Origin of the sequence: Paenibacillus sp. FSL L8-0435 (assembly GCF_037965655.1) — a bacterium.
Classification (GTDB): Bacteria; Bacillota; Bacilli; order Paenibacillales; family Paenibacillaceae; genus Paenibacillus.
In genome coordinates, this window is the sequence record NZ_CP150185.1 from 3,344,942 (window position 1) to 3,402,612 (window position 57,671).

The following is a 57,671-nucleotide window of genomic DNA, read 5'->3' on the forward strand; positions in this document are numbered from 1 at the left end:
AATTCGTTGAGAACTGGCGCAAGCTGGGGGGAGATCAGATCACATCGGAGGTTAACGCGTGGTTTCGCACCAGCAAGCCAAAGGAGCACTAATGTTCACTTTATTCATACAAGGAACCCACTCAGCCTTTGGCATTGGAGGTGAATGCATTGATCAAGATCCCTGCTAAATCATGGTTTAACAGTATATTTGCGCGATTAATAATCACCTATCTGGTATTTGTGCTCCCCCTTATTCTTCTTGGCGTGTATCTGTATCATTGGAGTTATGACAATGCAAGCCAGGAAATATCGTTGTCAACGGAGAGACGGTTGAACCAATATGTGGTGGAATTGAACAGAGAGATAGAATGGATGGAATTACAGCAGTTTGATATCGTTGAGGATCGAAAACTCAATCGTCTAGCCATTCTCTGGGACATGATGGATCAGGTTGAGCGGCGTGATACATTAAATTACCTGACTGAACGACTCGCTTCATTCAAGAATAGCACTGCTTATATCAAAAACGTTCATGTACATATCCCTTCTGTTGGCAAAAGTATATCCGCGATCCAAGGCATCGATGATTTCGATAAAAGTTCTTACCTATATTTCAGTTCAGGCATGCAAGGAAAAGGTACACGTTTCACTGTGAAAGAGGACGCCTTGAACTTAAGTGCCGTCAGGCTGACAGGCACGAGAGGAGAACCCCCGCTTTTTGTCATTCAAGTGGAGCTGGATACATACCATTTTCAGAATGAACTCACACGGCTTAATTTGTACCCGGAGAGTTCAACTTTTCTGATTGAGGACAAAACGGGGCATGCCATCACAGATAAACATCAAGCTAGTGTTATTCTCGCGAATTACCGTGAGCACAGTGTAAAGGGTACACTTGATGGCTTTCGGATGAAGGTGGGTGACACCATGTACCATGTTAGTCAGTTGCATATGGACTCCCTGGGCTTATCCGTAGCTACATATCTACCCGAGGCAATTGTTACGAAGCCACTTAGCAAGTTCTATCATTGGGCTTGGCTGTTTGCAATTACATCATTTGTTGCCATCACGGCGTATCTCTATTCAAGTTACAAGTTGATTCATATCCCGTTGCTGTTGTTGGTGAAAAGATTCAAAAAAATGGAGGGAGGCATGCTTGATGTCCCCATTGCGCATAACCGAAAGGATGAATTTGGCTTCCTCTACACCCGTTTCAATCTAATGATTGAAAATCTTCAATCCCTTATCGATCGAGATTTTAAGAAAACATTGATGATGCAGCGGGCCGAGTTGAAACAGCTTCAATCGCAGATTAATCCTCATTTTCTGTACAATAGCTTCTTTATTCTGAATTCACTGGCAAGGACAGGAGAAACCGAACGTATTGAGCAATTTACGAACATGCTCGGAGAGTATTTCAGGTTCATTACCCGGAATGAAACAGATCATGTGAAGTTGAAAGTGGAAGTTGAGCATTCACGAATCTATACAGAGATTCAACAATTACGATTCTCCAGACGAATCAAAGTTGATTTTGGGTCACTACCTGCTGAAATGGAACACATTAAAGTTCCCAGACTCATTATTCAGCCTATTATTGAGAATGCCTACGAACACAGCCTTGAAAAGAACACGGACTCCGGACTTCTAATTATTGGGTTTACTATGGAAGGTTCATATGCCGAGATCACCGTAGAGGATAATGGTAATGAGTTGGAAGAGCAACACATCCAAACTCTTCAACAACGCTTGCATAAGGACGGAGGTACAGACGAAATGACCGCGTTAATAAATATTCATCGACGTCTGGTCCTGACGTATGGAGAAGGAAGTGGCCTTTTCCTATCCAGAAGTGAACTGCAAGGGTTAAAAGTCACAATTCGAATCCAGTGGAAAGAGGGAGAAAACGAATGTATCGACTTTTGATTGTAGATGACGAGGAGATTATTACGGATAGTCTCTATGAAACGTTCGCCAGACATATACCCGACCAGCTTGATGTATGTAAGGCCTACTCTGCAACAGAAGCATTGTCCTGGATGCAGCGTTCGAGAATTGACATTGTTCTAACGGACATCCGCATGCCGGGCATGAGTGGCTTGGAACTGACAGAGCGGATTCAAGCCAGTTGGCCGAATTGTCGCGTCATTTTTCTGACAGGACATAGCGATTTTGATTATGCATATCAAGCTTTTCAGATGGCTAATGTGCGTTACTTGCTCAAAACGGAAGGTTATGACAAGGTGATGTCTGTTGTAGAAGATGTGATGGAAGAGATCCGGCGAAGTCACAGCATGGTTGAGTTGTTGGAACATTCTCATAAAGTCAATTCGCAGCTTGCTCTGATACAGCAAAAAGAGTATTTACGGAAGTTACTTCAAGACTGTACAGCGGTTATAGATTCTACTATGGATATGCAGGACGAATTATCCAAACGAGATATAAGATTACAGATCAACTCGCCTGTTTATCTCATACTGGGTCGGTTCAATAATCTGCCAGAAAAAGGTTCGGACCTCACACAAGTTCAAGAATCTGTTCGCATTATCGGCTCTTCTCTGATGAATGAACGTACAGTGTGCGCAAGTGTAACGGACCATTATGGGGATACGATCTGGCTGCTTCAGCCGAAGCAGCAGGAAGAGATGACAAATGATAAACTTGTGCGATTTCTAGAAGGCACACTGGAACTGGTACAGGAAGCATGCATGGTCTCACTGGGCGTATCCATTGCATTTTCATTAAGTAGTCGCAGCTGCAATTGGTCCGAGTTAACCAAACAATATGAACGTCTGAGATTACTCCAGTGGATGAAAATTGGGGATGGTGTATCCATGGTACTCACAGATCATCGTAATGATCTCTCATCTGATGTACCCAAAGAATCCATGCGGATCTCAAACCGGATCGAGATTATGTCAGGATATTTGGAAACGGGACGAATTCAGCCATTTTACGATATATTTGAGGAGCTTGCAGGCGAACTGCTGCAACAGGAAATTACGATGGAACGTGCCATGGAGACTTACTACAATCTGGCCTTATTATTGCATTCAACGATCAATCGTTGGGGTCTTCAACAGAAAATCCCGGATCAACGAAGCTTGCTGCACTTAGGGGAGTATACATGCATGAAGGATGCAGTACAATTTCTATATCGTGCTGCCGATGAATTAGTACGCTACAAAAGATCAAATGAACAGGAACGCGCTAACGTTGTCATTCATTCCTTATGCAGTTACGTCAAGGAGAACCTGGAGAAAGATCTCTCTCTGGTGAGACTGGCAGAACTCCATCATTTTAATCCATCCTATCTATCGCGATTCTTTAAGCAGGAAATGGGAATAAACGTGTCAGAGTTCATTGACGACTGCCGAATACGGAAAGCCAAAGAATTGCTTCAGAACACAAATCTTATGGTACGTGAGGTCGCACTTCAAGTGGGGTATGAGGCTGCACATTCGTTTACCCGACTTTTTAAGAAAATAACGGGAATGACTCCCCAAGAATACCGGGAATCCCTTTTGGTACGTTAATGGTGAATCCTCTGGAATTGACCAAACCCAAATAACCACAAAAAAACGCAGAATGTATTCTTCTTCCTGCGTTTTTTTGTGGTTGTTATCTAATTGATAAACAAACCGATTCGGCAATCCACCTTTAGGCCGTGTGGATTTTTTGTCTTCTATAAGCATTGGGACTCGATCCGGCATACGCTTTGAACTTTTTATAGAACCAATCAATATCCTTATAGCCTACCTCAATAGCAATCTCATATATGCGCAGATTCGTGGAAGACAACAACTGCTGGGCCTTTTCCATACGTTGCTGGAGCATATAATCATTGAAAGACATCTTCTCTTCCAGCTTGAACTTCTGTCCAAGGTACGCACAGTTAAAATGAAGCATGTCAGAGATCTTCTTCAGCGTGATTTCATCACTCAGATGATCCCGTACATAGGCCTTGACGATACGAATAACATGACTGGAGTGCATGGGTTTACCGTTCATTTGAACGGGTGTTTTGAAGAACGACGACGTTTTGTGTGCCGGGTCGGTTTCAAGGTGGGATCTAAGTCCATGCAGACTGTTAAGTAAAGAAGAAGGACTAACAGGATACGGGAGATAATCATTTACCTGATACGTCAGGGCTTTGCGTACGAACCTGAAGTGATCTCTTCCACCCATAAGGAGGATAGGTATCTGACTTTTTTTTCGAATGTCGTTGCATAACCAGAGCCCCGCGGTATCAAACCTCTCTGTATGTACCATAACAAGGGAAAAGTCTCGTTCTGACAATGCGGTCAAAGCCTCGGCCGATGAGAACACACAATTTGCGATAGTATATTGAGCTTTGCTCCGTAGCAACATCTGTTGCAACTCTCCGCACAAACGACGGCTGAAATCCACAAGTAAAATATCATACATGAAGCAATACCTCACCTTCTGCTGAATTGTAATGCGCTAGATTAACTGAAATTTGACTTAATTTCATTATGGTAATAAAAGAAAGCGCATACAATGTGCATATTTTTGTAGACAGTGCATTTCTTTACCAATTAAAACCTATAATGCACTTTGCTCGTGCAAAATTACGTGAATCTATATTCAGCCCGGGTAAACATCTGTATTTCGGCAGGTTGTTTGCGCTTTCATTTGAACGATACACTGTGATAGCAAACGACAATCAGGGGGGAAGACGATGAGAAAACACAAGTTCATGCTACTGAGCCTGGTATTTGCGGTCTTGTTGGTGATTGCTGCATGCAGTTCTGCACCTACCGCTCAACCCGAGCCGGAAAAGACAACACCACAGGAGGAACAAAAACCCGCGGAAACCGAGCCAAAGAATGAAAACTCCACGCCAGAAATGGACTTTGACATGGGTGGCAGAACCATCAAGGTTGTTGCTTGGTGGGACATGGAAATACAGGGGAACAACCCGGACAACATTCAACGCCTTGAGAATCTCGAAGCGCTGAAGAAAAAACACAACTTTAATATTGAATATGTTTCCATCGATTTCGGTGAATATCAGGAAAAAGTAGTTGCTTCCCTGATGGCCGGTGAACCGCTTGGCGATCTGGTGAGACTGGGCAAAAACTATGCCATTCCGGCATTGACCAAACAGGATCTGTTATGGCCGGTGGATGATTATATTAAAAACGACAAGGTATTCAACCAGAAAACAACCAAGGAATACATGCAGTATGAAGGCAAAGGTTACGGCTTTACCGAGGACCAGTCCTCGTTTATCAACGGAATTTTCTATAATCGCACACTCATGCAAGAGCTCGGCTTGAAACCACTTCAAGAGTATGTAGATGCCGATGAATGGAACTGGGATACGTTCATCAGTGTTGCCAAGCAAGCGAACAAGGATCGAAACAATGATGGCAAGCTGGACACATGGGGACTCGCTCAAACGGGCTTGCTGGAACCGATTCTGTATTCCAACGAGGCTTCTCTGACCAAAGAGGATAAACAGAACCTGGAAGATCCAAAAACGAAAGAAGCGTTGAACTTCCTGTCCAAACTGGCTACCGAGAAGGTCGGCAGAGCTTCTGAGGGCGGCGATTGGACAGAGCCATCCACGTTCTTCCGTCAAGGGAACACCTTGATGTATTCAGGTGCCATGTACGAAGTCGAAGGTATTATGACGGATATGCAGGACTACGATATTGGTTTTGTACCGTTTCCAAAAGGTCCAAGTGCAACAGCGTATCACTCCGGTGAGTCACGTTACCAAGCGATAACAATTCCAAAAGCGGTAGAGAATCCGGAACAACTGATGTACATCTGGGAGAAAATTAATGAGATCGAATCGATCTATGAGTATCCAGGACAATCCACACTGGAGACACATCTGACCGATGAAGCAGATATCAACAACGCCAGAGAGGTTGCGGAAGGTATGTTGGTTCTCGACCATAACACATTCCCGTCATTGCCGTTCTGGGATTTTGATGGGGAACTCAAAGAAGGGGTATCCGTATCTACGCTGATCGAGAAATACAAGGCTCCTTTCCAGGCTGCGATTGATGAGGTTTACAAATAAGTATCACGTTACACGGGCAGAACGCACCAGTGAAGGTGCGGTCTGTCCGGGTTAGTCAATCGTCCAGTTCTCTCAACGCTTACAGGAAAGGGGATACATTCAAACATGCGGTCACGTAAGAAAAAGGGACTAATCCTGGTGCTTGTCCTGGCCTTGGTGCTCTCCATATGGACACTATATCCATCGCGGGATCGTAATCCGGGAACGGTACATGCGCTTGAGGACTTTGAGGCGGTATCGGGAACCGAGGATTCATTCAGTTATGAGCATTATCTGACTGCTCATGACAATACGGCCAAACCGGATGAAATTGTACGCATCGAAGGCGAATCTTATGTTCAGGCAGAGGATGGGGAATTTGAGGTTGTGCAAGGGTACGCCGGATTAGACGGAAATGCCGTAATTACGCCGGAAACTGGAACCATTCGCTGGGATGTTCCCGTTCAAGTGAGCGGTTTGTACAACATTCGCATTCACTATTATCCCGTAGAAGGTAAAAGCTCCGGGATCGAACGCAGGCTTGAGCTTAACGGTAAGGTCCCGTTCAGAGGGGCCGATATTCTTCTGTTTGACAGGGTATGGGGGAATCGCGAGGACAACGTCCGGCAGGACGATCGTGGCAACGAGCTTAGACCCAGACAAGTGGAACAGCCCGAATGGCAGCTGACTTCCTTCAAGGACAGCGCAGGGTACTTTGAGGAACCGTTTCAGTTTTATTTTGAAAAAGGCAGTCAGAAGTTATCGCTCACTTCATTAAGAGAAAGCATGGCGATCGATTATATCGAGTTATATCAAGAAAGCGAAGTTCCTTCCTATGCAGAGCTGGAGCAAACCTATGCCTCACTTGGCTTGAAACAATCGGCTCCTGTCATGTTGAAAGTTCAGGGGGAGGAAGCTGTTAGCAAATCATCTCCTACACTGGCACCAATCTCGGACCGATCAAGTCCTTCACTCGAGCCTTATAATGTATCGAAAATTCGGATGAACGCTATCGGGGGAATTAACTGGAAACTGCCGGGCGAATGGATTGAATGGGAAATTGACGTGCCTGAAGACGGATTGTATCAAATCGCGCTTAAGGTGAAGCAGGATCAATTGCGTGGCATCTATGCCACCCGCAGTCTGACGATTAACGGCGAAGTTCCGTTTAAGGAAATGAAACGCATTCGATTTAATTACAGCCCGGCTTGGCAAACTCAGGTGTTGGGTTCGGGAGAGGATCAGCCATATCAGTTTCATCTTGAAAAAGGGAAACACCGAATCCGAATGACGGTTACACTTGGCGACATCGCTCCGCTGCTGCGGACCGTGGAATCCAGCGTGCTGGAACTGAATGAGATGTATCGCAAAATATTAATGATCACCTCCAACAGTCCGGACCCACTGCGGGATTACCAACTGGAACGGCGTATTCCGGAGATGACGGAGGTGTTTGAACGACAAGCTGACACCTTGCGTTCCGTTGCAGATTACCTGGAAAAGGCCACGGGTGAGCAAAGTGACAAAGTGGCCGTACTTCACGCCATGGTATTGCAGCTTGAAGATATGGCCGCCAGACCAGAGACGGTTCCCAAACGGCTGGATACGTTCAAAATTAACGTAGGTGGTCTCGGCACATGGATTCTATCGGTACGTGAACAGCCGATTACGTTGGATTACCTTGTCGTATCTCCGCCGGGTGAATCGCTGCCAAAAGCGGAAGCGAGCACCGTCCAGCAGGTGAAGCACGAACTGGGCGCATATGTTGCCTCGTATACCGAAGATTACGACAGCATTGGCAACGTGGAACAAAAGAAGGATGCCATTACTGTATGGATCACGACCGGACGAGATCAGGCCCAAGTACTGAAAGGCATGATCGACGATTCGTTTACCCCGGATACGGATGTGTCCGTGCAGTTACGTCTCGTTCCGCCTAATATTTTGCTGCCCGCAACACTCTCGGGGGAAGGCCCAGATGTAGCCATGCAGATGGGCGAAGACATTCCGGTGAACTATGCGATGAGGAATGCAACGGCGGATCTGAGCCAGTTCCCTGATTTCGAGGAAATTTCGGGCAGGTTCCGTGAAAGCGGATTGACGCCATACCGCTACAACGACGGGGTATATGCCCTTCCGGAGCAGCAGCATTTTCCAATGCTCTTTTACCGCAAAGATATTCTGAATGAACTGGGCCTCGAACCGCCGAAAACGTGGCAAGACGTATATAACGCCATCGCCGTGCTGCAGAAGCATAACATGGAGTTTTATCTGCCGATTGAGGATACGCTGAACAATGCCAACCTGGTTCCGAATTCAACCTTTGCGATGTTGTTATATCAGAATGACGGAACGTTCTACACCGAAGACCAGAAGAAAAGTGCACTGGATTCGGAGATTTCAATGGACGCATTCAAACGCTGGACGCAATTTTATACCAATTACAAGTTTCCGCTCAAAGCCGACTTTCCGAACCGCTTCCGTACCGGGGAAATGCCGATCGGGATTGCTGATTACACCACGTATAACATGCTGACGGTTATGGCTCCGGAAATCCGCAATCTCTGGGACTTTACGATTGTTCCGGGTACACAGCTTCCGGATGGGTCCATACGGCATGAAGTGGCCAGCGCTACGAGCGCGGTAATGATGCTCGAAAATGCCGACAACAAGGAAGCGGCGTGGAAGTTCATGAAGTGGTGGACTGATGATCAGACCCAGATTGAATACGGGAGAGAAATGGAAGGTCTTATGGGAGCGGCTGCCCGTTACCCAACGGCCAATATCGAAGCCTTGAAGCAATTGCCTTGGCCTGTGAAGGATTATCAAAATCTCGAGAAACAATGGGAATGGGTACAGGGAATCCCGCAGCTTCCTGGAGGTTACTTCACGGGACGACATCTGGACAACGCCTTCCGCAAGGTGGTCAATGCAAATGAAAATCCGCGTGAAGCCTTATCGGACTATGTGTTGTACATTGATGATGAAATTGAGTTGAAACGCAAGGAATTTAATCTGAAATAGAGGAAAGGGAGGGTAACGGTTGCAAGCTAAAACTACCAAGACAGCCGCCGCTCCTGCCGTCCATACCCGCCAGGTCGGCTGGTGGTCCCTATTGAAGCGGGATCTGTATCTCAGCAGGCATTATTATGTATTGATGGCACCGTTTATGCTGATTTTTTTCATGTTTACTGTCATTCCGGTCGGCATTTCACTCGGGCTCAGCTTTTTTCACTTCAATATGCTGGAACTGCCGCGATTTGTCGGCTGGCAGAACTATTCCCGGCTTTTCCTGAACGATGACGTATTTCTGATCGCGCTCAAAAACACGCTGCTTTTTGCCGTAATTACAGGCCCTCTCAGTTATATTGCCTGCTTTTTGTTTGCGTGGATTATCAATGAGCTGTCTCCTAAAATTCGGGCGGTCATGACGCTGGTTTTCTATGCCCCATCCATATCGGGCAACGTCTTTTTCATCTGGCTGATCATCTTCTCGGGTGACAGCTACGGGTATATGAACGGCTTCCTGATGCGCCTTGGCGTCGTACTGGAACCGATCCAATGGCTCGCAGACGAGAAGTATGTACTGGCAATCGTCATTATTGTACAGCTGTGGCTGAGCCTGGGAACCAGCTTCCTGGCCTTTATTGCAGGACTGCAGACCATTGATCGTTCTCTGGTTGAAGCAGGAACCGTAGACGGGATCAAAAACCGCTGGCAGGAGCTCTGGTACATCACCTTGCCTTCGATGAGACCGCAGCTGATGTTTGGTGCGGTAATGCAGATTACCGCTTCCTTCGCCGTAGCTGAGATATCCATCGCACTGGCAGGTTTCCCGAGCGTAAACTATGCGGCACACACCGTTGTCACGCATCTGATGGACTTCGGAACCATTCGTTTCGAGATGGGGTATGCCTCGGCCATCGCAACGGTCCTGTTTGCCCTGATGCTCGGTACAAACGTTTTCACGCAAAAAATGCTTAGAAAGATAGGTGAATGACGATGACCAGCAAAGTACGTGCCGTGTTTGGCATGCCAAAAAGGCTTAATCGGTCATTTACCGTCAGCCTGATGTTATTTGCATTGCTGGGCGTGTTTGGCTCCTTTATGGTGCTTCCGCTCATCTATGCTGTCAACAATGCATTCAAGCCGCTGGATGAGCTGTTTATTTTCCCGCCGCGCTTCTGGGTGAACAATCCGACAACGGAGAATTTTGCCGATCTGATCAATCTCATGGGCAATTCGTGGGTGCCGTTATCTCGCTATATTGCCAACACATTGCTCATTACGATACTTGGCACAGCGGGACATATTCTTCTTGCATCTGCAGCGGCTTATCCGCTGGCGAAGTATCGTTTTCCGGGTTCCAAAGTGTTGTTCACCATTGTCATTCTGTCCCTGATGTTCTCGCCGCATGTTACGGCGATTCCGAACTACATGGTCATGTCCTGGCTTGGCTGGATTAACACTCATGCGTCCATTATTGTGCCATCACTTGCGTTCTCGCTGGGACTTTTCCTGATGAAACAGTTCATGGAGCAGATTCCCGATGCTTTGCTAGAGGCAGCCAAAATCGACGGAGCCAATGAATACCGGATATTCTGGAGCATCGTGATGCCCAATGTGAAGCCGGCATGGCTCACGCTCATGATCCTGCAGTTTCCAGCGTTATGGGGAACGGATGGCGGGAGTTTCATTTACAGTGAAAATCTCAAAACGCTGCATTATGCGCTCAGTCAGATTGTGCAGGGAGGGATTGCAAGAGCGGGTGTAGGTGCGGCTGTTGCCTTGCTGCTGATGATCGTACCGATCACTCTGTTTATCATCTCTCAGAGCAGTGTTATGCAGACGATGGCCACTTCGGGCATGAAAGAGTAGAAAGGAGGCAGCGAGGTGCGGAGAAGCACATGGAAAAAACGTAAATCGATCATCATGGGCATGATCTGCCTCCTGTTGTTCGTTCAAGAGGCGCCCTACGTGAGTGCAGACGGTAAAACGGATGCGTACCATTATTCCTTCTGGGGTGACGCAGTTCCTTCGCCGGCGGCATATGAGGCAACAACGATTATCACCGGCAAGAAGCTGAACACAACTCCTATGAAAGAGCCAAGCGACATGCATGTTACCGCCAATCAGCACGTCTTTGTGCTCGATTCGGGCAATGGCCGCATCATTGAGATGGATCGCAACTTCAAGCTGGTACGGACGATTGATTCATTTGAGCAGGAAGGCAAGGAAGATCATTTTAAAAATCCACAGGGATTGTACGTCACGGAAAAAGGCCATCTGCTGGTTGCTGATTCGGATAATCACCGGGTGGTGCATTTGGATGAACAAGGGAAGCTGGTCAAGATCGTGTCTGAACCAAAATCGGATCTGCTAAAAGCAGACTTCCAGTTTAAACCGATGCGGATTGTTATGGACAAAGGGGAGCGTATCTACGTCATGGCCGAAGGCGTATTTGATGGATTCATGGAGTTCAGCGCCGATGGTACGTTCTCTTCCTTCATTGGAGCGAACAGAGTTCAGGTGGACCCGGTGGAGTATCTGTGGAAACGGTTTGCAACACGTGAGCAGCGGAGCCAGATGGTGATGTTCACTCCAACGGAATTTACCAATCTGGATATGGATGAAGAGGGCTTTATCTACGCCACTAGCGGGGACCGCGGCAAAGATCCGGTCAAGAAGCTGAATGCCCAGGGTACAGATATTTTGCGCAGAGAAGGCTATCAGACTCCACAGGGTGATTTGCTGTATACCCAGGAAGCAGGGCCATCCCGCCTGATTGATGTGGATGTGGGTGACAGTGACATGTATTCCGTACTGGATTCCAGCAAGGGCCGAATCTTCACCTACAATGGAGACGGATACCTGCTCCATATTTATGGCGGCATCGGGAACCGGCTGGGCCAATTTAATACACCTGTTGCCCTGGAACGTGCGGGAGACCGGATGTTAGTTCTGGATAAAGCGCTGGGTGAAATCACCGTCTTTCAAACAACTGAATACGGACGTACACTCCACGAAGCGGTGCGCAGCTACTATAACGGTGATGAAGATCAATCTTCGGTGCTGTTTGCGCAAGCTGCCGAGATGAACGCTAACTTGGAATATGCGTATGCGGGAATTGGCAAAGCATTGCTTCGTCAGAAGGAATACGCCGAGTCTGCGAAATATTTCAAGCGTAGCATGGAGCCCAAAGGGTATTCCAAAGCTTTTCTTTTGTACCGCAAAGAGCTGATGCGTGAGCATTTTTCATGGATGATGTCCGGTATATTCCTGGCTGTCGCTGCGATTGTCACCGTCATCATCGTTCGCAGGCAGAAAAGGAGGACTACGAATGCAGGCATCAAGTAAGCAACTATACCAGTACCCGCTGCATCTGATTTTTCATCCGTTTGACGGATACTGGGAATTGAAGTATGAACGGAACCAGAGAAACTCACTGCTGATTGCTTTCATGATCCTGGTGCTTCTGGTCATCACCAAAATTTTGCATGCCCAGTACAGCGGTTTTCTCATTAATCTCAGTAATCCAAAGTACCTGAACAGTCTGCTCGAAATGTTATATGTCATTATACCGGTACTGTTTTGGTGTGTGGCTAACTGGTCGTTAACCACATTGATGGACGGGGAAGGCAAGTTCTCCGAGATTTTCATGTCAACGTGTTTTGCACTGGTACCGTTGTTACTCATTCATTTTCCATGGATCTGGCTGAGTCTTGTGATCTCTGCGCAGGAAACTGCCTTTTATTATTTCTCCAATGCACTCGCTGTTGCATGGACGGTATACCTGTTATTTGTGGGGAATATGACGGTTCATCAGTACACACCAGCCAAAACGGTGCTCACGATGCTGCTGACACTTGTAGCGATGGCGTTTATGGCATTTCTGTGCCTGTTATTCTTCAGTCTTGTACAGCAGATTGTATCGTTTGTTGTAACCATCTATCAGGAATTAGTGCTTCGGGGCTAAGGGAGGAGGAAATTGTTATGAATTATACCGTAGCCAAAAAAATAACAGGAATGCTGCTCGCGGGCAGTCTGCTTCTTGGCGGTTGTCAATTCTCGCCAACACCGCTCGCTCACGAGACAGTGACTGCCGCTGATCCGACGGACTTTCCCTCCCTGCCTCCCGGAGAGAAACTGAAATCATCGTTCGGCGATGTCCGCCTTCCCGGCATGGTAGGCATTGCGCAGAATGCTGCGCTGCAGTTGTTCATTAACGAAGAGACTGCCGAGATTGCAGTGATTCACACGCAGAGCGGCCAGATCTGGCGCAGCAATCCTGCAGATCGTGAGCAGGATGGGGTTGCAGCCGGGATAAACAAAGACCTTTTGTCATCACAAACGAAGCTCAGCTTCTTCAACAGCCTCGGACAGAGCAGCACCGTGAATTCCTTCACGGATAGTGTTGCACACAAGCAAATAAGCTACGAGGTGCAGTCAAGCGGCGTGCGGGTCCACTACCAGTTTGGAAGCACTGAGCGATCCATAGAAGACTTGCCGATGAAGATCAGCAAGGAGCGATTCGAACAAAGGCTGCTTGCACAGCTAGACAAGGCCGGGCAACGGGCCTTGAAGGTCGGCTATGCGGAAGACAAGGATGAAGGCGCTTACGTCCGGATTGATAAGGCGATGCAAGGATTGCAATTGTCCCGGGCCTTGAAGGCTTTTGACACAGCCGGTTACACATCGGAGGATCTGGCTCAGGATCATGCCGAGTTTGGCATTGAAGAGGAACGAAGTGGACCACGGCTGTTTATGCTTACGATGGAATATGAGCTGGATGGAGAGGATCTGCTCGTGCGTGTTCCGTCCTCAGGCATTCATTTTCCGGAGGAATATCCGATCAACAGCATATCTGTAATGGATTACTTCGGGGCTGGGGGTTCAGAAGAAGAGGGCTCCATACTGGTGCCGGACGGTTCGGGAGCGCTGATCCATTTTAACAATGGCAAGCTGCAGTATCCTGCCTATCAACAAGATATATATGGACCGGATATGACCATGAAACTACGGGAAGCAAGTTCGAATGAAGCCAGAGCCAGGTTGCCGGTATTTGGACTGATTCGGAAAGAGGGAGCTTTCCTGGGCATTATTGAAGAAGGGGATGCCGTTGCAGTTGTGAATGCCGATATCAGCGGCAAGCTGAACAGCTACAACAACGTATATCCCAGCTTCTATGTGGTGAACAAGAGCGATGTGACGCTTCAGGCAAGTGATATGGTTCGTACACTTCCGAAATTTCAGAAGAAACCGACTGTGTCCGACTTCGTCGTTCGATATGCTTTTGTCGGGAAGGATAAAGCCTCGTACTCAGGGCTTGCATCTCTCTATCGGGATTATCTGATGCAAAACGGCGGGCTTCCCAAGCTGAATGCCAGCAAGGAGCAGAGTAACGTTCCCTTTTATCTGCAACTGTTCGGTGGCATGACAACAAGGCAGCATATGCTGGGCATACCGTATGATTCAACGGAGGCTTTGACCACGTTTGATGAAGCCAAAACCATTCTTTCCGCCTTGACGGAGAAGAAGGTATCCAATATTCAGGTGCGCTATGCAGGATGGCTTAACGGCGGGCTTCATCATCGACTGCCGGATTCCATCCAAGTAGACGGCGCGGTAGGCGGGAAAAAGGGATTGCGGGAATTCAGCGTATATACACAAGAAGCGGGCATCGGTTTCTATCCCGATATCGCTCTGCTGAATGTGCAATCCAAAAAAGGGTTTAAACCGTCCAAAGAAGCTTCACGCACATTAACTCAGGAACCGGCGGTCTTGTATCCGATGAACCAGGCCATCCAGCGGCGGGACCGGGATCGTTCACCATCCTATGTGCTTTCGCCCAACATGCTCGAGGACGTGACGGCAGACATGTTAGATGAGCTGAGGTCCCTTCAAAAGGATGGACTGTCACTAAGCCTGAATGATCTGGCAGCTCAGTTAAACAGCGATATGAATCCGAAAAAGCTGGTGGACCGAACACAAGCGCTTGGCTCCGTAAAGAAGGCACTTGAACAGATCGGGCAGCAGGCTGGCTCGCTTGTTGCTGAAGGCGGGAACGCTTATGCCCTGCCGTATGTAACTGGTCTGACAGATGCGCCGATGACCAGCAGTCGTTTCAAGCTGGAGGATGAAGAGATTCCGTTCTATCAGCTCGTTGTACACGGTAGCATCGGTTATACGGGGACGCCATACAATCTCTCCACATATACCAATGCAAGGCAATATGTGCTGAAGCTGATTGAATATGGAGCGAGTCCTTACTTTGCATGGTTCAATGCGCCAAACCATGTTGTGAAAGAAACGGATTATGATGATCTCTACGCGGCGAATTATGAACAATGGATCGATCTGGCTGCCGAGATCTACAACGAGGTGAACCAGGTGAACCAACCGTTTGCCGGACGTTCCATGATGTCCCATGAATCCCTGGAGGAGGGCGTCTTCCGGACAACATATGAAGGTGGCGGGTTCGTAATCGTCAATTATAACGACTTCCCTGTAGAAGTTGACAACGATACAGTGGAAGCCCAAAGCTATGTGACTGGTGGTGAGCAGCTCTGAAGACGCTCCTGAAATGGAAATGGGGAAGTCGTACGTATGCTCAGCAGAAAGCCATGTGGGGCGTAATCTACGTGCTTCCCTGGCTCATTGGTTTTGTGTTGTTTTTCTTCATTCCGCTGTTAGCCTCTCTGCGATACAGCATGAGTACAATTCAGGCTAACGCGGAAGGCATAGCAATTCAGTTCAACGGTGTTGCCAATTATATTCAGGCGCTGACCGTCAATACAAGCTTTAACCGTGCGTTAATTGAGGCGATCACAGACGTGCTCATCAACGTACCGCTTATCGTTATATTCAGTCTGTTCCTTGCCGTCATCCTGAATCAGAAGTTCAGGGGCCGGGCTGTAGCGCGGTCGATCTTTTTCCTGCCCGTTATTCTGGCATCGGGAGTGATTATGACACTGGAGAGCACCAGCCTGATTGAAGCGGTTAATCAGAGCAGCACAGGTGGAAGCTCACTCGGGACATTTGAACTCGAAAATCTGATGGTTAACGCCGGAGTGAGCGATTGGATCGTTACGTATCTGAGCAGCGCCGTAGATCGGATCTATCAGATCGTCAGTCAATCCGGTGTGCAGATTTTGATCTTTTTGGCAGGGATCCAGACGATTTCCCCTCAACTGTATGAGGCTTCGAAGATGGAAGGGGCAACGGGTTATGAAGCCTTTTGGAAAATTACGTTCCCAATGGTCAGCCCGCTTATTTTTGTCAATGCGATCTATACAATCATTGATTCGTTTGCCAATAACGCCATGACGGAACTGATCCGGGATACCGGCTTCGTCAAATTTGACTTTGGATTAAGTTCTGCCATGGCATGGGTCTACTTTCTGGCCATTGCCATCATTCTGGTTATCGTAAACATCATTTTCTCGAAGCGAGTCTTCTATCAAGATTAGAAAGGAGGGTGTCCCACGTGACAACATCACGATTATTATCGCTGGAGCATTGGAAAGGCTGGCTGTGGGCCATGATCCGATTCGTTCTGATTACCGGGCTTTCCTTCGTTATCCTGTTTCCCATATTTCAGAAGGTTTCCACATCCATCAAAGCTAAAGGTGATCTGTATTCGGCAGTGGTGGTGTGGATTCCACAGAACTTCTCCATTGACAATTTCAAAGAGGCGATACGCGTAATGGATTACTGGGCAACGCTGTTTAATACCTTTGCCCTGTCTGCAACGACTACACTGCTGACTACAGCATCCTGTGCACTTGCAGGATACGGATTCGCCAGACTGAAATTCAGGGGAAGCAACTGGCTGTTTGCTGGTGTAATTCTAACGATTCTTGTACCACCAACGACCATTCTCATTCCGGTATACCTGAATCTGAAAAGCTTTGACCTGATGGGGCTTATGACGCTTATAGCCGGCAAACCTGTTAATTTGCTTAATACCTATTGGCCGTTTATTCTGACGGCAATTACGGCCAATTCACTTAAAGCCGGTTTGTACATCTTTATCTTCCGGCAATTCTTCAGAGGTATTCCGAAGGAAGTGGAGGAGGCGGCCTATGTGGACGGCGCGGGCATCGGACGAACATTTTCAAGAATCATGCTGCCCAATGCCATTCCGTCCATGGTAACAGTCATGCTGTTTTCCTTCGTATGGCAGTGGAACGACAGCTTCTATACGACGACTTATCTGACTTCAAGTAAAGTCATGTCGACCCAGTTATCGTCCCTTCCGTATAATCTGGCCCAGCAGGTTACTGATGGTGCAGCTTCCCAAGCCGATCCGTTCTATCTGAGTATGATCCAGGATACAGGAATTCTTCTTGCCATTCTGCCTTTGATCATCATCTATTTGTTTGTGCAACGATATTTCGTAGAGAGTGTAGAGCGTACGGGAATCGTCGGTTAAGTTAAGTTCTTCTGTACGTTTGGAGTGGGATCAGACTGGAAGAGGGAGGAGGAACTTCATGCAACATTCCATCTGTGAAAAGGGGGCATGTAACGATCTCATGAACGTATGCTCACAGCAGAACCGCGATCCTTCCCTGCGCAGGATCCCCCTGCTGGTGTGGAATGGGCTGCGGGAGCGGGCGCCGACCTGAGCGATCTGTTTGATCAGAGATACTCTGACGGAGCTTACCTCGCATTATTGCAAGGCAATATATCAGATCAGGAGGAATTAAAGTGAAGAAGTTCATGACATCTTGTAAACTTGTACTCATTCTGGCTTTATTGATCACAATTGCTCCATGGGGAGGCAGCCGTGCCGAAGCATGGGTGGGCATGCCGATGGGCAAGCTGCACGTAAACGGCAAAAACCTGGTGAACAGCAACAACCAGCCTGTGCTACTGAACGGTTGGCATCAACCCTCAGGTGCCTACTGGACATATCAGGACAGCAATTATTATCTCAATCTGCACGGCAATAACCGTCATGCAGCTACACTGGCTTATCTGAAAGACATTACCGATACTTTTGCGGACACCAGCGCGAAGTACGGAAGCAATCATGGCTGGAATATGAATCAGGTACGTCTGTTCATCGATCGTCAGGACATGGGAGATGTGGCTGCTGGTACATATAACTTTGCCGGTGTGCAGACCGTTACGCAAAATGTAATTATTCCGTACATTCAATATGCCAAAACAAAAGGTGTCTATGTTGTCCTGGGACTGGACTTCACATTGAAGGATGATCAGGCAACAACACCTGCCAACCTGCAAAAATTCAACGAAATCTGGGGTTATCTCGCTTCACGCCCGGAGATCAAAAGTGCAGACAACGTTCACTTCGAGCTGATCAACGAACCGGTGAAATCCTATGCCAATGGACATTGGGGTGGATACAACGGGGAGAATGACTTTGTGGATCACTGGAATGACTTGCGTAATTTCCAAAATTCCATGATTTCAACAATTCGTAGCAAAGGTGCGGACAACGTCATCTGGGCGGCAGGTCTGGGATACAACCAATTTTACAGCTTGACGGCAAGCCATCCATTGACTGATCCGCTCAATAACTATGGATATGCGGTTCACTGGTACCCTGGTTATGGCGCATATGACAACTTCTCTATCCTGCAAGACCAGTGGAATACCAACGTGAAGGCAGCTGCTGACAAATATCCGATTAATATTACCGAGGTAACCTGGTTCAAAAACAAACCTGGCGATTCGGCCTACTGGAACTTGTTTAATGGCAGCAATGAAGGTTTTGGCACCAATACCAAAACGATTTTCAACGCATCAGGCAATGTCAGCATTGCAGCTCATATGAACGGATTCATTCTAAGTGAAGGACCACGAAGCTCCTTTGCCGACCCAACGGCTGGACTGAAATGGGATGGAGATGCTTCACGGAGTGCCATGGGACGATTCCTGTTCAACTGGTACCATGAACGTGCTCAGACTTACCCGGGCAGTGGACAAGGCGGCGGACCCACAACGGGTCTTGTATCCGGTGCAACTTATAAAATCGTAGCCCGGCATTCCAACAAAGTTGTTGATGTGCCAGGTGGTCAAAATGAAAATAATCTTCAGCTCCAGCAGTGGAGTGATCTGGGCGGTAACCCTCAGAAGTGGGTTCTGACCTCGATCGGCAGCGGCAACTATACACTAACAAGTGTGAACTCACCGGACAAAGTCATCGATATTCGCAACGGTACCCTGACCAATGGGGAAGCGGTTCAACTCATGAGCAATCTGAACACAACCGCTCAGCATTTTAAGGTCAACGATCTTGGTAACGGGTACTGGAGTATCATCAACGTGAACAGCAATAAAGCCATTGAAGTGGCAAACGCTTCCACTTCGGATGGAGCCTTGCTGCAGCAGAACACCTACACAGGTGGTACAAACCAACAATGGAAATTTGTTGCCGTTAGCAATTAATAAACACAAAAAACCTCCCCAAGTCAATCCATGTCTTGGGGAGGTTTTTTGTGTTTATTTTTGATACTTTGGGATGGATGTCATGCGAAGGTAAAATACAACTATATTTGTGCGCTAACCCGCAGACCGACAATTATTTTCATGTAAGCATTGTACACCGCAGTATGTAAATGTACCATAAGGAAGAAGTTGTACCTTCACCAGGAAGAAATGCCCGGTGTATCATTGAACAGCTACCTTATCACAGAGAAATGTAAGCGCTTGATAAAAAAGGGAGGGTACATATGCAGCTCCTATGGTCCAAATTTTCACCCGTGTTCCGCCGATTCCTCATTTCGTATCTTGTCATTCTGATGATTCCTCAAATTGCGGGATATGCCTCTTACCGAGCTTCTATTGAAGCGGCCCGGTCCAGCTCCATTGAAAACAGCTTGAAGTCGCTGAGTCTCGGGAAAGAGATCATTGAGCGTAACCTTCTTCAAGTTGAAGCCTTTACCAGGCAGCTTGCCGTCAATCCCGATTTGCAAAATTTAATTGCTGGGCCAAAGCCGCATGATCTCTACAATGTCTACGGTATGAACCGTATGCAGCGGAGCCTCTCCATGTACAGCAGTACCAATGATTACTTGTCCCATTTCTTCATTCACATTCCAAACTACAATGCCATCATCACACCAAGAACTGTGTATTATCGTCCAGAGCATTATTATGCTGCCAATCAGCTGGACGGTATGTCGTTTGAACAGTGGCATGACCAAATTCTCAAACAACCACACTTTAATGAAATCATACCGCTTCGAAACTATAAACGTGAAATACTCGGCACTGTGCTTGCAGACGTTCCCGCCATTACGTTTCTGCAATCTCTGCCTTTGAACAGCTTCAACAAACCGCAAGCGACGATTGGTGTCATGATTGATCAGGATCAGATGGCCAGCCTTACTCAAAATATTGTGGATCAATATGGCGGCTGGACTCTCGTCACCGATGCGGAAGGACAGATCATTTTCTCCCATGGCATTGAACAAGCCGAAGCTGAGCAAATGGCACAGAGTCGCCAGAGAGAAGGTAACGCTGCGGAAACGGAGCTGAACGTGCAGAATGTACAGCCTGGAAGTGATGGTCGGCTGCTGATATCGATGCAGTCCAGTCAAAATGGATGGAATTACATGGCAGGGATTCCGGAGAAAGCACTCATGACAAAAGCGGACCAAATCAAACAAGTCACGCTGGTCTTTACTTTGGCAACCATTGCCCTAGGACTGTTATTCGGGCTGGTTCTGGCCTATCGGAATAGTGCACCCGTTTACAGATTGTTGGCCTCTTTTCGGGAACAAATCACCGATTCCCCAGGCAGACGGGGCAATGAATATGATTTTTTGGCAAGCCATATTAACAATCTTATTGCTAATAATGACTCACTTAAAAACGCCATGAATGAGCAGATTCCGTTATTGAGAGACGGTTTTATCAAACGTTTGTTAACCGGAGAAGTCTATACCTCACTTGAGTTGGAGGTTATCTCATCCCAGGCGCACATTTCCCTTCATAGCAGCAAGGGCTTGGCAGGCTTAGTGAAGGTAAACGGATATGCCAATCCGGACAGTGAAGAAACTATCCATGAACTGGGTGTCGCAAGGCTGCTCATCAAACAGGTACTTACAGAGTGGAATGCGCAGCTGCTGATCACGGATTGGGGAACAGACCAGATCGCTTTTGCCTGTCCATTGGATGAGAACCAACTGAATGAAGCTATAGGGAGATGTGAAAAAGAGCTGAACACCTTGATGGAAGTGATCTACCGGGAGCATCGGATATCCACAACAATTGGTACAGGTGCAGCTTACGAGGTTTGGAATGATGCAGGGCGTTCCTTTGACGAAGCCAAACAAGCTCTGGATTATGCCATTCATATGGGAACAGATCATCTGGTGAGATTTGAAGATACGATGAAGGAAAATGAAATGTTCTATTATCCGATTGAGTCTGAACAGCGCCTGCTGAACACGATCAAAGTCGGTGAGCATGAAGAGGCGATACGTATTCTGGAGCAATTGTTTCTTCGTAATTTAGAGGAGCGGGAACTTTCCTACGAGATGACACAGCAGTTCATCATGGAGCTGAAGGGGACTTTTCTGAAGCTGGACGAACCCAAATTCAAGCTGGATGCCTCCCTGCTGGAGGAATATAAAACTCGTGTGACATCTATTCAGATGACAGAAACGATTACTTCGCTGCGTGCAAAATTCAAACGGTTAACGGAAGACATCTGTGGTGATTTCCAGAGAAGAAGAACAGGAGCACATGGGGATACTGTAAACGAAATGATTTGTTTTATCCAACAACATTATGGGGATGCAAACTTGACGATCTATCGGATTGCGGAGCACATGAGCAAGTCCGAGAAGTTTATATCTCAACTGTTCAAAGAACATACGGGAGAGAATCTTTCCGATTATGTAGAAAGGGTACGCATTGATGCTGCCTCGAACTTGTTGCACTCTACCGGTCAGACCATTGACGAGATAGCGGAGGCCACCGGGTATAACAGTGCACATTCATTCCGCCGAGCTTTCAAGCGGGTACGCGGCATTTCTCCGAGTGTGTTTCGGAAAATGGACGTTCATAGCGGTTAATGTAGGTTGTTTCTCGGGAACTATATTCGCTTTTTGTACTTTCTCAGCGCAACTGTACCTTTACGCATCCCCAGCGCAATCTTATGATTACTCAAAAAGTAAGCGCTACCAAGTTGGGCTGAAGTTCAGCACGATTTGGAGCCAAGAATGGGGGGATGATTCTGAGAACCACAGTGACCAGTGAATCAAAGTCCGTGGAGAAACCAAGTAAACCGTTTGCCTTGAAGCAAGCATTATCCAGAAGTTGGAGGCGACATTGGCAGTTATATCTGCTGATCCTGCCACCGATTGCTTACTTTATTATTTTCAAGTATGTACCCATGGTGAATGCGGTCCTAGCATTTAAAGATTACAACGTCATCAAGGGGATCTGGGGCAGTCAGTGGGCCGGAACCAAGTATTTCGAATTACTTTTCAAAAATCCGGCGTTTGTCATGCTGATCAAGAACACACTCTACATTTCGTTTTACAGCCTGATCGTTGGTTTCCCGATTCCTATATTACTGGCGCTCGCGCTGAACGAAATCAAAAACATACGATTCAAAAAAACAGTGCAAATGGTGACGTATGCTCCATATTTCATCTCTACCGTTGTTATGGTCTCCATCATTATGCTCTTTCTGTCTCCTAGGCTGGGTATTGTCAACACGATTGCAGGCGCCCTTGGTTTCGAAGCAGTGAATTTTCTCGGTGAGCCTGGACTGTTTCGATCCATCTACGTATTCTCCGATGTGTGGCAGGGAATGGGGTACTCCGCTGTGATATATCTGGCTGCTCTGGCAGGTGTTGATCCATCCCTATATGAAGCCGCCAAAGTGGACGGAGCCAACCGAATACAGAAAATCATTAATGTTGATCTGCCTGGACTACTTCCGGCAGCCGTCATCATTCTGATCCTGAGTGTAGGGAATATCATGGCTGTTGGGTTCGAAAAAATATATTTGCTGCAAAATCCGCTCAACCTGTCTGCTTCGGAGATCATCTCCACGTATGTCTATAAAATAGGATTGCTGAATGCCAATTACAGCTTCGCTACTGCGGTTGGCCTGTTCAACTCGGTGATTAACCTGATTCTGCTATTAATCGTAAACGCGGTCGCCAAGCGACTGTCCAATACAAGCTTATGGTAACGGGAGCGAAAGGAGGAGAATCAACCCATGCCTAACACACAGACAAATGCAGGTCGTTCGCGGATCAAGAGCAGCAGTACGATTCGTGAATCCTGGGGAGACCGCGTATTTATAACGGTTGTTTACTTCATGCTGACAGTGGTGCTGATTGCCGTGCTATATCCCTTGATATATATTGTGAGTTCTTCGCTCAGTAGCCCAGCTGCCGTCTCCTCGGGAAAAGTCTGGTTGTGGCCCATTGACCTGACGTTTGACGGTTACAAGTCTGTATTGCGGAATGATCAAGTCCTTACCGGTTATGTCAATTCCCTTTTTTATACAGCCTGCGGCACCTTCATCAGCGTGGCACTGACCATTATGATTGCTTATCCATTATCCAAAAAAACGTTTGTTGGCCGCAGCTCGTTAATGATGTTTATTACCTTCACCATGTTGTTCTCAGGCGGTTTGATCCCTACCTATCTGGTGGTCAAAACCATGGGGCTGATTGATACCCGCTGGGCGTTGCTGATTCCCAATGCCGTCTGGGTATGGCAAGTCATCATTGCCCGTACCTTTTTTCAGAATTCGATACCGGAAGAATTGTCCGAAGCAGCAGACATCGATGGCTGCAGTGACATCCGGTTTATCTTCAGTATTATCCTGCCACTCGCCAAACCGATTATCGCCGTGTTGTCACTTATGTACGCTGTCGGTCAGTGGAATGCATACTTTGACGCCCTCATCTATCTGAAATCACAGTCGCTCTACCCGCTACAGCTGATATTACGCAGCATTCTTATTCTGAACAGCAGTACGGGGAGCATGGATGCATCGGAAATGATCAAACAGCAGCAGATGGCTGAACTCATGAAGTACTCGTTAATTGTGATGGCCAGCTTGCCGGTGCTAATCATCTATCCTTTTGTTCAACGGTATTTCGTGCAAGGTATGCTGATTGGCTCAGTTAAAGGATAAGTTCATTTTTTCTATTATTCATGAAGGAGAGGATTATATTGAAAAAAGCGGGATTCATCATTCTTGCCTGTATGCTGTTTACCTCGTTGGTACTTGCCGGATGTTCAAGCTCTGATAAGGGGAACGGGGAAGGCAGCGATCCGTCAGGCAAGACGGCCATTAATGTGTTTGCTCACCAGGGTTCGGATACCAGCCTGTCCACTAACAAATTCACGAAGAAAATGGAAGAAAAGTTTGATATTCAGTTCAACTGGACTACGGTTCCATTCGACGGTGCAGCGGAGAAAAGACAGATTTCACTGGCTTCTGGTGATTATCCGGACTTGTATCTGCTCATCCCTTGGGTAGATCGTTTCTCCCAGACAGACTTGTTGAAGTTTGGTCAACAGGGGGTTATTTTGCCGCTGAATGATCTGATTGAGCAGCATGCTCCCAATATTAAAAAAGTGCTTGAGAGCAATGACTATTATCGGGCCATGAACACTGCTCCCGACGGAAATATCTATGGTCTGACGGGTCTGAATGAATGTTTTCACTGTTCATACCCAAACAAGATGTGGGTCAATACCAAATGGATGGAACAACTGGGCCTGACCGAACCCACGACGACAGAAGAATTTAAAGAAATGCTTCGGGCATTTAAAACGAAAGACCCAAACGGGAACGGCAAAGCCGACGAAGTACCGCTAAGCGGTTCGACTGAAAATTTCGGTGTGCACATTATTCCGTACTTGATGAACGGTTTTATCTATGACGACGATCGGAATTATCTCATTGTCAATCAGGGGAAAGTGGAGACCGTAGTGAACAAACCGGAGTGGAAAGAAGGGCTTGCCTATATTAAATCCCTGTACGATGAAGGGTTGATTGATCCAGGGGCATTTACCCAAAACGTCGGGGCCTTCAAAAAAATTGGAGATAACGCTGATGCACAGCTTCTCGGTGCGGGAGCAGCGATGCATCCATCATTATTCGTAACAACTGCCGAAGGTTCTCCTTACGGGAATGATTACAATCCCATTCCTCCATTGAAGGGACCCCATGCTGCTTATGCTACGTACAACTATCCGATTGATCCCGGAGCGTCTTTTGTACTGACAAACAAAGCCAGTGAGGAAACACAGATCGCGGCCATAAAGCTGCTGGATTATCTCTATACCCAGGAAGGAACCATGGCATCATATCTGGGAGAAGAGGGCGTAAGCTGGCGCAAACCACAAGAAGGAGAAGTGGCGCTCAATGATCAGATTGAGCCGTTATATAAAGCCATTCCGCTTCCTTCTGGAGAAGAACCTCGTAATGACAGTTGGGCTGCATTGAGTCAGTACAATCATTATCAGGCATATCGGGACTCCGAAGTACAGGGGACAGACATCTATGCCAATGATGGTGGTGAGCGACGTCTCTATGAGGCGACATTGTTAATGGAAGGCAAGGAACCGAAAGAGATTTTCCCTCATTGGGCATTGTGGGTAGATCCGTCCCAAGCTGATGAAGCCAGCATGATGCAGACCAATCTCAAGGATTACATCGATCAGAACGCCCTGCAATTTATTACAGGCGCCAAAAGTCTGGATAAGGATTGGGATGAATATGTGAAAGGCCTGGAGGGACTGAACATTAATCGCTATCTGGAGATTATGCAGTCTTCTTATGATACTTCTTCTGTTTCCAAATAATTAAAGTATCTGAATCATACAGAGCGGGAAAAGTTACTGCCTGTATTTGCATAACCAAACGTTCCCGGTTCGCAGTCAACATATGCGAGCCGGGAACGTTTTTTATTGATATAGATTAAATCGTAATATCATTGCATCCTACTTAGAATTGAGATTGAACCTGTCCTGCAAGCCAAACGTTCACAGGACAGGTATAACGGCTCATGCACATTCCCTTAGTTTAGTACATGCGATATCTTCCGCTTAGAGCGAGCATGCTGAAAAAATACAGGCAATTGTCGTAATAACGTCGCTCTCCCTGACGCAAAGGTGTGTTCCAGAACTTGCGAACGAATGTGTCAGCATGTGGACCGTCTGCAGCCAGTGAAGCCATGGCATTGGTAGCCAGCAAACCTACAGGATGCAGTGAATGTTCGTCGAAAGGTTCACCTTCTATTGTATAACGACGATAATCGGACATTTCAATATCACTGAAGAAGGACTGAATCCGATTGGATTGTTCGATCTGCCAGTGATCCTTGCGGAACCATTCCCAGTCCAGCGCTATATTCGCAGCAACACGGTAGGCATCACTGTAGAAATGTCTGAAATCACCATGCGGCTGTATTGGAGCCGGGGAGCCATCATAGTTCGCATATTCAGGTGATAGTCCGGTTACGGGATGGCAGGCTGTATGAAGGTAAGCACGACTAGCGGCCGCCGCTTCTTTCCAGAAGCTCTGATCTTCTTCATTCGCATATTTCGAGAATAGTTCATAAAAATGAGGCAGATGGTAGGATGGGTCGCTAAACGGTGTTTCTGGTATGAATTTGATCAGTTTTGTTTCCGGGTCCCACATGGGATCGCCTTCGCCGTCTTCGCCCTGATGTATACATGCACGAAGGATCTTGCGGGCTTGTGCCTTGTAATCATAAGGTTCAGCGCCATCGCCCCAGCGGTTGGAGGCAAAAAAAAGTGCCATGGCAAAAAACTCCTCACCATCAGGAGCAGGACCTTGTGAGAGTTGGGTTCCGTCAGGCTTGCAATGCCAGGCAAAATAATCTTTATAACGTCCCGCTTTATGTTGCATAAACGTGTGCGAGAAATTCCAGAGTCGATCAAATTCTTCCTTTTTGTTCATCTGAACAGCCATCATCATGCCATAGGACATGCCCTCGGAGCGAATATCGAGATTACCAGTGTCCAGCAAATAACCCTTGTCCTCACCCAAAGGGTAATATATTCGAGTATTATCATCGCCATAAAACAGCTCGTTCCATGTTTCTTCCAATCTGTTCGTGATCTCATTCTCATCGTAGCCTAACTTCAGAAACAGATTTGTATATGTACCCGTATCCCACGCGCCTTGACCCGTGCTATTCATAAGTATCCTCCTTCATCAATGCGGTTTTTCAAAATTATAACATGGAAATAGTATACAAATTAAAGCGTTTACATGAAAAATTATAGGTGTTCTGATCTGCATGTAATTCTACTCAAATTAAAATGATATATTGGTTAAAATCCTATACTTTGTCAGGTTGTTGTAAAATTATGTAAGGGATACACTTTGGGAGAAGGATCACATCTGATCTAATAATAATACAAGCTGTGATCCTTTAAATGTTGTTTGAGGATGGTCAGAATCTAACCGGAAGGATGTGATGATGATTTATGCTCCAGGATTCAGGAGATGCAGGTGAAAACACGGAATTCACTGCACCGCGCGATCCAGTTGGAGTGACAGCGTCGGCAGTCAAACCCGCAATTGATTTTGAGTCACATAGATATCGCGACATGATTGGCCGATCTCTTCTGAACAAAGGAAATAATGTCAGATTAAAACGAGCCATTGAGAAGGCAAAAAACGGCGAACCTGTCGTTATCGCTTATATTGGAGGCTCCATTACCCATGGTGCTGGTGCAGTACCTATTCATCTCCAAAGTTACGCTTATCGATCGTATGAGTCGTTCAAGTTTATGTTTGCGCTTTCAAAAGATAGTCCCATTCATCTGATTAAAGCAGGTGTGGGTGGAACTCCTTCCGAACTGGGGATTGTACGTTATGATCGTGATGTGCTGAGGGGAGGTGCCGTTCAGCCGGATATTGTCGTAATCGAATTCGCAGTCAATGACGCAAATGATGAAACCCAAGGTAAATGTTACGAGAGTCTGGTGCTCAAAGCACTTACTGCCGATAACAAGCCAGCGGTCATCTTGTTATTCAGTGTATTTGAAAATGACTGGAATCTACAGGATCGTCTCGCTCCGGTAGGCTGGCATTATGATCTGCCAATGGTAAGTGTGAAAGATGCTGTCGTAGATCAGTTCAACAAGACAAAAGGTGAAGGAAACGTTATTTCCAAAAAGCAATTTTTCCATGATATATATCATCCAACTAATATAGGGCATCGAATTATGGCCGATTGTTTGGAATATTTGTTCGACGTGACGAATCGTTCTGAGTGGGATGAGAAAGATCATGATATTGAAAAAGCTCCGCTAATTGGAAATGAATTTGTTAATGTGAAGCTGTTGGATCGGAAAAACGGCAATCATATTGCCAGAATCGATGCAGGCTCTTTTTGTAAAACGGACACGGATCTGCAGATGGCTGAGATGGATGCTCATGACTATGGTACACCTCAATTCCCCAACAACTGGATGCGTACAGGAGAGGGAAAAGAGAATCAGAGCAGCTTTCGGATAAGTTTGCAGTGCAAACGCCTCATTCTAATCTTCAAGGATTCGGGTAACGACGAATTCGGAACTGCAGATATCAGGGTAGATGGGGTATTCGTCCAAAAAGTCGATCCGCGTCAAGTGAACTGGACCCATTGCCATGCCACACTTCTGCTCAACGAAGAGCAAGTGGGGGAGCACTCCATCGAGATTGAAATGGCGGAAGGCCATGAACATAAATGCTTCACCATTCTGGGTTTTGGCTATGTGGATTAACTGAAGACTGATAGTCACTCATATGTTCGGAGGAAAAGAGAATGGAATTGATCTCATCAGCAGTAATGGGATATGACCAGTATCGGGAGAATATACCACGTGGAGTCATGGAGACGGTAGAATATCCTTCCACCACGGTTGGCAATTCCCGTAAAGCGATGGTGTACACCCCACCAGAATTTTCTTCGACAACGATGTATCCTGTACTTTTTCTTTTGCATGGTATTGGTGGAGACGAAACCGAATGGCATACTCATGGTTCTCCGCAAATTATTCTAGATAATCTGTACAATGATAACTTACTTGAGCCGATGGTTATTGTTTTCCCCAATGGTCGCGCAATGTCGAATGACCGAGCCGAAGGAGACCTGTTTGAACCTGAGAAAATCAAAGCATTTAAACGGTTCGAATCCGATCTGCTCAACGATTTGATACCTTACATGGAGTCGAACTACCCTTTGTATAAAAGCCGGGATAAAAGGGCGATTGCTGGTTTATCCATGGGCGGAGGTCAATCCTTAAATATCGGATTAAGTAATCTAGACCATTTTGCATGGATCGGTGCTTTCTCCGCAGCCCCAAACACCAGAAGTCCGGAGCTACTTGTCCCTGATCTTTCGAAAGCGCCTTCATTACTCTCGCTGTTATGGATCTCTTGCGGTGAACAGGACAATCTTATAGAGATTAGTCATGGGGTTCACCAATATTTGGCGCAACACGGAGTACCTCACATTTGGAATGAGGAAAGTGGAGGACATGATTGGCCCGTGTGGAAGAACGATCTGTATCTGTTTTCGCAACGTCTTTTCAAGTGAATTTGCTGAAGAACATTCATATCGGATTGTAGCATCAACCAAATCTATTAAAATATCAGGAGGTATAATCTATGTTTAAATTTAGCAAAAAATTGTTAACCGTTGTTCTCGCATCTGCCATGAGTTTTGGTGTCTTCGCAGCCACATCGAGCGCAGCAACAGATTATTGGCAAAATTGGACAGATGGAGGAGGAACGGTCAACGCCGTGAATGGATCGGGCGGGAATTACAGCGTGAATTGGCAAAATACCGGGAACTTTGTTGTCGGGAAAGGGTGGACATACGGTACGCCTAATCGAGTGGTCAATTATAATGCCGGCGTATTCTCTCCTTCAGGTAACGGCTATCTTACCTTCTATGGTTGGACTAGAAACGCTCTAATTGAATATTACGTGGTGGATAGCTGGGGAACGTATCGTCCTACCGGAACGTATAAGGGCTCGATGACTAGTGATGGCGGCACATATGACATCTATACAACGATGAGATACAATGCACCTTCCATTGATGGTACTCAGACTTTCCCTCAATATTGGAGTGTTAGACAGTCCAAGAGACCGACCGGAGTCAATTCTACCATCACGTTCAGTAATCATGTGAATGCATGGGCGAGCAAAGGGATGTACTTAGGCAACAGCTGGTCCTATCAGGTGATGGCAACGGAAGGTTATCAAAGTAGCGGAAGCGCAAACGTGACGGTTTGGTAAAAATGATGTGATGCAGTTTAACTTCTGCACCTGTATTTAAATTCAATTTTCCGGTAGCGTTGAGTAACGTTATTCTCCAGACTAACGGACCTCGACGTTGCCGGATTTAAGCTAGTAAAGGAGAATAATTGAATGAAGAAGCTGGTATGGTTAACTTTAATCGCTATAGTTGTTAGTCTGAGTGCTTGTTCAGCAAGTAATACCACAGTAAACGATGACTTGGTATTTGTCGAAGGGGGAGCCTTCAAGAGCAGTAAGCAAAGTCAGATTGATAGGAATGAAACGCTGGATTCCTTCTATATTGGCAAATACGAAGTAACTCAAAAAGAATGGATGGAGGTTATGGGGGAAAACCCTTCTGGCTTCAAGGGAGATGACCTGCCTGTTGAAATGGTCAGCTGGTATGACGCAGTGGAATACTGTAATCAAAAAAGTATAAAAGAAAACCTGAAACCTTATTACAATATAGATAAAGACAACCAGGACACGAATAATCACAATGAAAACGACACTATAAAATGGAATGTAACGATCAACGAGGACGCCAACGGTTACCGTTTACCCACAGAGGCAGAATGGGAATACGCTGCAAGCGGAGGTCAAAAGAGCTTAAATTACACATACAGCGGAAGTAACAATCCTGATGAAGTTGCTTGGTACTGGGTAAATGCCGGCGAGAACATTCTGACGGGTGACTGGAGCTGGCCCGCTATTGAGAGCAATCGTAATCAAACCAAAAAAGTCGGAACTCAGAAGGCGAATGAGTTAGGAATCTATGATATGTCTGGGAATGTGAGAGAATGGTGCTGGGACTGGTACAGCGATTCGGAGAGTCCAAATCAAACTTGGCGAGTTGTGAAAGGCGGAGGCTGGATCGGCGGTGTCAATAACAATGAAATATCATTTCGAGGCAAATTTGATGCAAATGGTTTTGGTCCCGATCAAGGATTCCGTATTGTGCGTGGAGAATGAAAACTCTTTTTCCTGACAATAGATTACTTCTGAGCTAAACCTATACTTTGTCGGGTGAAAACCTATAGTTTAACAGGTTGTTGTACCAAAATGTAAGCGTTACACTTGAATTGTTCTCCCGGCGCTTCGCTACAATCGGAGCGTTCATATAGTACGGTCCGATGGAACCATTTCTATGTTATTGATTAATGACGATGAGACTGGTAGGAATTTTGTTCTCCAAGTTGTGCGAGCAGACAACAATCCTGCTGTTGTTCTGCTGTTTAGCGTTTTCAGAACAACTGGAATCTGCCTATTGATATAGATAAAATACATGCAGCTGATCAAGGATAAAAGTGAGGTGAGCTAATGTACAAGGTCATTGTCGCGGATGATGAGCCGTTTATGCTAGAAGGATGGAGAACGATGATTGACTGGCAAGCTTGTGGATATGAACTTTGCGGAACGGCAACGGATGGGGAGGAAGCACTTGCTTTATTCAACTCGGTTGAACCGGATCTTGTCGTCACTGATATTCAAATGCCTGTTATGGATGGTCTTGGTTTGATTCACACCTTGCGAGAAGATCTCGCCTATACCTCTAAAATCGTTATCGTTACAGGATACTCGGATTTTAATTACGCGAAGCAAGCCATACGGTATCAGGTCGATCAGTATGTGCTTAAACCTCTTGTTCCCGAGGAAATTCATCAAATCCTTATGGAAATGATTGAACCTCTGGACAAACGCAGAAATGAGCAAAAACAGCAAAATGGAGTCATGGTTACAGATGAAGCCTATGACAATCATCTTAATGAATATCGGATAAGCGAAGAATATAATTTAGAGCAAATGATGAACATCTCCAAAGAGATCTTGGCGTTGATTGAAGCAGAAAACACGTATTCCATCGATATTGCAGTGAGTGCACTGTTAGAGAAGAGTGAGAAAGCAGAGGTATCGTTGGAATGGATACATCATGTCATTCGATATATTCATGGGGAGTTGCTACGAAAATATGGAAAAAGAGAGGGTTGCAGAGAAATACTATGTGAAAAAGAATGGCATGAGGCTGCGAGTTGGTCTTCCGGCACATTGCAAGACCTGTGTGCTCGACTGTCCAAGCAACTTTCCCAGTCTGAATTGAAGCAAAAGACGGGTATGGGAGTGCTGGTTGCAGAAGCAGTGAATGAATTGAAGCAGCACTATCGAAGTAAAATTAAATTACAAGATGTAGCTAATCGTATTCACGTGAATTCTGCCTATCTGGGTCAACAGTTCAAGCGGGAGATGGGGGTCAGTTTCAGTGACTATGTACACCAGCTTCGTGTTGAGGAGGCCCGTAAACTCCTGCGACGTACCAATATGAAGATCACTGACATTGCATTCAGGCTAGGATATCATGATGCTGAATATTTCACCCAAAAGTTCAGAGCGCATACAGGGGAGCTTCCGTCAGTCTATAAAAACAAAAACCAAGGGTGATCATATGCGTCATAAATTCTGGATGTTCCGTAAGGTTAATGATATTCCTCTCCGCTCCAAATTTCTGCTTATTTATGTACTTAGTATTCTCCTTCCTGTAATAACGATTAATATCTTCTTTTATCAACGTACCTCTGCGGATATCAAAATTAGAGAACAGGAAAATCTGCGTAAATCCATCGACAGGGCTGCGGGGGAACTGCTTGGCATGATAGATGAGAGCGTTGCTCTGAGCCGAATTATTGCAGCAGACGATTCGCTCTATGAGGCACTGGATCGGACCTATCACTCCCCCGTTGATTATTACAACGTGTACCATGCATTCCTGCGAGATAAATTAACACGGTATATGTCAGCGAATATTCTGGAGGTGCGTATCTATACGGATAACGATACCATTCAGACGGGCAGTCATTATATCGTGATGAAAGACAAGAATGTACTCCCTGGATTGAAACAGCTGAAATCCACCAGTGGAGGCATTCTTGTCGTTGATTATATTGAGCCATCCGGATTTAACGCGGGAAGAAGGATCAGTGTGATTGGCAAAATGGATACGTATACCTCGTATGCGAATTATGCGAAGTATTCCAAGATTGATCTGGAAGTTAGCCGGGTGTATAGCATTTTAAATCGTGAATCAGACAGTCTTCAGTTGCGTCTGGTGGACAGCAACAATCGAACTGTCGTTTCAAGTGGGGAATTCAGCGAAACCGACTTATACCCACCTGATAATGAATCAATGCTCAAGGAATCTGGGGATTCTGCTTACACGCTCGAAAAATCGTTGGGGAATCTAGCCTACCTAAAGGGTTGGAAATTGATTGGAGTTGCCGATACACGTCACCTTGACCATCTGCTGCAAGAAGCCTTTAAGTCAATTCTGGGGTTGCTCGCATTAAGTATCGTGGTCCCCTCTGTATTGATCTATATTATTTTGCGTTCCTACCACTATCGGATTCGCAAGTTATCCAGACATATGGAGAAGGTTCGTAACGAACGATTCGATCTGATTGAAATTCACGAAGGCCGCGACGAAATTGGCGGGCTTATTCGTACATTTAACATCATGATTGGTAAAATTCATACGCTGATTAATGACGTATATAAACTGGAAATCCGTCAAAAAGATCTCGAGCTGGATCAAGTGAGGACTGAATTGTCCATGCTCCAGAGTCAGATGAATCCCCATTTTTTATTTAACACATTGAATGCCTTGCTGGTCGTTAGTACGAAGAATGGATATACGGAAGTAATTGAGATTATTAAAAGTCTGTCCAAGCTGATGAGACAGTTGCTCAGTCATTCTGACAATCTGATTCCTTTGCAAGAAGAGCTGCAATTTACGAATCTTTATCTCCAGATTGAGAAGTTTCGCTTTGGAGAGCTGTTCGATTACACCTTCGAGGTTGATCCTGATGCAGCTTCGTTGCTCATTCCCCGTATGAGTATTCAACCTCTTGTCGAGAATGCTTGCAAACACGGCTTGCAGGCGCGAAAAAATGGAAGAGAGATCAAGATAACAGCGAGACGAAACGCTTCCGAACTGGTTATTCAGGTAATCGATAATGGAATCGGTATGGATGCAGGGAGACTAACCGAGCTCCTGCGAGATATTCGTTCTGAAAGACCCCGGAACGGCGAGCATGTAGGACTCCGTAATGTCTACCGAAGGTTGGAACTCTTTTATGAAGGAAATGCGATATTTGATCTAAGCAGTGTACCTGGAAAGGAAACCATTGCAGGGTACCGTATACCAATCTCCAAGCTGGAACAGAGGAAATAGGAGGTAAACTCTCATGTACAAAGTACTGTTAGTCGATGATGAACCGTATGCCATTGAAGGTTTACAGCTTCTGATCAACTGGGAAAAGTATGGTTTTGAAATCAAAGGCGTGTGCGCCAACGGTGAGGAAGCCATTCGGATGATGGAACAAGATCGACCTGATCTCGTGGTGACAGACATTCGTATGCCCGTGATGAATGGGCTGGAACTTGTAGAAGAAGCACGACGATTGGAACATGAGTCTGTGCTGTTTGTCATCACGAGTGGATACAGTGACTTTAATTATGCCAGACAAGCTATTCGATTAGGTGTCTCCAATTATTTAACCAAACCGGTTGACAGTACAGAAGCAGAGGAAATGTTGGTCCGTCTCCGTATGCAATTACAGGAGCGTGAAACCCAGGAGCGTATACGGGAACATGCAAACGAGCAAAGGATCAAAGCGTTTTTGACTGCACTGATTAAGGATAAGCAAAATATATCGGAGGAGGAGAAGTCGGAGTTCCTTCCTCGTTTAAACAAGTCCCATTGGGCATACCTGCGGATAGCCTTTCAGGGAGATATTCAGGAAGTCTGTTCAGTAGTTGAACAAACGGCTGAAGAAACAACTTCCTGTTATGTGATAGATAGAACAAGAGACTCATTGGGACTTGTATGGGGGGAGGAAACGAATGATAGAAATGAGACATTTGAAGCAATTAAAGCTTTTACCCAGCGTTTGATGAACACCATGCAACATAACGATTGCGAAGATATCCATATCGCGGTTGGATTAACGGTCAACAAACTGGAGCATTTATCTGAATCCTTTCGCTCTGCTCAGGAAGTTGGGCGTTATTTGTTTTTTAATCAAGAGCGTCTTTTGTTTGCCGAAGATATTCAGCTGGAGAATTGGCAGTTTGATCCGGAAACGCTATCAGAAGTGGACCATATTTGCGATTTGCTTGAAAACGGTTCTGTAGAGGAACTCTCGTCTGCAATTCGGAGTGCTTTTGAACTGTTTGTACAGATGAAGGCTGCGCCAGAGATTGTACATATTTTCTCTACCCACATTATATTCCGCGGATTGTCCCTGTGTAGAGAATTAGGAGGAGAACCTAATGCTCTAATGAACGAATTGGCGAGCGGAATTCTGGAGAAGGGCCATCGAAATATCGAAGAGGTTGCTAACAATCTCGAACATTTCTGTTTGCAATGCAAGTCAGAACTGGCCATTTTCCGGGAGAGGCAAATGGGTGGCATCCAGGCGACGGTTGCTGAATATGTGCAGATGCATTACAGGGAGACATTTACGATCCAGGAGCTCGCAGAACGATTCTACGTGAATCCTGTCCATTTAGGGCAATCCTTTTTGCGAAAGTATGGTAAGGGTGTAATTGAGGTAGTACATGATCTAAGAATGGAAGAAGCGAAGCGTCTGCTCCAGCAGACGAATCAAACATCCAGTGCGATTGCAGAGCAGGTAGGGTACCGCAGTTACCAGCATTTTCTCAGACACTTCGAAAAACGAACAGCCATGAAACCAGTAGAATACAGGCAAAAGTATGCGAATTGATCGATGAAAAAGAAGAACCCCTCCTGAATAAGACCTACAATTACAGGGGGGTAGACCTTAAATGTATATATTTTGTAACCGCATACATTTCTTCATACTAAAAACAGTAAGACATACCACTTCCAAGGAGGGCAAGTACATGGGGGGACTTAAGAAAAAGAAGCTTTGGGGTTCCGTATCACTCGTTCTGGCTTTGAGTTTGGCACTTGCAGGATGCAGCGGTGACAATGAGAAAGCGACTACAAAGGATGGGAAAGAGGTACTAAACATCACGGCCTTTATCGGAACGCCAAATCAGGCGCCAGCTAAAGATAACCGAATCTACAAGAAGATCCAGGATGAACTCGGCGTTAATCTTGAGATGGAGTTTCTTGTGGGTGATCTTCAACAGAAGCTCGGCGTTATGATTGCCGGAGGCGATTTCCCGGATCTGATCACAGCAGACACCAAGTTGGTCTCAGCCGGTGCGGTTATTCCGCTCGAAGATCTCATTGAAGAGCATGCACCTAATCTGAAGAAACATTTCGGTAAAGACTGGAACCGGATGAAAGATTCCAGTGACGGACATATTTACTGGTTGCCTAACTATGGAGTGTATACAGGGGAGTTCATTAGTAACTATTATTCTGGTCCTGCATTCTGGATCCAAAAGTCCATACTGAAGGATGCTGGGTACCCAACTCCTAAAACGTTGGATGATTTCACAAAGTTGGTCCGTGATTATGCAGCCAAGAATCCAACGATTGATGGTCAACCGACGATTGGTTTCACTACATTGGCTTCAGACTGGCGGACGTTCCCTTTGCTTAACCCACCTGAACATCTTACAGGTCACCCCAATGACGGGGGCGTAGTCGTAGATGATAGTGGAGTCGCAACCGTTTTTGCCGACAAAGATATCTCCAAACGGTATTATAAGGAACTAAACAATCTGTATAACGAGGGATTGCTGGATAAAGAAGCCTTTGTTCAGAACTACGATCAATATCTGGCCAAAATTTCTTCGGGACGTGTGCTTAGTATGTTCGACCAGCACTGGAATTTCCAAGCCGGCGAAGACCCACTCGTAGCACAGGGGAAAATTGGCCAGACATACGTAGGCTTCCCGCTTGTCTATGATACAAGTATCACAGATCATTATCTGGATCGTCCGGTCATTAACTTGAACAATGGTTTTGGTATCAGTAAAGATGCCGAAGACCCTGTCGCACTCATCAAATTCCTCGATAAGCTCATGGACGAGAAGTACCAGAAGCTCTTGTCATGGGGTGAAGAGGGTGTAGACTATCAAGTGAATGAAGAGGGAAGATTCTATCGTACACCAGAGCAACGGACAGAGCAGGATGATCCAGCATGGAGATTGGTTAACAAAGCTGAAGGTTTCTACGCTGCTGCACCGAAGCTCGAAGGAACATTTGAAGATGGCAATGCGATTGGAGCGATCAACCAACCTGAGGAATTCTATGACAACCTCAAACCGGAAGACAAAGAACTTCTGGATGCTTATGGCTTCAAAACGTGGAGTGACTTCTTCTCTCCTGCACCAGAAAATCCAGTGTACTATCCAGCATGGCAGGTCGATCTGAAAGAAGGCTCTGATGCTGCGGTAGCGAACAAACAAATGACAGACACTTCGTTGAAATTCTTGCCTAAGGCGATCATGTCAAAACCGGATGAGTTCGATAACATTTGGACTGAATATGTAGACGCTTACAAGAAAATCGATGTCAAATCCTATGAAGACAGGATTAATGAACAACTGAAATGGAGAATCGAGAACTGGTCTGTTAAATAAAAAAATGCGGCAATGATTCTCTCGGAAGGTATCAACCAAAGGATTACTCAGGCGAGTGCCTTCCGAGACATCATGTTAAAGTCGCTGCAAGCCAATAGGAGGAGTGAAAGATGGCGAACACGCCTGGAGCCATACCAGAGCAAACCACCCGTACAGTCGTTCCCAAAGCACCACTGTTAAAACGATTGCGCGGACAAAGACAACTCATGTTTATGTCATTGCCCATCGTTGCGTACATTCTCGTATTCTCGTATTATCCCATTTGGGGCTGGGTTATGGCCTTTCAGAATTACAGTCCTGCGAAGAGTTTCACGCAGCAGGAATGGGTCGGGCTCAAACACTTTAAGTTTTTGCTAACAGACGATGCATTTCTTAACGTGCTTCGTAATACCATTGCGATGAGCGTCATCAATATGGTGCTCGGATTTGCGACAGCAATTATATTTGCCATATTACTTAATGAGATCAAACATAAGTTTTATAAACGAACCATTCAAACAATTTCGTATTTACCTCACTTTCTCTCATGGATTATTGTGACAGGTATCGTTGCAAGTTCACTATCTGTTGATGGTGGGATTGTGAATGTGGTGCTCATGAAGCTGCATATCATTCAAGAACCTATCATGTGGCTTAGCGTTCCGGAATACTTCTGGGGCATTGTAGGCGCATCCCATGTATGGAAAGAAGTTGGCTGGAATGCCATTATTTATTTGGCGGCCATCACGTCTATCGATCCTTCCCTCTATGAAGCGGCAGAGATTGATGGTGCGAACCGATATAAGAAAATGCTGTATGTGACCTTACCCGGAATCAAATCCATTGTTATCATTTTGCTGATCATGAATATGGGCTGGATTTTGGAAGCTGGATTCGAGGTTCAGTATCTGTTAGGTAATGGTGTGGTTGTCGACTGGTCACAGACGATAGATATATTTGTCCTGAAATACGGACTACAGATCGGAAATTATTCTTTGGCTACTGCGGCAGGTATCTTCAAAACAGTAGTTAGTATTACGCTGATCTTTGCGGCGAATTCAATTTCCAAACGGCTCGGGGAAGACCGATTAATATAAGGGGGACTAGAGATGGGAATCAATAAATCTCGGCTTGAACCGATTGTCTTCCATACGTTAAATGGTATACTGATGATCGCAATCGCGATTGTTACCCTGTATCCGTTTGTGAATACACTCGCCGTATCATTCAATGCCGGTAATGACACCATCCGGGGTGGGATTTATCTGTGGCCTCGGGTATGGACAGATCAAAACTACAGAGCAGTATTTGCAGGAGGGACCATCTTCAGCGCCTTTGGTATATCTGTGGCGAGAACGGTTTTGGGGACAGTTTTAAGTCTATTCTTAACCTCCATGCTGGCTTACACACTAAGCCGAAAAGATTATATATTACGAAAGCCCATTACCATTACAGTTGTTCTTACGATGTATTTTAGTGCAGGTCTTATTCCAACCTACTTCCTAATGAAAGATTTGCATTTGTTAAACAACTTCCTGGTGTACATTATCCCTGGGCTGATCAGTGCCTTTAATATGATTGTTATTCGAACCTATATCCAGACACTACCCGAGGGATTGATCGAATCCGCCAAAATTGATGGTGCTGGAGATTTCAGAACATTCATTTCCATTATTCTACCGCTGTGCCAACCTGTTCTCGCTACTGTTGCACTGTTCATTGCAGTCGGTCAATGGAACTCTTGGTTTGATACGTTTCTGTATGCATCTTCCAAACAAAACCTGAGCACGCTGCAATATGAGTTGATGAAACTATTATCATCTTCTATGAATTCCAACAGCAGTGCAGCCGTTGCCAATGGTGCAGATCTTGGCGCTGCGCGTAACATGGTCACACCTGTATCTATTCGGGCAGCGATTACGATTGTTGCCGCATTACCGATCTTAGTCGTATATCCATTTTTGCAGAAGTATTTCGTTCATGGCTTGCAGCTTGGAGGGGTAAAAGAGTAAACTTAATGCAGTTCCAGATAACCGATCAAAACGGTCACTAGGTGACCGTTTTTTTATGTTTTTTTAACGACGGGCGGTAGTATGTCAATTGCACACAAATCGAACTTATTCAATAATGTTGTTGACAATTAAATTAAAGTTACTATAATTTATATTTACTTGAATCACCAGTCAGTCTCTTTTCAGGGTGCCACTGCGCGCGAAAGCCCTATATCAAGAACTGTCCACAGCGCCTGACCATCCCGAGCTCTTACCATTTTATCAAGGAGACTGAAGAGAAAATGAAAGTATTAATCGTGGAAGACTCCATTTTCGTACAGAAATTGCTTACAAAGCTGATTGTTGATCATATTCCAGCATGCGAGATTCAGATTGCTAACAATGGAGAGCAAGGATACAACCTATTTAAGGAATTTCAACCTGATTTTATAACCACCGACCTGCTGATGCCTGGTTTGAACGGACAAGAAATGCTTCGTATGATTCGAGAAACGGATAGCAATGTCAAAATTATTATCTTATCTGCAGATATTCAGAAGACAACTAGGGATGAAGTTGAAATGTTAGGCATTTCTGGTTTTTTGAATAAACCGTTAACCGCAGAGAAGGCAACGACCATGATTCAACTGATTCAGGCGGCCTATCATGCTGAATGATTTACAGAAGGATTTGCTTACTGAACTAGTAAACGTTTACGTGGGACAAGCGGCTAACATGTTGTCAGAGATTGTAGACAAGCGTATCGTTTTGAATATTCCGGAAGTGGAACTAATCTCCATATCCGATGTTGATCCTGGAGATCGAAGATACAACATTTTCTTTAGTGAAGGTCACCTGTTTAGGTCATCCTTACAGTTTGGATACGAATTTCAGGGAAAAGCATTTCTGATGTTTCCTGTTGAGCAGGCTAAAGTATTAGCAAACATCTGTCTTGGAGAACTGGGTGAGAGCGTTATACCGAACGATCCGAACCTGATGGATACGGATTTGGACGTTTTGAAGGAAGTTAGCAATGTCCTGCTTAACGCCATTATTGGAGAATTCGGTAATTTCCTGGAGATCAAACTGGAATACGTCCTGCCTGATATTGAACTGATCTATGTCACCAATTCCGATCAACAAATATTGCTTCAGAATGAAGTCTATGTCCTGGTTTTACATACCTCGTTTTTACTTGCCGATACGGATGTGACAGGTATCATTGTCATAGCATTAAGTATGAACTCCATATCAAGCCTGCTGGCCAAAATGGACGCTTTGTTGGAGGCGGACAATGGATAATCTTATTTCACAAGCTTTGAACAAAGCCCATATGGGAATAATGATCGTGGACAGGCATTTGAAAGTTGTTGTGTGGAATGCCTGGTTGGAGCGCTTTACTGGCAAGAATGTAGAAGAGGTACTAGGCTTGAATCTGCTTGAGGTCTGCCCGCGGTTTAAGTCAAATATCTATCTAAATATCTTGCAAAATGCGCTGTATCATGGACAGAGCAGATTTTGCTCAAGCGCGTTACATAAGGCATTCATTCTTCCTAATGAAGGAGAGGATGAACAATTATTCAGACAAAATATGCATGTTGAACCGCTCTATCATGAAGATCGGAGTTATGCCCTCATTCAGATTACTGACATGACACACACCAATACCAGGGTGTATAAACTTAAAAATCTGATCAAAGAACTGGAGACGGAGTACGCCAAAATCAAAATCTCCGAAAAAATCAGCAAGCATTTGTCTTTGCATGATCCACTTACAGGTCTGCCTAATCGTCTTGCTTATAATGACCGTCTTGCCTGGGCTATCAGTAATGCCAAAAGAAACCATAGCAAACTAGCTGTCATGTTTGTCGATGCTGATGGGTTTAAACAAGTGAATGATACATATGGACACCATGTTGGCGATCAAGTGTTGCTGGAAATGGCAAAGCGATTAAGCGAAACAATTCCAAGTGCGGACACGGTAGCTCGGCTTGGCGGGGACGAATTCATCATTTTAAGCCATCTGAAAGATGATCACGATGCTGAAGTCATTGCCAAAAGATTGGAAGCTGCATTTAGTACCCATTTCAAAATTGCCGGAAACTATATCAACCTTTCGATGAGTATTGGTATCAGCCTATTTCCCAAGCATGGACAGGAGCCTTCCGAACTTCTGAGACATGCGGATGGAGCCATGTACAAGATTAAAAAGAATGGCAAGAATGGTTACGGAATTTATGAGCCTGAAAATGTTTAAGAAATCTAAAAATGTCTTTTAATAAAGTTGCTACAATAGCAACTTTATTTGTCTATAAAGAGAAGTCTGAAAGAGGCGATAGTCAGAACAGTACCAAAAGCAAGGGGAAAAAAAAGAAGAAAAACATATCTCCCCCCCTTTAACAAAGATGTAATATGGAAGCCTAGTTTAAATTGCTTAGCCGTATTCTTTGCCGAAGTCCTCCATCTTTTCAAGGATCGGTAGTAACTTCATTCCCTTGTCTGTTAACGAATACTCAACTCGCGGAGGAACTTCCGGATATACATCACGTTGAATAACACCATCATTCTCCAACTCTTTAAGCTGCTTTGTGAGGGAGCCTTGAGACAGATCTCCAAGGAATTTTTTGATATCCGTATATCGACGTGTTTCGTCTTTTAGGTACCATAAAATGAAATATTTCCAACGCCCAGAAAGGACATTCTGAGTAAAAGCTATGGCGTACATATCACTTTTTCCATCTATAAACTCTTGTTCAAATCCTTCATTGCAAACTCTCATTCATATCACTCCTGATCCAAAGGTACAAAAAGATGTACTATGTTCATTTAAATTGCCCTCTTTGCAAACAAAACAAATACACCTATGATGGTGTCAACACCAAAACAATTTTAGTTTACCTAAAATGCGAAAGAATAATAATGTTATCTCGATTGAATAGTTAGCAAGCTAAATAAAATATATCATAGAAATGAGTGACTTATAAGGGCTGGAGACAAATCAATATTCAATCATACTGTAAATATTAACAAGGGAGATGTTTAACAATGAGTAAAAAAATTCGTACAGGTATCATAGGAGCATCCATTAATAACGGGTGGGCGAGTGGTACACATATTCCAGCTATTCAGCATTTGGATGAATTCGAGCTTACAGCGGTTGGGACAAGTAATATGGTGAGTGCAAAGAAAAGCGCAGAAGCTTTTCGGGCAGATCATGGCTTTGATAATATGGAGGAGTTGGCTCAGCACCCTGATGTGGATATGGTTGTTGTCAGTATTAACGTCAAGGAACATTATAATGCAGTCAAAGCCATCGCTCCTGCTGGCAAACCAATCTATTGTGAATGGCCACTGGGTTCTAATACAGAGGAAGCGCTTGAAATGCAGGAATGGGTAGCGTCCGCGCAACTGCCAAATGCGATTGGATTACAGGCTAGACAAGCCCCGGCCGTTCAATACGTAAAAGATTTATTGGCAGACGGTTATGTGGGTAAAGTGTTGTCTGCCAACCTGAAGATCGCTATAGATGGCATGGGTGGCGTAGGTGACAAGTCGACTGCGTACTTGTATGACCGGAAAGTTGGAGGGAACTTGCTGACCATTGTAGGGGGCCATAATCTGGATGCCTTCACTTTCATGCTTGGGGACTTTACAGAATTGTCTGCCACCACAGCTCAACAGTTTCCAGAAGTTGAATTGGTTGATATTCAGAAAGTCATCAAGAAAACAACGGATGATCAGATCATGATTACAGGAAAATTGACTAATGGGGCAGCAGCCAGTGTCCATATTCAAGGTGGAGTTAAACATCAGACAGGACTCACACTTGAAATCTTCGGAGACAACGGCACAATTGTGCTGAGCGCTCCTGCATCCATTCAATTCGGATCACATCAATTACGTGGTGCAGGATCTACGGACAACGAGCTTCGTGAACTAACCATTCCCGATGCCTATTACTCGGCTCCACATTCTCTATATAACGACTCCGGATTTGTTCTAAACATGGCTCAGGCTTATCGCAAGTTTGCCAAAGATATTCAAGAAGGCACTACCTTAGCACCTACTTTCGAGGATGCGGTGAAACTACATCAGTTACTGGATGCCGTCGAGAAATCAGCCCAGACCGGTGAACGTCAATACCTATAACCCTCCCTCAATGGAACAAAATCGGATCCATCCATATACTTAGCATGCTAAATATATTCGCGCTATAGTAAGGGCACACATTGTGCCTTTCCAGAACGAAGGAGAAAATCGTTATGAAAAAAAGAAGTGAAATGCAACTGGCTTTACAGATGGTTTCGGGTTATGGAGCCGAATTTAGCGCATGGAGAATGCCTGGCACGGATCCTGCAGCTTACACCAATATGGATAGTTATGTAGAACGGGCTAAATTAGCTGAACAAGGAAAATTTCAAATGATTTTCATTGCTGATACTCCAGCATTATCCAATAATTTAGGTCCACAGACGCCTATGTTTCCTATGGACCCCATGTTGGCACTTATGGCAGTAGCAAGAGAGACACAACACATCGGGCTTGTTGCTACCCTCTCTACAACATTTAATTATCCCTACAACATTGCACGTCAGTTCAAAGCACTGGATGTTATCAGTCATGGACGTGTGGGCTGGAATGCGGTTACCACATCCGACCCCCTAGCGGCGGCTAATTTCGGTGGCCGGGTTGAAAATCGCCAAGAACGCTATGACAAGGCACATGAAAGCATACAAATTGTTCAGGCCTTGTGGGGGAGTTGGGAACCAGACGCTTGGACGTTAGATGTAGAAGGAGGGGAATTTGCTGATATGGACAAAATCCAGCCTATAAACCTTCAGGGTCAGTATTATGCATCTCGTGGTCCTTTGCCCATTCCCCCCTCTGAGCAAGGGCAGCCAGTGATTTTCCAGGCAGGGGGAGGAGGAGAAGGATTAGAATTAGCTGGGAAATATGCTTCCGGAGTGTACGCCAATCCTTATGATATTACGTCTGCCCGTGAACACAGACAAGCCATAAGGCAAAGTGCTGCCCGTTTCGGTCGAAACCCCGATGATATCAAAATGTTTGCAGGGTTTATGTTTTCTATGGCTTCAACGGAGGAAGAAGCTCTGGATCGTCGGAAACAGCTTATGAGCTTCAATCCTCAGGAAATCCCCAGCAGGGTAAGTTACCTCGGATCCATGGTTGGTTTACCATTGTCGGTAAACTCAGTAGATATAGATCAACCTTTAGCGGCAGACTTGTTAAAAAATGCTTATGCCAACCCCATGGACCCCCGTTCTCCGAGAGCTTTAAAGTTATTAAAAGATGGACTCTCTGTAAGGGATGTTCTCGCTCACGGGGTCATCAACTATCATCCGGTTGTTGCAGGCACCCCGACACAGGTTGCTGACTTCTTGGAAGAATGGTTTTTGGCTGAAGCATGTGACGGATTCTCAGTTGTGCCCGATGTATCTTTTGATGGCGTTGCAGATTTTGTGAATCAGGTAGTACCTATCTTGCAGGAACGCGGTTTGTTCCATAAGGAATATGAAGGAAAAACACTACGCGAGAATATGGGCGTTCCTTACGAATACGGATTGCAGGAACATGGAATCAACGAATAAAGGAGAGCTTTTTAATGAATAACACACTCGAATTGCTTCATAACCATACATCGTTTCGTTCTTACACATCTCAACCCCTAACTGAGGAACAAATAGATGCAATATTTCAGGCAGCAAATCAAACTTCATCGTTCAGTCTTCTGCAGGCGGTATCCATTATACGCATCACAGATCCAGTACTTCGAAAAAAACTCAGACATCTCTGTGTCGATCAACCCTATATTGAAGAAGCGGCCGAATTCTGGATCTTCTGTGCAGATTTCAACCGAAATCATGAAATCGCTCCAGATGTGGATATTGAATATATTGAATTTCTGTTGATTGGTTCATTCGATGCTGGCCTGATGGCACAAAATGCGTTAACCGCAGCTGAATCGCTGGGACTTGGCGGAGTATTCATTGGTGGGGTCAGAGCCAATATTAGCGAACTATCTGACGTATTGAATTTACCAAAATATGTTATCCCTCTGGTGGGATTATGTATCGGTAATCCAGCTGGAGATAAGCCGGAACTGAAACCTCGGCTCCCTCAATCCATGGTATTGCTTGATAATCAATACCAACCAATGGATCAAGAGAAATTAGCAATCTATGATGAGACCATGCTGAAGTATTATGAAAATCGTCCGACGAGAGCTCCTTTCACCGTAAAAAAAGTAAAAGGATGGAGTGACCATATCCAAGATCACCTCGAGAGAAGTATTCAACCGCAAATGATGACCTATTTGAACAAGCAAGGTTTTGCCAAAAAATAAGCTTTACGATAAAATGCAATCTTTGTTGTGAAAATTGGATAGGAAGAGGCCCTTATAACGACACTAAGGTGAATTGACACTTAAATATCCCCATGATACATTTAGTCTGCTAAATATAATTCGGATGTTAGGGAGGGATCGTTCATGACAGATGCAGTAGATTGTGATATTCGACAGTCCTTAGATCGAATTTCCTCCCAAATGCGTCGAAACTATAGTGAATCTCTCCGGGAACTTAATCTCTATGTAGGACAAGATAATTTGTTGTATCGGCTGTGGTTGGGTGATGGGGTAACACAGATGCAACTAAGTGAACATATGAAATGCGAACCACCAACGGTTACAAACATGGTCAAATCACTGGAACAGAACGGATTTATATATCGCAAACGTGATGTACAGGATGCAAGGATCATGCGTATCTTTCTAACCGATAAGGGCAAAGAATTAGAAAAACCGGTTGAGCATAAATGGAGAGAGCAGCAGGAGAAACTACTTCAATCCATTTCTTCGGAAGATCGGCTGATATTGAGGCAATTCATGCAACAAATGGAGCGAAATATTTTATAACTTATGCTAAGCTAAATCAAATGAACGAAGCAGAGTCGCTATTATAGCGGCTTTTTTTATTGCCAATAGATATGCTTCCTTGCCGAGAACAAGAATTTGTACTGTCCGTTTCCGAATTTACGATTATCCCTCTAATGCTGGGATAAGATTGTGATAATTCAAGTTAATTTTGTTCATTTAGATGCTGAAGAGATTACAGTACACTGAAAGGACATACAAGCGGAACACACTAAACATGAAAAATGTGAGGAATATAATTCGTTGGAGGTTTTAACGTGAAGACCAAACATATCTGGTTTAATCAACCTGCTGGAACATGGGAAGAGGCATTACCTATCGGAAATGGAACTCTTGGAGGCATGATTTTTGGGAAAACACAGACTGAGAGAATTCAGCTTAATGAAGATAGTCTGTGGTATGGTGGTCCGATGGAGCGGAATAATCCTCAAGCACTTGAATCTTTAACTCAGCTCAGAAACCTGATTTTTGACGGTAAGATTAGGGAAGCAGAAGAACTCGCAGCAGATACTCTGGTAGGTGTTCCTGACGGGCAAAGACATTATGAGCCATTGGGGGACTTCTATATCGCTATGGACCACAGTGAACATGAACCGAATGAATATCAAAGACATCTCGATCTGGAACATGGCAAGGTAAACGTGAATTATACCGCAGATCAATCCATTTACAGCCGTGATTATTTTGCCAGCTACCCGGATCAAGTGCTCGTTGCTCATCTCAAATCTAGCGTACCTGGAAAGTTATCTTTCTCCACTATTTTTGGCAGGGGAACCGTTCTGCAATCAACATCCTATTCAGATATTCTTAAGCATCCTGTTGGTTTCCAATCCTATCTGGACCGGATCGAGAAGCGTGGAACGAATGACTTGATCATCCGAGGAAGAAGTGGGGGAGAAGAAGGAATTCGATTTTGTTGTGCGATTCGCCTTATATCTGAAGGGGGGCAGGTTCATTATTCAAGCGGTCAGCTTTCTCTGAAGGATGGTAATTCAGCAACTATTCTAATCACGGCTTGCACGGATTTCCGAGTACCCAAGGAACAACTCGAAGCGGAGTGCCTCCGAAGAATTGAAGCTGCTTCCGCAAAACCATATAGCGAACTGCTCACCGATCATGTCTCGGACTATCAATCCTTATTCAAGCGGATGGATATACATCTCGAAGATGAAAATAAAGATGTGATATGTTCCGAACTTCCAATCGATCAGCGCCTTGAGCGGTTTAGAGCTGGTAAGCATGATCCGGAACTGTTGAGTCTATATTTTCAATTTGGTCGCTATCTGCTTATCTCAAGCAGTCGTCCAGGTTCTTTACCTGCAAACCTTCAAGGGATATGGAATAAAGACATGCTTCCTGTATGGGATAGCAAATATACGATTAATATTAATACACAGATGAACTACTGGCCTGCAGAAAGCTGCAATCTGTCTGAATGTCACATTCCATTGTTTGATTTTATAGATCGACTGCAAGTCCGGGGAAAGGAAACCGCTAGAACCATGTATGGATGCAAGGGGTTCGTTGCTCATCACAATTCGGATATCTGGGCAGACGCTGCTCCGCAGGATGTATGCATGACATCGACGTTTTGGACTATGGGAGGAGCATGGCTTTCATTACATCTATGGGACCACTACGAATACAATAAGGATGTTCAGTTTCTCAAAAAAGTTTACGCCACGATGAAAGATGCGGCTATGTTTATTCTGGATTATCTAATAGAGGATCCTTCCGGTAATTGGGTGATATGTCCTTCGTCCTCACCGGAAAATCGCTATATATTAGATAATGGAGAGTCGGGGGCTTTATGTTTTGGTGCTTCAATGGACAATCAGATTATTAGAGAACTCTTCACGCGTTGTATTGAAAGTACCCGGATCTTGCAAGAAGATCAGGAATTTGGAGAAGTACTCCGCAGTGCTTTAACCAAAATACCGGAGACCTCCATTGGCAAACATGGCCAGATCCAAGAGTGGAGTAACGATTATGATGAATTGGAACCGGGTCACAGACATATTTCCCATTTATTCGCTTTGCATCCTGGAACGCAAATTACGTTGCAATCAACGCCTGACCTGGCCAAGGCAGCTCGTGTAACACTCGACAGAAGACTGGAACACGGTGGTGGACACACTGGATGGAGCCGGGCGTGGATTCTCAACATGTGGGCACGATTAGAGGAGTCGGAACTTGCACACGATAACATCGTGGAACTTCTTCGTTCCTCCACGTTACCCAATCTGTTTTGTGACCATCCTCCATTTCAAATTGATGGGAACTTTGGAGGTACTGCAGGGATAGCAGAGATGCTTCTCCAGAGTCATAACGAAGTAATCAGATTGTTACCTGCTTTACCAGCAGCGTGGCCAAAAGGATATATTCGTGGTATTCGGGCTCGTGGCGGATTTGAAATAGATCTGGAATGGGAAAATGGTCGTCTGTTCAATACCAGAATTCGCTCTATTGCAGAATCAAAAGTAACCCTATCCTATCTGGACCAAAAGATAGAATTAACCTTCCCTGGCCCCAATGCCATGATTGAATTAAAAGGGGATAAATGGAATAACAAATAAGCACTTACCGATTACCTGAGCGAATACCGGCTGACAAAATTGCCGGGCGAATTCGCTCTTTTTTTTTTGTGAAATAAGATATAGGCAAAAGTTGGCGTGTTTTTGTTCAATGCAAATAAAATTTATCAAACAGGTATTCTGAGGTCTCATTCATTCAGATATATGACCTCCTTATCGTTTCGCGCAATAAATATAGCCGTTTGTGCAATGAAATTGCAGACGTGAACCTATAAAATGTAACCATCCTAACATGATGGATACGGTTGTCAGACCTATAATCGTTATGATCAAGAATTCGGCTATGGCAAAAAAGGATGGATATCTGAACGCTTCTGTCATTCGGAAGGACTGGTCATGGATCGATCATCGAACTACAACAGTCACCATATTAGATTCATTCCGCCGATAGGGAGACACGCTACCGGCGGTTTATTTTTGTTGGAGGAAAGGGGACACACGGATGTTAAAAGTATTACTGGTAGATGACGAGATGTATGTACGAAAAGGGCTGTATGAACTCATAAATTGGATGGATCTTAACATGGAGATTATCGGAGAGGCAGAGAACGGTGCAGAGGCATTAAATCTGATTGAAAGCCTGCAACCAGACGTGATTATTACAGATATCCGTATGCCAATCCTGGATGGGCTGGAACTGATACGTGCCGTAGAGAAAATGCCACTTCTGGAACCTGTGTTCATTATCATCAGTGGTTATCATGACTTCAAATATGCACAGCAGGCAATCCGGTACGGCGTTCATGACTATATCCTGAAGCCTATTGATGATGAAGAACTGACGGCGACGTTGCAGAAGTCGGCTAATCTGATTTGCAATAAAAGAAAACATATTCTTTTGGCTGAGGGACAGGCCGGTAACATCATGCTGGAGGATGTGATCAAAGGCCATGTACAGAAGGAAGATGAACATCGATATGCCGAGATGCTCGGGATCAATCGTAACACCAGTCTGCTCATGACTTTGATTGAACTTCAGACCGGATTAGATGAAATTAAAATTACCATTGAACAGCTACGTGAAGCAGTACATTCTCTGGAGAGTAATTTATGCAAAATGTTCATCAGTGAGCAACAACGTGGCATGTTTGCATTATTACTGTTGTGGCCTGATCATCATCAAGGGGGGCCGGCGTTACAGGATAAACTGCACAATATTCATATAACACTGAGCAAAAGGTTTAACCTGGATATCGGTCTTTACGCAGGAACACTCGTCAAAGAAATTGGTGATGTCCCACAATCCCTTATGGCGGCTGAAGAAGCAGCCAAGCATAAATATGCTGAAACTGGTGGTGTCGTACGTTATACGGAGATCAAGGACAAACCGCTGTTTGTTTTCAATGTATACCAGGACGAGGTGGATCACTTAATCTTGAGCCTGGAAGAGGGGAATAGGTCAGCTTATCACAAGGTTGTAGAGGAGAAATTCAAATTGTTTCATATGAATCGATTTTCTCCTCAAGCTGTATCGGGTTCTCTTTTGCGTTATATAACGGGTATTCTCGCTGTAGTCAACGAAATGGGTGGTAATGATGAAGGGTTGCAGCAGCTGAAAGAGCTAGCACAACAAAGTCATGAAGGTTGGAATTTACGACTATTGAAAAATGCTTTTCTCACCGCGCTGGAGGAAGCCGAGGATTATGTCTCTCATCTGCGGATGGAACGATCCAAAGGAGATATCAGCAAGATCAAACGATATATTGATGCAAATTATACCGAGAACATCAATCTCAAAAGCATTGCTGCACTCTTCTACATGAATCCCGTTTATCTTGGGCGATTATTCCGCAAAAGTTACAATCAATATTTCAATGACTATCTGTTGAACCTGCGTATTCATGAGGCGAAGAAGTTATTGCGCCAGACGGATCTGAGAATGTACGAGGTTGCTGCACGCGTAGGATTTCAGAATGCGGATTATTTTGTAACCCAGTTTGAGAAACTTGTTAAGTTATCGCCTACAGAATATCGCAATCTCCTTATGGGAAATGAGCAGCGAGGTGCACAATGCCAAGATGGAACCTGAATTACATGAAGCTTCGAGATAAACTACTGCTGATGTATGTCCTGTCCGTGTTTATTCCCATCGTTGTCACCAATGTGGTGTTCTACAATGTTACATCCGCCAATATTCGTAGTCAGAAAACTCGTGATGCCGGCATGGCACTGAACAATCTGAAGAACGACCTGCGGGTAACCATTGATCAGGCTGTCGGCCTCTCTTATTCGTTATATACTGACCCTGTATTCAATGACACTATCTCCCGTTCATTTCAAAGTCATTTTGAGTACATTGACGCTTATAATTCCTATCTAAAAGGGCAATTCTCCGGTCAAATGAATCAGGGAATTCGCTGGTATCAAGTGTATACCGATAATTCTACCATTTTATCTTCCGGTTATATTGATCGTTTAACTGACGATGTCCGCAACTCGGACTGGTACGTTCAATTTCAGGCATACTCCGCCCCTTATCCGGCATTGATCTCATCGGATCAGATGTTAAGTCTGGTTCAAAGGCTCGACAATCTCGACACTGGGGGGAGAGAGCAGTTACTTAAAATTGACCTGAACATGGATATGATCAAGCAGTATTTCCACAACAGTGGATTTGATGGAAAAGTGTATCTTCTTGATCCGGGGGGACACATCCAATTTTCAAATGATTCTACAGCAGAAGAAGCTCAGACAGGGAAACGTTACAGCGAGATCCAGTTTCCGAACAAAATGATTCCCTTTGAAATTACGTATACAGGTATTAACTATCTGGAAGGGTGGTCCCTGCATGGAGTGATGGATGAAGAAATTGTGTTGAAGGAGGTGCGGAAGTCCCGTTCCTTCGTCGTATGGCTGGCTTGTATTAATTTTGTCCTGCCTTCTATTATCATTGCGGCTATGTCCAGATCCATCCATGTCAGGCTGGTGCGTATTCTGAAACATATGAAAAAAGTAAAAACACAGAATTTCCAGACGATTCCGCCTGAAGATGCAAGAGATGAAATAGGTCAACTCACGATGGAATTTAATCGAATGACCGAGACGATCCATAACCTGATTCATGAGGTATATCTCGCCGACATCCAAAAGAAAGACCTGGAGTTGAAGCAGCAGGAAGCACAACTTCATGCGCTCCATAGTCAGATCAACCCACATTTTTTGTTTAATACGCTGGAGTCGGTACGTATGCGGAGCCTCATCAAAGGCGAGAAAGAGACTGCCAAAATCGTGCATAACATGGCCAAGATGTTTCGCAAGTCGATTAGTTGGAATCAGAATAATGTGACAGTACAAGAAGAATTGGAACTCATCGAGAGTTTTTTGCAAATTCAGAAATATCGCTTTGGAGAAAAACTCCAATATACCATTGAGGCAGGTCCTGCGGTACTGATGTACCGAATCCCCAAGATGGTTATCCTTCCCTTTGTTGAGAATGCAAGTATTCATGGAATTGAGTCATCTCCGGGTGTAGGCATCATTCAACTCTTCGTTTCAATGGAAAATGACCAGCTCCATATCAGACTAACGGATAACGGTATAGGGATGTCACAAGCTAAATTGGAAGAGTTGTTAAGTTACCTGGATCAAAACACCGATATGGGAGAGCATGTTGGCATGAAAAATGCGTATAGCCGCTTAAAACTTTGTTATAAAAATCACTTTACATTCGACATCCAGACATGGGAAGGAGAAGGAACACGTATCCAAATTAAGCTTCCACTTGATCCATCAGCCATGCCAGGCGACTAAATACGAGGGATATACTTTTCAAAGTAGGAGGTACACTTTCATGGGTAACTTTGAAAGCGCTATCTTGATATATTGAGAAGGCTTAAAGACACAAACAATACTTTAAGGGGGCATTTGCTACATGTTTAGAAAAAGAAACATTATAACAGGTCTGGCCATTTTACTGGCTGTAACCCTGGCAGGTTGTAATAAAGCCAGCCCGGAAGCCTCTTATCCTGACAGTAATGACAATACCCCGGTCACCTTTAAATATTTCACGTTTGGCGGTGGCAAGAAGGACATTCTGGCAAGCAGCACGACCATTGGCAAGAAGCTACAGGAACAAACAGGCGTTGACTGGAAGATGGAATATCTGGTGGGCGACGGTGCAACCAAGGCAGGTGTAATGATTGCGAGTGGGGATTACCCCGATATCATCGACTCCAGTGGTGAAATGGCCAAATTGATGGATGCAGGATCTTTTATCCCGCTGGATGAACTGATCGATCAATATGGGCCTAACATCAAGCGGGTATACGGGCCTTATATGGACAAATTCAGACAGGAGGATGGAAAGATCTATTTCTTGCCATACACTGCCAACATCGGTTATGTGTCAGAGCCTAACTTCCAGACCGGTTTTTATATTCAGCGTGCTGTGCTAAAAGAGTTTAACTACCCCAAGATCAAAACGCTGGACGAATATTTTGACTTGATTGAGCAATACAAGCAAAAGCATCCGCAGATCGATGGAAAAGAAACTATCGGCTTCGCCACACTTGCGGGTGAATCGGGCAGCTTTTTCACCCTGCTAAATCCAGCTATGCATCTCGCAGGTTATCCAAACGATGGCAGTGTGATGGTGGATATGCAGAGTCATGAAGCCAAACTGGTAGCCGGATCTGATTATCAGAAACAATGGATTCAGAAGCTAAGCGAGGTTAACGCACAGGGGATGTTTGATCCAGAATCGTTCACAATGAACCAGGATCAGTATCTCGCCAAGTTGACATCCGGTCGGGTGCTGGGATATTTCAGTTACTCCTGGCAGGTTGGAGACGCAACGAACAATCTCAAGAAGGCTGGTATAGACGATAAACGTTACGTATCTCTACCGATCGTATTTGATGACAGTGTCAAAGACCAGTATGTGGACCCGCCAGGTTTTGTGAACAACTATGGTGTCGGAATTACCGTAAATGCCAAAGATCCCGTGCGAATTATTAAATATTTTGATAATTTGCTTAAGGAAGAAAACCAGATTCTGGTTCAATGGGGGATTGAGAACGAGACGTATAGTGTGAATGATGAGGGCCGCTTTTACTTTGAAAATGATGACCAACGCAAGGCACATGAAGATCCGGAATTAAGTCGTAAATTCGGCTTTGACTACTTTAATTACAGCTGGCCTCGTTACGGCAATAACTCCGTACTGGAGGACGGCAACGCCTATGGGCCGGGCAATCAACCAGAAGTGGCTACCTTTAGCTACACGGACGGAGACAAGCTTTTGTTAGAGAAATACGGTGTGGAGACATTCACAGAATTATTCAGCACACCGGATGAGCGTCCTTGGTCTCCTGCTTGGTCCATTGCATTGGAGCAGGGCTCTCCTGAACAGATTTTTATCACCAAGGCAGAAGACCTTCAGAAGAAATATTTACCCAAAATGATTATGGACTCACCTTCCACTTTCGAGAACACTTGGAATGAATATAGGAGTCAATTGAATCAACTCGACAAGAAAACATACGAAGCTACGATAACCCAGGCAGTTAAGGATCGTGTAGCTGGCAAATGGTGAGTGTAATCCAGATGAAAAAACACGGAACGGGGGAATATTCACATGTTAAAACCAAAATTTAGAACAGCGGGTTTAGCTGTAGCACTAACAGTTTTGCTGGCAGGGTGCACTCAGAACAGTTCGTCATCATCACCTTCAGCCACAGGTGATGATGAGAACAGCCCAGTCACGTTCTCGTATTACATGTTCTCTCCAGGCAAGAAGGATGCTCTGGCAAGCGAAACAACCATCGGTAAAGCGTTGCAAGAGCAGACGGGTGTGGACTGGAAGTTGGAATATCTGGTAGGTGATAGTGCTACCAAAGCCGGTGTCATGATTGCCAGTGGAGACTACCCTGATGTCATTAGCTCCAGTGGTGAGATGTCCAAGTTACTGGATGCCGGTGCCTATATTCCGCTGGATGATCTAATTGAGGAATACGGCCCTAATATCAAAAGGGTGTATGGACCATATTTCGATAAAATGAAAAATGCCGAAGACGGAAAAATCTATGCGCTGCCGTATACGGCTAATCAGGGTGAGTATTCAGGTAGTCCAAATGTGGGCGGAGGAGCTTTCTGGATTCAACGCTCTGTGCTCAAAGAGTTTGATTATCCCAAGATCACTACATTGGATGAATATTTTGATCTGATCCAGGATTATAAGGAAAAACATCCAACTGTCGACGGTGCAGAGACCATCGGATTTGTTTCACTTGCGGGTGTGGCCAATAACTTCTTCACACTGCAAAATCCAGCGATGCATCTTGCCGGTTATCCGAACGATGGCAGTGTCATGGTGGACATGAGTACCCATGAGGCAAAAGTCGTCGCCGGAACAGATGCCCAGAAAAAATGGATTCAGAAGTTAAATGAAATCAATGCTCAAGGCATGCTTGATCCGGAATCCTTTACGATGAACAAAGACCAGTATTTGGCCAAGCTGACTTCGGGTCGTGTGTTAGGATACTTCAATTATGGCTGGCAGGTTGGAGACGCGTCGAAAAACCTGCTCTCGGCAGGCATTGATGAGAAACGTTATGCACCACTTCCGATTGTGTTTGATGAAGGAATTAAGGATCAGTATGTTGATCCTCCGGGCTTTGTCAACAACTATGCAACAGGTATCTCGGTGAATGCCAAAGACCCTGTTCGTATCATCAAATATTTCGATAATTTGCTGAAGGAAGAGAATCAGGTTCTGGTGCAATGGGGAATCAAGGACGAGACGTACAGTGTGGATGAAAAGGGACGATTCTATTTTGCAAATGAGGATCAACGCAAAGCCCATGACGATCTGGAGCTGAGCCGTAAATTCGGGTTCACCTACTTCGGATCAGACTGGCCGCGATATGGCGGTGAATCTACACTTACCGATGGTAACGCTTATAGCCCTGGCAACCAACCAGAAGTAGCCGCTGCATCTTACACCGAGGGAGACAACAAGTTCCTTGAAGCCTACGGTATCCAAACCTTTAGTGAATTATTTAACAAACCGGAAGAGCGGCCATGGTTCCCCGCATGGTCCATCGCCCTTGAGCAAGGATCACCTGAACAGATCTTCACCACCAAATCGGATGATCTGCAACGTAAATACTTACCGGAAATGATCTTGGGAGCACCATCGAATTTTGATAAGCTGTGGGATGCCTACATGGCTGAATTGAACAAATTGGACAAAACTGGTTATGAAGCGACCATTACCAAAGTTGTGAAGGATCGTGTAGCAGGAAAATGGTAATACGAACACTTTAAGTGCATGTTCAATAAGACCGGTTTTCAGTACCAAGAAGATGGGATGAAGCTAGAAATGGAGTAGCGGAGCGTAGGGAAAACTACGTGAGCAACGGACATTTCGGCTGAATTCCATATTCGATGCTGATGATGCCGCAAGGCGTCTTTCGTAATCAAAAGCGGACTTTTTGAACAACCTCTTTAAAACAAACTGTTACATGCGCAGGAGAAGACGAAAGAGCATAACTCCGGCTTCTCCTCGCATGAATAACAGCACAGGAAAGGAGCAGGTTCACCGTGGAGAAACCTAATGTCTCCCTTAACTCGATGCCTCCAGCCTCGAGTCCAAAGGGAACCAGAGCACACTCGTTCTTTAAGCGACTTGTGCAGCAACGAACACTTGCCTGGATGTGTATTCCTTTTGTCATCTGGGCTTTTATCTTCAAGTACCTGCCGTTATGGGGATGGACCATGGCTTTTCAGAATTTCAAACCGGCGAGGTCCTTCTCCGATCAGCAGTGGGTAGGCTGGCATCATTTTAGTATCTTGTTTGAGGACAATACCTTCTACCGGGTGCTGCGAAATACACTCGTTATGAGTTCCATTAAACTGGTGTTGGGATTTGTGACAGCAATTACACTGGCCCTTTTGTTGAATGAGCTGAAAAATGTCATATTTAAACGTTTTGTGCAAACCGTCAGTTATCTGCCTCACTTTATCTCGTGGGTTGTTGCTTCCAGCATTGTATTAACAGTCCTCTCACCAGACGGAATTATCAATCTGCTGCTGATGAAGCTTCACCTGATTGACAGTCCGGTATTATGGATGGGGAAAGGTGAATACTTCTGGGGTATTCTAGGGGCAACGGAGGTCTGGAAAGATGTCGGTTGGAACACCATTATCTATCTGGCAGCGATTACGGCAATTGATCCTGCGCAATATGAGGCTGCCGAGATTGATGGAGCTAGTCGCTTCAAACGGATGTTATATATCACCCTGCCTGGCTTGAAACCAGTTATTGTGATCTTGTTGATCATGAACAT

44 protein-coding genes (2 of these 44 running past the window's edge) are annotated in these 57,671 nt (G+C 45.1%); 41 read left to right on the forward strand and 3 right to left on the reverse strand.

Annotation, left to right across the window (positions count from 1 at the left end; translation table 11 throughout):
• The 3 genes in view from NST33_RS14605 to NST33_RS14615 are tightly spaced (at most 57 nt apart) and all read left to right on the forward strand, a layout consistent with a single transcriptional unit that may run on beyond the window.
• On the forward strand, positions 1-92 hold the final stretch of the coding sequence (locus NST33_RS14605) for an extracellular solute-binding protein (RefSeq protein ID WP_339308464.1). The gene continues 1,642 nt to the left of window position 1, outside the view; the window shows 92 of its 1,734 coding nt (coding positions 1,643-1,734); the start codon falls outside the window, past its left edge; its stop codon occupies positions 90-92.
• Positions 93-149: 57 nt separating this feature from the next.
• On the forward strand, positions 150-1,907 hold the full coding sequence (locus tag NST33_RS14610) for a histidine kinase (RefSeq protein ID WP_076327598.1): 1,758 nt from the start codon (positions 150-152) through the stop codon (positions 1,905-1,907).
• Complete coding sequence (locus NST33_RS14615) at positions 1,892-3,517, forward strand: response regulator (protein WP_237175387.1); 1,626 nt, start codon at positions 1,892-1,894, stop codon at positions 3,515-3,517. The genes NST33_RS14610 and NST33_RS14615 overlap by 16 nt, the downstream gene beginning before the upstream one ends.
• Positions 3,518-3,641: 124 nt before the next feature.
• Here NST33_RS14615 and NST33_RS14620 read toward each other — a convergent pair whose 3' ends face one another.
• Positions 3,642-4,409: a helix-turn-helix domain-containing protein gene (locus NST33_RS14620; protein ID WP_047842955.1), complete on the reverse strand. Its 768-nt coding sequence runs from the start codon at positions 4,407-4,409 to the stop codon at positions 3,642-3,644.
• Positions 4,410-4,683: 274 nt separating this feature from the next.
• Between NST33_RS14620 and NST33_RS14625 the strand changes: the two genes are divergently transcribed.
• The 15 genes from NST33_RS14625 to NST33_RS14695 all read left to right on the forward strand — a co-directional run bounded on the left by NST33_RS14625 (position 4,684) and on the right by NST33_RS14695 (position 25,836).
• Positions 4,684-6,039 (forward strand): extracellular solute-binding protein, encoded by a 1,356-nt coding sequence (locus NST33_RS14625; RefSeq protein ID WP_076317898.1) that lies wholly within the window; start codon positions 4,684-4,686, stop codon positions 6,037-6,039.
• A gap of 105 nt (positions 6,040-6,144) precedes the next feature.
• Entirely contained in the window at positions 6,145-9,042 is a 2,898-nt protein-coding gene (locus NST33_RS14630) for an extracellular solute-binding protein (RefSeq protein WP_339185106.1), read from the forward strand.
• 19 nt (positions 9,043-9,061) lie between these two features.
• Positions 9,062-10,018, forward strand: a complete 957-nt coding sequence (locus NST33_RS14635) for a sugar ABC transporter permease (protein ID WP_036615906.1) — start codon at positions 9,062-9,064, stop codon at positions 10,016-10,018.
• 2 nt (positions 10,019-10,020) lie between these two features.
• Positions 10,021-10,896, forward strand: a complete 876-nt coding sequence (locus NST33_RS14640; RefSeq protein ID WP_026081082.1) for a carbohydrate ABC transporter permease — start codon at positions 10,021-10,023, stop codon at positions 10,894-10,896.
• Positions 10,897-10,911: 15 nt separating this feature from the next.
• Positions 10,912-12,375, forward strand: a complete 1,464-nt coding sequence (locus NST33_RS14645; protein WP_076317895.1) for an NHL repeat-containing protein — start codon at positions 10,912-10,914, stop codon at positions 12,373-12,375.
• Positions 12,359-12,994: a YIP1 family protein gene (locus NST33_RS14650; protein ID WP_036670948.1), complete on the forward strand. Its 636-nt coding sequence runs from the start codon at positions 12,359-12,361 to the stop codon at positions 12,992-12,994. Before NST33_RS14645 ends, NST33_RS14650 begins: the two co-directional genes overlap by 17 nt.
• Before the next feature lie 17 nt (positions 12,995-13,011).
• The gene (locus NST33_RS14655; RefSeq protein ID WP_221821093.1) at positions 13,012-15,588 is read left to right on the forward strand and encodes a DUF5696 domain-containing protein; all 2,577 of its coding nucleotides are present in this window, start codon (positions 13,012-13,014) and stop codon (positions 15,586-15,588) included.
• A gap of 53 nt (positions 15,589-15,641) precedes the next feature.
• Complete coding sequence (locus NST33_RS14660; RefSeq protein WP_082219083.1) at positions 15,642-16,487, forward strand: sugar ABC transporter permease; 846 nt, start codon at positions 15,642-15,644, stop codon at positions 16,485-16,487.
• Between the two features lie 17 nt (positions 16,488-16,504).
• A complete protein-coding gene (locus NST33_RS14665; protein ID WP_036615897.1) occupies positions 16,505-17,452 on the forward strand; it encodes a carbohydrate ABC transporter permease in 948 nt (315 codons plus the stop codon).
• Between the two features lie 108 nt (positions 17,453-17,560).
• Complete coding sequence (locus tag NST33_RS14670; protein WP_339308468.1) at positions 17,561-17,731, forward strand: hypothetical protein; 171 nt, start codon at positions 17,561-17,563, stop codon at positions 17,729-17,731.
• Positions 17,728-19,434 (forward strand): RICIN domain-containing protein, encoded by a 1,707-nt coding sequence (locus tag NST33_RS14675; RefSeq protein ID WP_339308470.1) that lies wholly within the window; start codon positions 17,728-17,730, stop codon positions 19,432-19,434. The genes NST33_RS14670 and NST33_RS14675 overlap by 4 nt, the downstream gene beginning before the upstream one ends.
• Positions 19,435-19,718: 284 nt before the next feature.
• On the forward strand, positions 19,719-22,070 hold the full coding sequence (locus NST33_RS14680) for a helix-turn-helix domain-containing protein (RefSeq protein WP_221821097.1): 2,352 nt from the start codon (positions 19,719-19,721) through the stop codon (positions 22,068-22,070).
• Positions 22,071-22,345: 275 nt separating this feature from the next.
• The gene (locus NST33_RS14685; protein ID WP_339308695.1) at positions 22,346-23,200 is read left to right on the forward strand and encodes an ABC transporter permease subunit; all 855 of its coding nucleotides are present in this window, start codon (positions 22,346-22,348) and stop codon (positions 23,198-23,200) included.
• A gap of 27 nt (positions 23,201-23,227) precedes the next feature.
• The gene (locus NST33_RS14690) at positions 23,228-24,157 is read left to right on the forward strand and encodes a carbohydrate ABC transporter permease (RefSeq protein WP_339308472.1); all 930 of its coding nucleotides are present in this window, start codon (positions 23,228-23,230) and stop codon (positions 24,155-24,157) included.
• A gap of 38 nt (positions 24,158-24,195) precedes the next feature.
• On the forward strand, positions 24,196-25,836 hold the full coding sequence (locus tag NST33_RS14695; protein WP_221821099.1) for an ABC transporter substrate-binding protein: 1,641 nt from the start codon (positions 24,196-24,198) through the stop codon (positions 25,834-25,836).
• Positions 25,837-26,056: 220 nt separating this feature from the next.
• Here the strand turns inward: NST33_RS14695 and NST33_RS14700 are convergent, their stop codons facing one another.
• Positions 26,057-27,199, reverse strand: coding sequence for a glycosyl hydrolase family 8 (locus NST33_RS14700; RefSeq protein WP_221821100.1), 1,143 nt, complete (start codon positions 27,197-27,199; stop codon positions 26,057-26,059).
• Between the two features lie 290 nt (positions 27,200-27,489).
• On the opposite strand from NST33_RS14700, the gene NST33_RS14705 reads away from it, so the two are divergent.
• The 13 genes from NST33_RS14705 (at position 27,490) to NST33_RS14765 (ending at position 42,094) form a co-directional block, all read left to right on the forward strand.
• Complete coding sequence (locus NST33_RS14705) at positions 27,490-28,773, forward strand: SGNH/GDSL hydrolase family protein (protein ID WP_221821101.1); 1,284 nt, start codon at positions 27,490-27,492, stop codon at positions 28,771-28,773.
• A gap of 41 nt (positions 28,774-28,814) precedes the next feature.
• Positions 28,815-29,588 (forward strand): alpha/beta hydrolase-fold protein, encoded by a 774-nt coding sequence (locus NST33_RS14710; protein ID WP_221821103.1) that lies wholly within the window; start codon positions 28,815-28,817, stop codon positions 29,586-29,588.
• A 71-nt stretch (positions 29,589-29,659) separates the two neighbouring features.
• A complete protein-coding gene (locus tag NST33_RS14715) occupies positions 29,660-30,295 on the forward strand; it encodes a glycoside hydrolase family 11 protein (RefSeq protein ID WP_076210846.1) in 636 nt (211 codons plus the stop codon).
• Between the two features lie 132 nt (positions 30,296-30,427).
• Positions 30,428-31,267, forward strand: a complete 840-nt coding sequence (locus tag NST33_RS14720) for an SUMF1/EgtB/PvdO family nonheme iron enzyme (protein WP_076210844.1) — start codon at positions 30,428-30,430, stop codon at positions 31,265-31,267.
• Positions 31,268-31,615: 348 nt separating this feature from the next.
• Entirely contained in the window at positions 31,616-32,731 is a 1,116-nt protein-coding gene (locus NST33_RS14725) for a response regulator (RefSeq protein ID WP_339308475.1), read from the forward strand.
• A 4-nt stretch (positions 32,732-32,735) separates the two neighbouring features.
• Positions 32,736-34,517, forward strand: coding sequence for a sensor histidine kinase (locus NST33_RS14730; protein ID WP_339308477.1), 1,782 nt, complete (start codon positions 32,736-32,738; stop codon positions 34,515-34,517).
• Positions 34,518-34,530: 13 nt separating this feature from the next.
• A complete protein-coding gene (locus NST33_RS14735) occupies positions 34,531-36,072 on the forward strand; it encodes a response regulator (RefSeq protein ID WP_339308479.1) in 1,542 nt (513 codons plus the stop codon).
• Positions 36,073-36,211: 139 nt separating this feature from the next.
• Entirely contained in the window at positions 36,212-37,867 is a 1,656-nt protein-coding gene (locus NST33_RS14740; RefSeq protein WP_237175372.1) for an extracellular solute-binding protein, read from the forward strand.
• Between the two features lie 110 nt (positions 37,868-37,977).
• Entirely contained in the window at positions 37,978-38,943 is a 966-nt protein-coding gene (locus NST33_RS14745) for an ABC transporter permease subunit (RefSeq protein WP_083657036.1), read from the forward strand.
• 12 nt (positions 38,944-38,955) lie between these two features.
• Positions 38,956-39,858 carry a carbohydrate ABC transporter permease gene (locus tag NST33_RS14750; RefSeq protein ID WP_017688457.1) on the forward strand — a complete coding sequence of 301 codons (903 nt, stop codon included), beginning with the start codon at positions 38,956-38,958 and terminating at the stop codon, positions 39,856-39,858.
• Between the two features lie 281 nt (positions 39,859-40,139).
• Positions 40,140-40,514, forward strand: a complete 375-nt coding sequence (locus NST33_RS14755; RefSeq protein ID WP_091016260.1) for a response regulator — start codon at positions 40,140-40,142, stop codon at positions 40,512-40,514.
• Entirely contained in the window at positions 40,504-41,139 is a 636-nt protein-coding gene (locus tag NST33_RS14760) for a hypothetical protein (protein WP_017688455.1), read from the forward strand. The genes NST33_RS14755 and NST33_RS14760 overlap by 11 nt, the downstream gene beginning before the upstream one ends.
• Positions 41,132-42,094: a sensor domain-containing diguanylate cyclase gene (locus NST33_RS14765; RefSeq protein WP_221821114.1), complete on the forward strand. Its 963-nt coding sequence runs from the start codon at positions 41,132-41,134 to the stop codon at positions 42,092-42,094. Before NST33_RS14760 ends, NST33_RS14765 begins: the two co-directional genes overlap by 8 nt.
• Before the next feature lie 177 nt (positions 42,095-42,271).
• Here the strand turns inward: NST33_RS14765 and NST33_RS14770 are convergent, their stop codons facing one another.
• Positions 42,272-42,616 carry a helix-turn-helix domain-containing protein gene (locus tag NST33_RS14770; RefSeq protein WP_074095086.1) on the reverse strand — a complete coding sequence of 115 codons (345 nt, stop codon included), beginning with the start codon at positions 42,614-42,616 and terminating at the stop codon, positions 42,272-42,274.
• Positions 42,617-42,882: 266 nt separating this feature from the next.
• Here NST33_RS14770 and NST33_RS14775 point away from each other — a divergent pair, with 266 nt between their 5' ends.
• From NST33_RS14775 to NST33_RS14820, 10 genes are all read left to right on the forward strand, one after another.
• Complete coding sequence (locus NST33_RS14775; RefSeq protein ID WP_339308484.1) at positions 42,883-43,986, forward strand: Gfo/Idh/MocA family oxidoreductase; 1,104 nt, start codon at positions 42,883-42,885, stop codon at positions 43,984-43,986.
• Between the two features lie 113 nt (positions 43,987-44,099).
• Complete coding sequence (locus tag NST33_RS14780; protein ID WP_339308486.1) at positions 44,100-45,446, forward strand: NtaA/DmoA family FMN-dependent monooxygenase; 1,347 nt, start codon at positions 44,100-44,102, stop codon at positions 45,444-45,446.
• Positions 45,447-45,460: 14 nt separating this feature from the next.
• A complete protein-coding gene (nfsA, locus tag NST33_RS14785; protein WP_339308488.1) occupies positions 45,461-46,201 on the forward strand; it encodes an oxygen-insensitive NADPH nitroreductase in 741 nt (246 codons plus the stop codon).
• A 144-nt stretch (positions 46,202-46,345) separates the two neighbouring features.
• On the forward strand, positions 46,346-46,771 hold the full coding sequence (locus NST33_RS14790) for a MarR family transcriptional regulator (protein WP_339308490.1): 426 nt from the start codon (positions 46,346-46,348) through the stop codon (positions 46,769-46,771).
• A 275-nt stretch (positions 46,772-47,046) separates the two neighbouring features.
• Positions 47,047-49,365, forward strand: a complete 2,319-nt coding sequence (locus NST33_RS14795) for a glycoside hydrolase family 95 protein (protein WP_339308492.1) — start codon at positions 47,047-47,049, stop codon at positions 49,363-49,365.
• A 460-nt stretch (positions 49,366-49,825) separates the two neighbouring features.
• A complete protein-coding gene (locus tag NST33_RS14800) occupies positions 49,826-51,412 on the forward strand; it encodes a response regulator (protein WP_339308493.1) in 1,587 nt (528 codons plus the stop codon).
• The gene (locus NST33_RS14805; RefSeq protein WP_339308495.1) at positions 51,394-53,133 is read left to right on the forward strand and encodes a sensor histidine kinase; all 1,740 of its coding nucleotides are present in this window, start codon (positions 51,394-51,396) and stop codon (positions 53,131-53,133) included. Before NST33_RS14800 ends, NST33_RS14805 begins: the two co-directional genes overlap by 19 nt.
• 121 nt (positions 53,134-53,254) lie before the next feature.
• Positions 53,255-54,916 (forward strand): ABC transporter substrate-binding protein, encoded by a 1,662-nt coding sequence (locus tag NST33_RS14810; RefSeq protein WP_339308497.1) that lies wholly within the window; start codon positions 53,255-53,257, stop codon positions 54,914-54,916.
• 42 nt (positions 54,917-54,958) lie between these two features.
• On the forward strand, positions 54,959-56,635 hold the full coding sequence (locus NST33_RS14815) for an ABC transporter substrate-binding protein (protein WP_339308499.1): 1,677 nt from the start codon (positions 54,959-54,961) through the stop codon (positions 56,633-56,635).
• 320 nt (positions 56,636-56,955) lie between these two features.
• Positions 56,956-57,671, forward strand: the 5' portion of a protein-coding gene (locus NST33_RS14820; protein WP_051153902.1) for an ABC transporter permease subunit. Its footprint extends 226 nt past the window's final position; the window shows 716 of its 942 coding nt (coding positions 1-716); its start codon is at positions 56,956-56,958; its stop codon lies off the right edge, out of view.

What these genes read in the sequence shown, in the direction of transcription:
- NST33_RS14800 (WP_339308493.1), top strand. Translation starts at nt 49,826, where the DNA reads ATGTTAAAAGTATTACTGGTAGATGACGAGATGTATGTACGAAAAGGG.
- NST33_RS14740 (WP_237175372.1), top strand. Translation starts at nt 36,212, where the DNA reads ATGGGGGGACTTAAGAAAAAGAAGCTTTGGGGTTCCGTATCACTCGTT.
- NST33_RS14680 (WP_221821097.1), top strand. Translation starts at nt 19,719, where the DNA reads ATGCAGCTCCTATGGTCCAAATTTTCACCCGTGTTCCGCCGATTCCTC.
- NST33_RS14615 (WP_237175387.1), top strand. Translation starts at nt 1,892, where the DNA reads ATGTATCGACTTTTGATTGTAGATGACGAGGAGATTATTACGGATAGT.
- NST33_RS14620 (WP_047842955.1), bottom strand. Translation starts at nt 4,409, where the DNA reads ATGTATGATATTTTACTTGTGGATTTCAGCCGTCGTTTGTGCGGAGAG.
- NST33_RS14655 (WP_221821093.1), top strand. Translation starts at nt 13,012, where the DNA reads ATGAATTATACCGTAGCCAAAAAAATAACAGGAATGCTGCTCGCGGGC.
- NST33_RS14760 (WP_017688455.1), top strand. Translation starts at nt 40,504, where the DNA reads ATGCTGAATGATTTACAGAAGGATTTGCTTACTGAACTAGTAAACGTT.
- NST33_RS14690 (WP_339308472.1), top strand. Translation starts at nt 23,228, where the DNA reads ATGCCTAACACACAGACAAATGCAGGTCGTTCGCGGATCAAGAGCAGC.
- NST33_RS14720 (WP_076210844.1), top strand. Translation starts at nt 30,428, where the DNA reads ATGAAGAAGCTGGTATGGTTAACTTTAATCGCTATAGTTGTTAGTCTG.
- NST33_RS14750 (WP_017688457.1), top strand. Translation starts at nt 38,956, where the DNA reads ATGGGAATCAATAAATCTCGGCTTGAACCGATTGTCTTCCATACGTTA.
- NST33_RS14735 (WP_339308479.1), top strand. Translation starts at nt 34,531, where the DNA reads ATGTACAAAGTACTGTTAGTCGATGATGAACCGTATGCCATTGAAGGT.
- NST33_RS14730 (WP_339308477.1), top strand. Translation starts at nt 32,736, where the DNA reads ATGCGTCATAAATTCTGGATGTTCCGTAAGGTTAATGATATTCCTCTC.
- NST33_RS14810 (WP_339308497.1), top strand. Translation starts at nt 53,255, where the DNA reads ATGTTTAGAAAAAGAAACATTATAACAGGTCTGGCCATTTTACTGGCT.
- NST33_RS14745 (WP_083657036.1), top strand. Translation starts at nt 37,978, where the DNA reads ATGGCGAACACGCCTGGAGCCATACCAGAGCAAACCACCCGTACAGTC.
- NST33_RS14815 (WP_339308499.1), top strand. Translation starts at nt 54,959, where the DNA reads ATGTTAAAACCAAAATTTAGAACAGCGGGTTTAGCTGTAGCACTAACA.
- NST33_RS14625 (WP_076317898.1), top strand. Translation starts at nt 4,684, where the DNA reads ATGAGAAAACACAAGTTCATGCTACTGAGCCTGGTATTTGCGGTCTTG.
- NST33_RS14660 (WP_082219083.1), top strand. Translation starts at nt 15,642, where the DNA reads ATGTGGGGCGTAATCTACGTGCTTCCCTGGCTCATTGGTTTTGTGTTG.
- NST33_RS14705 (WP_221821101.1), top strand. Translation starts at nt 27,490, where the DNA reads ATGCTCCAGGATTCAGGAGATGCAGGTGAAAACACGGAATTCACTGCA.
- NST33_RS14715 (WP_076210846.1), top strand. Translation starts at nt 29,660, where the DNA reads ATGTTTAAATTTAGCAAAAAATTGTTAACCGTTGTTCTCGCATCTGCC.
- NST33_RS14770 (WP_074095086.1), bottom strand. Translation starts at nt 42,616, where the DNA reads ATGAGAGTTTGCAATGAAGGATTTGAACAAGAGTTTATAGATGGAAAA.
- NST33_RS14710 (WP_221821103.1), top strand. Translation starts at nt 28,815, where the DNA reads ATGGAATTGATCTCATCAGCAGTAATGGGATATGACCAGTATCGGGAG.
- NST33_RS14755 (WP_091016260.1), top strand. Translation starts at nt 40,140, where the DNA reads ATGAAAGTATTAATCGTGGAAGACTCCATTTTCGTACAGAAATTGCTT.
- NST33_RS14640 (WP_026081082.1), top strand. Translation starts at nt 10,021, where the DNA reads ATGACCAGCAAAGTACGTGCCGTGTTTGGCATGCCAAAAAGGCTTAAT.
- NST33_RS14630 (WP_339185106.1), top strand. Translation starts at nt 6,145, where the DNA reads ATGCGGTCACGTAAGAAAAAGGGACTAATCCTGGTGCTTGTCCTGGCC.
- NST33_RS14670 (WP_339308468.1), top strand. Translation starts at nt 17,561, where the DNA reads ATGCTCACAGCAGAACCGCGATCCTTCCCTGCGCAGGATCCCCCTGCT.
- NST33_RS14790 (WP_339308490.1), top strand. Translation starts at nt 46,346, where the DNA reads ATGACAGATGCAGTAGATTGTGATATTCGACAGTCCTTAGATCGAATT.
- NST33_RS14805 (WP_339308495.1), top strand. Translation starts at nt 51,394, where the DNA reads ATGCCAAGATGGAACCTGAATTACATGAAGCTTCGAGATAAACTACTG.
- NST33_RS14765 (WP_221821114.1), top strand. Translation starts at nt 41,132, where the DNA reads ATGGATAATCTTATTTCACAAGCTTTGAACAAAGCCCATATGGGAATA.
- NST33_RS14725 (WP_339308475.1), top strand. Translation starts at nt 31,616, where the DNA reads ATGTACAAGGTCATTGTCGCGGATGATGAGCCGTTTATGCTAGAAGGA.
- NST33_RS14650 (WP_036670948.1), top strand. Translation starts at nt 12,359, where the DNA reads ATGCAGGCATCAAGTAAGCAACTATACCAGTACCCGCTGCATCTGATT.
- NST33_RS14775 (WP_339308484.1), top strand. Translation starts at nt 42,883, where the DNA reads ATGAGTAAAAAAATTCGTACAGGTATCATAGGAGCATCCATTAATAAC.
- NST33_RS14700 (WP_221821100.1), bottom strand. Translation starts at nt 27,199, where the DNA reads ATGAATAGCACGGGTCAAGGCGCGTGGGATACGGGTACATATACAAAT.
- NST33_RS14780 (WP_339308486.1), top strand. Translation starts at nt 44,100, where the DNA reads ATGAAAAAAAGAAGTGAAATGCAACTGGCTTTACAGATGGTTTCGGGT.
- nfsA (WP_339308488.1), top strand. Translation starts at nt 45,461, where the DNA reads ATGAATAACACACTCGAATTGCTTCATAACCATACATCGTTTCGTTCT.